The organism is Nannocystis pusilla (assembly GCF_020073745.1).
Classification (GTDB): Bacteria; Myxococcota_A; Polyangia; order Nannocystales; family Nannocystaceae; genus Nannocystis; species Nannocystis radixulma.
Genome location: NZ_JAIRAU010000059.1, coordinates 115,343 through 172,016 on the forward strand (window position 1 = coordinate 115,343; position 56,674 = coordinate 172,016).

A 56,674-nucleotide genomic window follows, 5' to 3' on the forward strand; every position below is an offset into this window, starting at 1 on the left:
GCTCGCAGCAATCGCTGCTCCAGCAGCGCCTCGTAGACGCCGCCGAGCTGTTCGATGTCGATCGCATGATAGGCCCGCGGCCTGCCGTCGGCGAGCAGCAGGGCCCGCAGGGCCCGCCACACCGCGCCGTCGCCGGCGGTCACGAGCGGCGGCGCCGGCTCCTCGCTGCTCAGCTCGTGCGCGAGGGCCACCAGCTGCGGCCAGGCGGTCCGCCGCCGCTCCATCGCCGCGAGGTCGCGTCCGGCGTCGGCGCTCAGGCGCGCGAACAGATCGGCCAGCGAATCCGCGGGCAGCAGCCCGCGCTCCTCTGCGTGGCGGCGAAACACCAGCCGCGCCACCAGCATCATCAGGTCGCGATGGACCCGCCGCAGGTCGCCGGCCGCGCTCGCGTCGTCGCCCGTCACGCCGCCCAGCAGCTCGCGGAGGGCCTGCAGCGCCGCCCCGGCCAGCTCCGGCGTCGCCCGCGTGGCGCCCCTCGCCGCCCGGACGGCGAGCTCGGGGCGATGGGCGGGCCGCGGCACGGAGGGCGGGCAGGGTACCACGCGCGAGCGCCGCTCGACAGGGCATCCGCCTGGCCGACGCGGCCGACTCGTACGCGCCCGGCGACGGTCAACGCGCGTCGGCGGCCCGGTCGGCGTTGGCGGCGAAGGCCTGCGCCGCGTAGGCCGCGAGGCCGGGGCTCGACCTGTCGATGTTGGCGGTGAAGCGCGGGTCGTCGACGTAGAGCCGGCCGAGGCCGCGGTGGAGGGTGTGGGGGCAGGGGTAGAACCACCGGTCGATGTGCAGGCGATGGGTCTCGGCTGCGGCCATCGCCTCGCGCGATCCGGGCGGGGCGCCGGCGCTCATGAGTTCGGCGAGGCGGGCGAAGATCGCGGCGCCCTCGGCCTTGATCGTCTGCCAGTCGTGCTTTGTGTAACGGGCGGTGCGGCGCTTCGACTCCTGGAACGCCTCCGTGTCGCCCCAGCGCTGCTCGGCCTCGGCCTCGTGGTCGGCGGGATCGAAGCCGTCGAACATCTGCTTCATCTCTTCTCGTGTCATGGGTCGCTCGCTTTCGAGGCGCGCGAGGGCGGCGTCGACGGCACCGAGCAGGGCCTGCAGCTTGACGGCCTTCTCGCTCAGCAGCTGCCGTTGCATGCGCAACGACGCGCCGAGGTCGAACTCCGGGTCGCGCAAGATCCGGCAGATCTCCTGCAGCGGGAACTCGAGCGCGCGGAAGAACAACACCTGCTGCAGGCGCGCCAGGTCGGCCTCGCTGTAGAGCCGGTAGCCGGCGGCGCTGCGGCCCGAAGGGCTGAGCAGGCCGATCTCGTCGTAGTGATGCAGCGTGCGCACGCTGACCCCGGCGATGCCGGCGACCTGACTGACGGTGAGTGCCATGGATCGTCGCCTCGCGTCCTCGCGGTCAGGGATAGGGCCTCACGTGGCGTGAGGGTCAAGCGCGGCGGGCAGGCGAGCGAGCTCGTCGAGCAGGGCGACCTGCGCGGGGTTGATTTTGGGGCGCGCGTCGGCGAGCGAGAAGTAGGCGGCGCGGTCGACCTCGGGGAAGCTCTGGCGCCGGCCCGAGCGCGGCGGCCACTCCACCTCGAAGGTGTTGCTGCGCAGCGCGGCCGGGTCGACGTCGCCGCGGCAGGCCCAGGCGTGGACGAGCTTGCCGGCGCGCTGGCGGATCGGGGTCAGCGGGTGGAACGGGCCGGCGAGGCTGTGCCCGGTCTCCTCGGCGAACTCGCGGCGCGCCGCCGCCAGCGGGTCCTCGCCGTCGGCGAACTCGCCCTTGGGGATCGTCCAGGCGCCGGCGTCCTTGCGGGCCCACAGCGGGCCGCCCGGGTGCACGAGCAGGACCTCGAGATCGGGGCCGCGTCCGCGGAACAGGAGGATGCCTGCGCTCTGCCTGGGCATGGCGCGAGTGTAGCGCCGTCGGCGACGGCTGGGTATGCCCTCACGGACATGTCGTCATGGACATGACCGGGATGGCATGTCCTTGAGGGCCTGTCCTGAAGGTCATGGCACCGCGCAGCGGCCGACCTTCTCGAGGTTCGGCGGGGCCTCGCCGGGGGCGAAGTGGGCGACGCAGGTCTGCCCGGCGACGGGGCAGCTCGCGGCGTCGAGGTCGCAGTAGGCGGCGCAGCAGCCCTCGGGCCCGGCGCAGCCGGGGACGTCGTCCGGCGGGGCGCAGTGGGCGGCGGCGGTGCAGTCGCGGTGCTGGACGCACGGCTCGCCGAGCGCGCGGCCGTCGAGGTTGCCGCGCAGGACGCAGCCGAAGCCGAGGGCGGCGGGCTGGCAGACCATCGCCACGGCGCCGATGTCCGCGTCGGGGCAGTCGTAGGCGAGCGGGTCGCAGGGCGGCACGCACACGCTGATCGGCCACAGGCGGTCGGTGCGGGCGCACACGAGGGCCGGGTCGGCGCAGGTGGGGGCGTCGACGGGGCCGCCGCAGAACGGGACGCGAGGCGCCCTCGCCGGTGCCGAACTGGATTGCGTGGCGGCGTCGGAGCCCGCGCCCGGCCGGGCGCAGCCGAGCACGAGGAGCACGAGGAGTGGCCTGCCGGAGGCGCGAAGCACGGCGGCAGTGTAGTGGAGGACGCGGGCCCGGTCGCAGGCGATTTCGCTCGAATCACACGACCCCGCGCAGCGGGGGGTCGGCATAGACTGAGGCGCCGATGGACGTCCCCGGCCTGTTCTTCTTCCTGGTCCGCGACGGGCTCGTGCCGTCCGAGCTGCTGGCGGAGCTGTGCGAGCGGCTGCCGGCCGAGAATTACGTGCGGTCGTCGGCGCGCGACGGCGAGGGCTTCGACTCGACGCGCTGGCCGCTGGCCCGCGACGCGGCGCTGGCGACCACGCTGGCGCAGCGCTTCGACGAGCCGGAGGTCGCGCGCGCGCTCGCGGAGGTCGAGGCGGCGGCCGGCGATCCGCCGCAGCTGCGGGCGCTGGCGCGACGGGCGAACGCGCGGGTGCTCGCGGCCTGCGGCGGCGAGGCGTCGATGTTCGCGCAATGGTGGCACGACGCGACGGCCGACGACCTGGCGGTGTTCGCCGAGCCGGCCCGGGACGCTCGCGTGGCGGACATCGTGGCCGCGCTGCAGGTGGCGCACCACGAGGCGGCCGACGGGCTCTACGCGTTCCACGTGCACCGCGGTCTGCCAGGTCCGTGCGCCGAGGCGGCGGCGCGGCTGGCTCGCCGGGCGCTGGCGGAGAAGCGGGTCACGGCGAACGAATTGGTCGAGGCGGCCTCGCAGCTGGTGATCCGCAGCGAGCCGTACTTCGCGGTGGAGCCGTCGCCGGCGGCGCGCGCCATGCTCGCCGCGCTCGTGGCCGCGTGCGCCGAGATCCGCCGCGTCACGGGGGCGACGGGCTGCACGTTGATGAGCGAGACGTTCGCGCTCCCCTCGCGGATCGCCGGCTCCGACTTCATGATCCTGGCCGGCCCCCGCGCGCTGCTGCTGCTGAAGTTCACCGCCTTGCCGGCGTGGACCGGCCGGATCTCCGCGTTCCGCTCGCGGCCGCTGCGTACTCGCGTCGGCGCGGCGCGACGCTTCGAGCTGGTGCTCGGCGAGCAAGAGCGCGAGGAGGACCGGGCCCCCGCGGCGGTCGCGGCGCTGTGCTTCTTCGTCGAGGTCTCGCTCGACGCGCACGTCGCAGCTCACCCCGCGGACGAGGCGGTGTTCCCGCGGATCGACGAGGCGATGTTGGACCGCATGTTCGCGTGACGCGGGCGCGGGCCGTCCGCGGCGCTCGCGAGGTGGCGGGTCGAACGGCGCGACGCGTGTGGCGCTGTGGACGGCCCCGCGCCCGGCTCACGGCGGCGGCGCCCGCAGAGACGCCGGATCCCGGGTCGTTCGACGATAATGCGCGTACATGGCCGTTCAGACATTAACAATAGGCGCCTGACTCGCCGATTGTCGCCGCGTCGCCGTCGCCGAGGGCGCCGCGACGGCGGCCGCGTGGCCGATTGGCGAATACGCGCGTCGATCGTCGAATTATCCGCCCAGGACGCACATAATAATGGTACGCCCGCTCGAATGTGAGCAGCGGGCGGCGCGGCCGACAATACGCATTTTTTATCGTTGCGCCGCGATCCGGACGATCCATGAACCTCGGTCGAGTCCGGAGCCCAAGTACCCGGATAGGAGGAGAAACATGCACCTCGAACATGCATTCACGAAGTGCCCGGGGACCAAGAAGGGCGATCCGGGCGAGCACCTGGTCGACGGCGTCGTCGAGGGCCAGTACGACCACTGCGTGGCGGAGCTGCTGTCCGTCGCCTCGGCCTGGTCCTACACCCACGTCGAGACGTACACCGATCGCCTGTGCCAGATGGGCCTCGACGGCGAGACGGTGGCCATCCGGGTCCGCAACGACGCGATCCTGGTCGACGCGACGGCCTACCTGTTCCAGAGCGCCGACAAGAAGCTCGGCATCCTCACCGTCCGAGGCACCTCGCAGGACGACATCATCCGCTGGCTGACGGACGTGCGCGCCACGATGATGCCGTTCCCGTCGGTGGGGATGGTCCACGGGGGCCTCTATCGCAGCGGCATGGCCATCTGGCCGACCCTGCGCGAATTCCTGGCGGCGTTGTACACCGGCAAGGCGCTCGGTAAGCGACTCGTCGAGCTGTCCCCGAAGAAGCCGGGGAAGCGGCCCGAGAGCGAGGTCGATGCGGTCGGCAAGAAGAAGCCGATCCTCGAGGCGCTCTATATCACCGGGCACGGCACGGGCGGCGCGCTCGCCGGTATGGCGACGGCCGGTATCTATATGGACCCGAAGCTCGAGCCGATGCGCAAGCTGGTGCGCGGGGTGTACGCCTACGGCCCGGCGATGTTCGCCGATCCGACGCTCGCCAGGACCCTTCACAAGCAGTTCGGCGACAAGACGTATCGCTTCATGTACGAGAACGACTACGTCACCAAGATGCCTCCGCGCACGGTCGGCCGATACATGCACTTCGGTCACCAGCTGGTGTCGTCCAGCCGCGACGGGGTGTGGGTCGAGGAGCTGCGCCTCGACCGCCAGCTGCGGACGCACCTGACCGCCAACGTGGTCGGCGCGGTCGCCCGCGCCAAGGACGCGCTGTACCTGTCGATGTCGCTGCCGATGGCGTACAACTGGGGCGACCACTCGCCGACCAACTACATGCGGATCTCGCGGAACGCCTACGTCGGTCTCGGCAATCCGTGAGCGAGACGGGCGGGCCTCGAGTTCGCTCGAGGCCCGCCCGGGCGTCCATGCGTCGCAGTCGCGACTATGATGATCGGTCGGAGGGCTCGCGCTCCGCGTCGAGCGGCGCGGGCCGGGTGACGCTGCGCAGCACGGCGACGCCGGCGGCCGCGAGCGCGAGGTCGAGGGCCGGGTTGCCGACATCCGCGTCACAGCTGCAGCCGGCCGGATCGCCCCCGGCACCGCCGCTGTCCGTGTCGCCGCCGGAGCTGTCGGTCGCACCGTCGCCCGTGCTCGTCCCGTCGCTGGTCGGCGCGCCGCCGGTGTCGCCCTCGGTGCCGCCGGCGGTGCCCGCAGAAGTCGTGGGCGCATCACCGGTGCTGCCGTCCGAGGTGGTGTCGTCGCCGCCTGTCGTGTCGTCGCCGCCGGTGGTGTCCTCGCCGGTGGTGCTCGGCTGCTCGACCTCGGGGAACGGGCCGCGGACCGCCAGGGTGAGGCCGTCGCTCTGGATGTTGACGAACATGGTCTTTCCGTCAGGCGAGAAGCAGACGCCGGCGAACTCGCTGTCGCTCTGGGCGTTGCGGGCGAAGTCGTAGATCTCGCCGGTCGGCGCGAGGACGCGGACGTAGTTGTCGCCGTCGCCGTCCTCGGCCATGAACACCTCGCCCCACGGGGCGACGCAGATGTTGTCCGGCATGTCGAGCAGGTCCTTGTCGTCGGAGCGGCCGATCAGCTCGAGCGTGGCGCCGTTCGGCCCGTCGATGAGGCGGAAGATCTGTCCGCCGTCGGCCGGGCCGCCGCTGGTCGAGCAGACGTAGACCGCGCCCTCGAACCACCAGATGCCCTCGCCGCGCACGAAGATCGCGGCGCCCTTGCCCTGGGCCTCGATGCGCAGGGTGTCGTTCGCCGGGTCGGGCTCGTCGATGTCGACCCATTCGCAGTCGACGATCTCGCTGACGTCCATGGTGGTGGTCGCGAAGTCGTCCTGGCCGACGACCTTGAGCGCCTGCAGCTTGCCGGTGAACGGGTCGGCCCTGTCGTCCGGGACGAAGCGGTACAGACAGCTGTCGCCGCGGTCCTCGGTGAGGTAGGCGTAGAAGGTGTCGGGGTCGACGCAGGCGGCCTCGTGGTTGCAGCGCCCGTAGCCGACGATCCGCTGCGGCATCTGCACGGTCTCGGCGTCGGTCTTGCACAGGAACACGTAGCCGTGGCCGTCGTCGACGTTCTCCTCGCACGACAGCCAGCCCCACGGGCTGACGCCGCCTGCGCAGTTGCGGATCGTGCCGACGAGGACGAGGTTGTTGCTGACGAGCTCGAGCGTGTCGTTGTCGAGCACGATGCGCGTCACGCCGCCGACGGCGTCCTCGTCGTAGGCCTCGGGCGGCGGGTCCTGGCCGTCGCCGTACGGCGAGTCCGACGAGTCGGGGCTGAGCTCGTGGTTGCACATCAGAATGACGGTGTTGTTCGGGCCCGGGAACGCGCCCATCGCGTCGGGCGCGCCCGGCACGCGATAGCCGTCGGTCATCATGTCCCCGGTCTGGCTGATGATCGTGTAGGTGAACCCCGCGGGCAGATCGAGGATGCCCTCCGGGTCAGGGACGAGGGCGCCGTAATCGGCGCGCGCGGTACGATGATAGGAGAACACCAGCGGGAGGGACGCGGCGGCGGCTGCCGCGGCCCCACCGCGCAAGAAGCTGCGGCGCTTGAGCGTGAGGTGGTAGGGACGCATGGCGCGAATCGTGGTGGACGCGCGCGGTGCTGACAAACGACGTCTCGGCCAACACGCCGGCGCGAATGTCACGACTCGCGAGGAAATGTCACGACCACGTGGAAGCGCGCCCTCGCGCGTGACGGGGTCGTCACCCGCGCCGGTGAGCCGTCGGCTGCGCGGGGCTCGACCGGGGGCGTGAACGCCCCGTTCGAACGTGCGCTGCGGGCTCAGGGCCCCGGACGGGTAGGGGTTCTGTGTTACCCTCGCCCTGCAAGTGCAGGACTCGCTCCCAGTCGGCACGCTCATCGACGACCGCTACCGCCTCGTCCGGCTGCTGCGGAAGGGCGGAATGGGCGAGATCTACGCCGCGGAGCACGTCCATACCCACAGGCGGGTGGCGATCAAGGTGCTGCGCTCGCCGTGGAGCCGCGATCCGGTGACCCGCGAGCGGTTCAAGCGCGAGGCGCAGGCGACGTCGCAGATCGTCCACGACCACATCGTCGAGATGCTCGACTTCGGGGTCACGGCCGACGGGGCCTGCTACCTGGTGATGGAGCTGCTGTACGGCGAGGACCTGCAGGCCACGCTGCTGCGCGAGGGCCGGCTGCCGCTGCGCCGCGCCGCGGCGATCATCCTGCAGATCTGCAGCGCGCTGGCCGAGGCCCACCGGCACGGCATCATCCACCGCGACCTCAAGCCCGGGAACTGCTTTCGCACCGGCTTCCGCGGCGTGCAGGACTTCATCAAGCTGGTCGACTTCGGCATCGCCAAGCGCCTGCCGCGAACCGCGGAGGCGCACCACGACAGCCACGAGGGCGCGGCGCTGACGACCGAGGGCACCATCCTCGGCACGAGCTTCTACATGGCGCCGGAGCAGTCGACCGGCGGGCCCATCGACCACCGCATCGACGTCTACGCGGCCGGCGTGGTGCTGTTCCAGCTGGTCACCGGCAAGCTGCCGTTCCGCGGCAGCACCCCCAGCGACACCTACCGCCTGATCCTCACCGCCGAGGTGCCCTCGGCCCGCAAGCTGGCGCCCGAGGCGGAGCTGCCGGCGGCCATCGACGAGCTGTTCCGCAAGGCGCTGCACAAGAACCCCGACAGGCGGTTCGCGTCGATGGACGAGCTGGCGGACGCGGTCGCGACCGTGGCGGCGCAGGTCCCGAAGGACAGGTTGAAGGGCGAGAGCGCGGTGCTGGCCGTCCAGACCGCCGCGGCCGAGAGCCGGCGGGGCCTGCGGCTGGTCGGGACGGTGGCCCTGGCGGCCGCGCTGGTGACGGCGCTGGCGATCGCGCTGTACTTCGGGATGTAGATCGGGCCATGTCCGTGAGGACATGTGCGAGCGGTCAGTCGACCTCGAGCACGCGCTGGAGCGCGGGGCGGCGGTATTCGGCGCCGCCGGTGAGCACGCGCAGGTTGGCCGCGATCTCCGCCTCGCCGGCGCCGTGGGTGTGGCCGCAGAGGACGGTGATCCGGCGCGCGGGCTGGGCCGCGGCGGCCTCGCGCAGGACGTCGCCGACGGCGGCGCAGGTGAAGTAGGGCTGCCAGTCGCCGTCGGAGTGGCGGCCCTCGTGCCAGCAGGCGGCCGCGAACGGCGGGACGTGGGTGACGACGACGACCTGCTCGAACTCGCGGAGGGCGTCGCGGAGCAGGCTGCGCAGGACCTGGGCCTCGGCGTCGCCGCGGGCCCGCAGCGCGGCGTGCAGGCGGGTGCGATCGGTGCCGCGGAAGAGCAGCCTGGGGTTGGCGCGCGCGGCCTGATCGATGGTGGCGGCCAGCTCCTCGATGTGGAAGAAGTCGTTGAGCACCACCGGGGTGGTCTCGGGGTTGCCGAGGCGCGCGTCGCCCCAGCCGTCGCAGCCGATCAAGGCTGTCCGATCGGTCAGGCGGACGACGCCGGCGGCGGGCAACCACGACAGCCGCGGGCGCCGGGCGCCGAGGTCGAGCACGGCCGTGCGCACGGCCTCGATCGAGCTGCCGTAGTAGTCGTGGTTGCCGAGCACGAAGTAGATCGGCCCGGGCACGCCCTGCGCGAGCAGGCGCAGGTGATGCTCGAGCGACTCGGCGTGCGAGAGGTCGCCGCTCAAGATCAAGGCGTCGGCCTTCGGTGCGGCGAGCTCGACGGCGAAGCGCCGCACGCCGTCGTCGTCGAGGAAGTCGAGGTGGATGTCGGTCGCCCAGGCGAGGCGCACCGACGGAGGATAGCGCGACGGCAGGGCGGTTTGGCGGCGCGCTGCGCCCGGACGCCGTGTCGTACACGCGGGCGACGCGGGCTTTCTCGGGGGACGCCGATCGCGGTACAGTGGCGATCATGGCCTGGATCCGCATCGTCGACCCCGAACACGCCGAGGGCCTCCTCGCGCGGATCTACCGCGCCGCGATCGCGCGTGCCGGCAAGATCTTCAACGTGCTGCGGATCCAGAGCGTGCAGCCGCGCGTCCTGCAGGCATCGCTCGACCTGTATCGTGAACTGATGTTCGGGCCCGGTCCGCTGTCCCGCGCCCAGCGCGAGATGGTCGCGGTCGCGGTGTCGCGCACGAACAATTGCGTGTATTGAACGCGCGCGCACAGCGACGACCTCCGGGCCGAGGTCGAGGCACAACCGAATGTCCACACTATCGCCGACGCGCTCGAGCGCGACCCGGACGGCGCCGCCCTGAGCCCCGCCGACCGGGCGATGATCGACGTCGCGGTGGCGCTGACCCGCGACAGCAAGGCGATCGGTCGGCGGGAGATCGACGGCCTGCGCGCCCACGGTTTTGACGATGCTGCGATCCACCAGATCGTGCAGATCACCGCGCTGTTCAATTACTACAACCGGCTGGTCGACGGGCTCGGCGGGGAGTTCGAGCCCGAATGGGGCGACGACCCGCTGGCTTCCGAGCGCAAGCGGTAGCGCTGCATAGGAAGACTGATAGTCAAGGATAGAGCTGGATATCTGGGGATAAGGAACTCCTGCTCGGAGCTGGGCCGGCGCTGTCGGTGGTTCTGCTCAAGAATTTGAAATCAATGAGAATTCTGGTCGCTGTTGGCGGCTGACGCCCGGCGTGGCACACGGCCTGCTCTGTCGATCGGCGTTCGGGATGGCTCAGCGGCAGAGCGCGCCGTGAGAACGATCCCCGCGGCGATTTCTCCCCTCGTGGGAAGTGAGGCGCGGGGTTACTTCAGAGGGACGGCGAGGACGCAGGTTCGACTCCTGCTCCCGAACCTGAGTCCGATCGAGGCAGTGAGATCGCGGTTACTTCTTCCGAAAAGAAAAACCACACCGCGGTCGGCGTTCTCCTCGATCGGGCTCGCTTTCTTGATTGTCGCTCTCTTCTTCCTCGATCCCCGCTCGCGCGGGGGAAAGGACAGTGCGTCATGGCTCTCTTCCGGCGTGGCAATCGTGGCAAGGGCTCGAGCAACGGCGAGTCCCACCTCAACTGGATGGGCGGGACCTCCTGGTTCATCCGCGATCCGCTCCTGCGCCTGCGCCTGGCCGCGGCGTCCTGCTTCTTCGGCGAGCCGATGTATTACCAGCGCGATGCCGTCGACGAGCGGCCGCGCCGCCGCGCGCCGGCGTTCGCGCTCACCGACGCCGACGTCGCGCGGCTGCGCGAGACGCTCGGCGCGGTGGATCCGCAGGAGTGGCGCAGCCGCACGCCGGCGGAATTGCTCGAGCATTGCATCGACGAGGCGCTGAGCCACGACGCGGAGGGCACGCTCCGCGAGGCGGCGCGGCTGCGCGACGAGGCGCTGGTGCGCACGACCCCGCAGGTGATCCTGGTGCGGGCGGCCCACCACGCGGCTGTGCGCGGCACCGGCCTCGTGCGCACATGGGCCAGGGCGATCATCGCTCGCGCCGACGAGCCGGCGGTGGGCCTGGCCTACCAGCTGAACCGCTTCGGCAAGCCGATCCCCAACGCGCTCAAGAAGGCGTGGCGCGACGCGTTCGAGCGCTTCGACGATGATGCGCTGGCGAAGTACCGGCTCGAGTCGCGGGCGGCGAAATCGGTGGACGTGGTCAACCTCGTGCACCCGCGCGGCGCCGCGGTGGACCGGCTCGCCAGGGGCACGCTCACCACGACCGATCGCACCTGGGAGGCGATCGTGTCGGCGCGCGGCAGCACGCCGGAGGCGTGGACCGAGGCGCTGCCGGTGATGGGCCACATGGCGCTGCTCCGCAACCTGCGGAACCTCGTGAAGGCCGAGATCCCGGCCGAGAGCTTCACCGCCAGGCTCGTCGGCGGGGCGCGCACGGGCAAGCAGCTGCCGTTCCGCTACTACAGCGCCTACCAGGCGCTGGGGGACGACGCACCGGCGAAGGTGCGCGAGGCGGTCGAGGAAAGTCTGATGATCTCGCTCGAGAACCTGCCGTGGCTCGGCGGCCGGACGATGGCGCTGTGCGACAACAGCGGGTCGGCGCAGGGCAGCACCACCTCGGCGATGGGGACCATGAAGATCTCCACCATCGCCAACCTCACCGGCGTGCTGGCGGGGATGCGCTCCGACGACGGCCACCTCGGCATCTTCGGCGACCACCTCGAGACCATGGCGATCCGCAAGCGCAGCTCCGTGTTCGCGCAGCTCGACGAGGCCGAGCGCGTGGCGAAGGGCATCGGACTCGGCACCGAGAACGGGATCTGGCTGTTCTGGGACAGGGCGATCCGCGAGCGCCAGCGCTGGGATCACGTGTTCGTGTTCTCGGACATGCAGGCGGGCCACGGCGGCCTCTACGGCACCAACCCCCGGCAGTACCGCGAGTTCGCCTGGGAAGGCCGCGACCGGTACATCGACGTGGCCAAGCTGATCGCCCGCTACCGGGCCACGGTGAACCGGGACGTGCGCGTGTTCCTCGTGCAGGTCGCCGGCTATCAGGACACGCTGGTGCCGGAGCACTACCGGTACACGTACGTCCTCGGCGGCTGGGGCCCCGGCATCCTCGGCTACGCGGCGGAGATGGCGGAGGTTGAGCAGATGCGGGCGAGCCAGGGGTGAAGACGCGACGCCGCGAGTCGGCACGCGCAGCGCGGACGCGCTCGTCCGCGCTGCACGTGCACCACGGCCGCGCGAGCACCAGGCCGGGGACGTGCGCTCACGGCTCGACGGCGAGGTCGATGTCGATCGTCACCGGGATGGCGAGCCCTGTGTACGTGCAAGAGCACTGGCCGGCGATGTCGCCGGCGACGCATTCCGGGTGGTTGGAGGCGACTCTCTGCCAGACCCGGTCGACGTCGAGCTGCAAGCTCGCCTTCAGCCGGCCGTCGGCGAACGCGAACGAGTCGAAGATCTCGAGGCCGGACAGATCCTCGGTCTGCTCGTAGAAGTGGCTGTGATCGGTCGGATCCGGCGGGAACTCCACCTGTGCCCACAGATACTTGAAGTTGGCCTTGAACGAAGCGTCCGAGCGCTCGAGCTGAGGGTCGAACGACAGGTAGATCACCAGGTCCTCGCTCTCGAACATGAAGGCCTGATAATCGTCGTTGCTCGAGTTACAAAACCCGCTCCAATGGTTGCACTTCAGGCCCGGCGCCCCGTCGTCGTCGTGGGCGACGATGTGCTTCGAGGCCGGCGGACAGAAGTCGAGCTCGCACTCGGGGACGGCGGGGCTGCCCGGAGTCGCAGCCACGCAGAGCCCGGGCTCACCCTCCGTGCCCGACGACTCCACGGTCGCGCCGGTGGTCGGGGGGTCGGTGCTGGTGGCCCCCGTGGAGCCGGAGCTCGATTCGCTCGTGTCGTCGCCGCCGTCCTTCCCCGGCCCGCAGGCGATCGCACACAGCATGAACAGCAGTAAGTTAATCGACTTCATCGTGGCAGGGTACCACGGCCGCCTCGGCCCGGCCAGGTTCGTCGAGGCGCGCCTTTTGCCCACGGCCTGCCCGCGTCCTCCTCGGCCTCGGCGCGGTGCTGGTCGCCCTGGGGACGCTCGTCACGCCCCCGTGAGTGATGCGCCCGTTCCGTCCGCAGGGGCCCACGGAGCTGGCAGTCGCGCTGTGGGTGCTGCGATTCGGGCCGTGGCTGCTCGCCCTGGCCGGGCTGATGGCGACGGTCGCGGTGGTGCGCGCGTGGCCCGGCGGGTGGTGGCGACGCGTCGGGGCGCTGTCGCTGTTGTTGCTGACGATCGGGGCAGGCGCCCTGTCGCGGGTCAACGTGTTCGAGGAGATGTTCGCGCCGCTGCCCGCGCCGCGCTTCGCGGCGGCGAGCGAGTCCGGGCTGCCGGCCGAGGCGATCGTGATGGCCGTGCGAGTCGGCGAGCAGGCGCGGGCGTATCCGGTCGAAGTGATGGCGTATCACCACGTGCTCAACGACGCGGTGGGGGATACGCCGCTGGTCGTCACATATTGAACGCTCTGCCACACCGGTCTGGTGTGATTCGGCGGCGTGCAAGTCGTCGAGAACACTGGGCTTTCAGGCGCTGGCTGCGAGGCTGTGCCCAAATTTTTGCCAAAAACACTCCGGGCGATCAAGGCCGCGCGGGGCAACTTCACGCTGAGCGCAAACGCTTTAAAGTGTATACTCGTGGTCCATGTCAACGCGACGTCCCTTCGTACTCCTCGGCCTCGGTGCGCTGCTCATCGCGCTGGCGACCCTGATCACGCCGCTGTGGGTGATGCGCCCGTTCCGACCGCAGGGGCCGACCGAGCTGGCGGTCGCGCTGGGGGTGCTGCGCTTCGGACCGTGGCTGCTCCTTGGGGCAGGTCTCATGGCTGTCGCTGCGGTGGTGCGCGCATGGCCCGGCGGGTGGTGGCGGCGGAGCGGCGCGGTGGTGATGCTGCTGCTGACGCTCGGCGCCGGCGGGCTGTCGCGGGTCAACGTCTTTGAAAAGATGTTCGAGCCGATGCCGGCGCCGCGCTTCGCGGGCGCGAGTGAGTCGGGCTTGCCCGACGATGCGATCGTGATGGCGGTGCGCGTGGGCGAGGCGGCGCGAGCGTACCCGGTCGAGGTGATGGCCTACCATCACGTGCTCAATGACGTCGTCGGAGATCAGCCGATCGTCGTGACATATTGAACGCTTTGCCACACTGGTCTAGTGTGGGCGCGGGCAATCCAGGGCAAGACGCTGACGTTCCACCTCGCGGGGATCCACAACCAGAACTTCCTTATGCGCGACGAGGAGACGGGGAGCTTCTGGCAGCAGGTCAGCGGGGAGTGCATCGCCGGGCCCATGAAGGGGGCGCAGCTCGAGCGGGTCCACAACGACGAACTGACGGTCGCGCGCTTTCAGCGCGAGTCACCGGCGGGGCAGGTGCTCCTTCGTGAACGAGGTCGTGTGGGCAGCTACGAGCGCGACTGGGAGCCAGGTATCGACAAGCTACCGACGGTCGTCGACACCAGCGACTCGCCGCTACCTCCGCGAGCCCTTGTCGCTGGGATCGCGGTGGGCGGACAGGCGCGGGCGTACGAGGCGAGCCAACTCGCGGCTGAGCGCGTGATCCTCGACGAGCTAGGAGACGTTCCGGTCGTGCTCTGGTCGGGCGGAGGTCGGATGGTGCGGGCATTCGATCGACGAATTGACGGTAAGGCACTACTGCTGGCGCCAGCCGACCCCGAACACCTACGTGACGCAAAGACTGGGAGCTTATGGGATTTCCGCGGCTGCCCCGTTGAGGGTCCGCATGTGAGATCCAAAGATTGCATGGAGACAGTGCCTGTCCTTTGGGACTACTGGTTCGACTGGAGGCTATACAATCCATCGACCAGCATCTATAGCCGGTAGACCTGAGCCCAACATTTCCCGACTCGCGCACTGGCCAACGAACGCGGAATTGGTCTGCAAGGCCGGGTTCGGGTGCTCTCACCCAGTGAGCGACGTCCCCCGCGAGCACGATTGGTCCCGGGCGCGGTTCTCGGTACGCTCATCCTGCATTACCGCGATGTACCGGCATCCCAGAATCTGTTTTGCCCTGGAGAGCCCTGAGAGCATCCGGAGGAGAGCCTGTCTGCCGATGGAGAGATCACCCTCAGTAAGTCCCAGGTTCTGTGGGTGTTACTGGCCCTTGTATGGGCAGCGACAGTCGGATACTCTTCCGGAGTGAACCGATCGATTCACTACCCCGCAGATCTAGCAAGGGTGACAAAGGAGCGATGGCGCAAGCATAGCGATGACTTTCGACTGCCCAAACTCGACACGCTTGCTCGATTACTTGCAGTCGCATTCTTCTCCTCACTCGAAGCGGAGGAGGGCCGAGATCTGATCTTCGGATTATGCTGCATTCCAGAGGGCGCGCGTCTACTACATTGCGGCCGTTCGTGCCAGAAAGAGTACACCGGTTGCGAGATCCTCCGTTTTGAGCATCCACTTCCCTTGGAGGTCGAAACACTTCGCAAGCTTGCCCCTGCCGTGTCATCACACCTTGGCTACGTCTTGGTTGAATGGAAAAGTCAAGGGCGAAGTCAGGATGCACTCCAAATTACCGGCATTGCCCACTTCGGCACTTCGTGGACTCTCGCCAAGAAGGGCTTCGGGGAGAAAGAGGTTGACCCGCCGCACTCGCTCCTCATTGATATCCAGGGCCGGGGCGATCTGACAGTTTCGGTAGGTCGCTGGCAGGTCGCCGCGTTTTCACGGGGCAGTGTCTTGCCTAGTCAATCTAGCCATCTGCAACTGAGTTTCCCACCGGCTGGCGCCGACCCGCGGGGATGAAACGGCCCTGGGCCCCCGTGGGGAGGTCTTGGCGGGTATTGCGCGATTTCGCGCGAGGGAGTATTTTCGCCGCGAATGCCGGCGCAGAGGTCGTTCACGCACTGGTGCAGGGTGAGCCCGTTTCTGAGTTGGACCGGAGGGCCCGTGAGCACCCTTGGTTGCGAGCAGGAGGTCCTTGGACCTCCTGGAGCGCGTTTGAGAGACTTCGAGTTAGGGGCCCTCATGCCGGCGTTCTTCACGGAGGATCGCCATGGAAGTGATGCACGGGACTTGTGCGGGCATGGATGTCCACAAGGACAGCATCGTTGTCTGCGTGCGACGAATGAAGGGCAACAAGGTCGACAGGGAGGTCCGGACCTTCGGCACGATGACCTCGGAGCTGATTCGGCTGGGGGACTGGCTCGAGGACAGCGGCTGTACGGTCGCAGTCATCGAAGCGACCGGCGTGTACTGGAAGCCTGTCTGGCAACTCCTCGCGGGTCGTGTCGAACTGGTGCTGGCGAACGCGCACGAGGTTCGCAACGTGCCTGGTCGCAAGACCGACATGAACGACGCGATGTGGCTCGCGGACTTGATCGCGCACGGGCTTGTGCGTGCGAGCTTCGTGCCACCCGAGCCGATCGCGGATCTGCGGGATCTGACCCGGACGCGCAAGCAGCTCTCGCGCGAGGTCGTCGAGCATACACAGCGGATCCAGAAGGTGTTGGAGACCTGCAACATCAAGCTTGCCTCGGTCGCCTCCAACATTCTGGGCAAGAGCGGGCGGGCGATGCTCGAGGCGATGGTCGCGGGCGAGTCCGATCCCGTGAAGCTCGCCGGCCTCGCCCGCGGGACGCTGAAGGGCAAGCGCGGCAAGCTCATGGAGGCGCTCCGGGGTCGTGTGCGCGATCATCACCGCATGCTGATCTCGACGCACCTCCGGCTCATCGACTCGCTGCAGGCATCGATCGCCGAACTCGAGAAGCGGATCGAGGAAGAGCTCCGCCCTTTTGCTAAGGCCGTCGAGCTACTCCAGACGATCCCTGGAGTCGGACCGACGGCCGCGCAGACCATCATCGCCGAGGTCGGCGTCGATATGAGCCGCTTCCGCTCCGCAGGCCATCTGCGCTCGTGGGCAGGCCTGTGCCCCCGCATGGACGAGAGCGCCGGCAAGCGCCGCTCCAACCGTATGCGCAAGGGTAACGCGTGGCTCAAGACGATGCTCATCCAGAGCGCATGGTCCGGCATCCGCAAGGAAGGTTACCTCTGCGCGCTCTTTCATCGCGTCCGAGCGCGGCAGGGCAAAAAGAAGGCGATCGCCGCCGTCGCCGCCGCGATCCTCACTGCGGTCCACGGGATGCTCCGTGACGGTGAACCTTACCGCGACCTCGGCGCCGAACATTTCAACCGCCACGACCGCGAGCGCGCTGCGTCCCGCCTCGTTCGCCGCATCCGCGACCTCGGCTACGAGGTCGAGATGCGCCCGGCGGCCTGACGACCCCGCTCCGCAAAGCCTGGGCCGCGCGAGGAACAGACGTCCCGTGAACCCAGGCCCAGGCCGCGCGGAGAGGGCCGTTTCTTGAGAGCGAACTGTTGCTGGACATTAGATGGGCGACAGAAGCGATCTGCGGGACAGCGAGCGTGGACTTGTCCGTTCTCTACATGAACACGCTGTATGCCATGCTAAACAGCGTTGAGTCGAAACATCACGGAGGAACCATTATTCTTGCCGACAAGCGCTGGGTGGCGAAATCGTCGGATCGATTCTTGAAGAGAAAGTACAGATTGGCGGACTGCACTATTTTGCGCGAATCGTTTCGCAGGTTTTGGGCGGCACGCGAAAAGGCGCTGGAAGGGGTATCAGCAGAGACCCGCCGAAAATCGTCTGATGACGACTACTTGGAGATGTTTGCGCGTTCCCCCGCTGTTGGGGCCGCCCGACGAGCACTTAATGCGGCGGTGAATGCTGTTGCAGGATTTTCGGGAGTTGACGGCGCCGTCCTTCTCGGTACAGATTTGATCTGCCATGGATTTGGCTGTGAGATCTTGACAGACCGGACTAAACCGGTTGATGGCTATCCTGTCGATCACAAGGGCAGGATTGGCAAGACCCCTTTCAACAGCGAGCAACGTGGAATGCGTCATCGATCTGCTCTTAGATTGTGCGGCGCAGTCCATCAGCGCCAAGTAACCGCGTTCGTTTGTTCGCAGGATGGTGGAATTAGTATGTTTCGCAGAGAATCGGCCGGCGACGACAGGGTGCTTGTTCGGAGAATTGTGCCTGTGAGCTTCGCCTCGTATTTTCCTTTGCCTTGATCACAATTGGATGCCAGGGCACCCACTGCCCACTGCGGCAGCGCACGCGGCCCCCGACCGGCTGTATGGGCACCTACACGGAGCGTCGTGGGAGGGCGTAACCGTTCGACGAACCTCGTCGTGACTTGCGGCTGGTCCTCGGCTACACGCTCGGGAAGTGAGCGACGAGCGCCGATACCCGAGCGTGACGGCTTCGAGGGCCTCAGCCTTGCATTGCGGAAAGCCGCGCCGGTCGACCAGGGCATGGAGACTGCGTGATCACGGACCGCGTCACACCGTCCTAAGTCGCGCACGCGGAGGGTCTCCGAGCTCGATAGCGAGAATCCGCAGTTCGTGGCCGGTGTATTGCACGCGATCGAGTTCGTCGAGGGACGGACGCGGGAGCCCGGTGACGTTGAGCTGCGGCACCCACGAGCCCGTGTTGAACACGCGGCGCGGGTCTTTTTGGCCATACGGGGCCTGCGCGTCGACGAGCAGGTGGGTGTGGCCGAACGCGACGATGGTGGCGTCGCCGCGGCCGAGCAGGTCCCTGGCCCGACGGTCCATGCCGTGGGGGTAGATGCGGTTGAGGGTGCGGTGGGCGGCCTCGGCGTCGTTGTACACGAGGTCCATGAAGAGGGTGCCCCAAGGACGCTCGAGGCGCGGGCCGTCGGGCGCGTCGAGGATCGGCCGGTCCCAGTGGTCGAAGCAGTTATCGTATGAGTACTGGTTGCCGTGTTCGATATGGATCCCGCGTTCGTGGATCTCGCCGCCAGCGACGAACATGAAATGCGGGGAGCATGGATTTCCGATCGCGGTCCGCAGAGCCGCCTCGACGGCGGGCCAGTGGTAGTTCGGATCGTGATTGCCGGGCAGCAGGCAGACCTGATTGCCGGCGCGGATGAAGTCGGCCAGCGCCTGGAACACGCGCGGATGCCCGTCACGCGCGCGCTTCGGGCGCTGTTCGTGGGCCGTCCACCGCAAGGCTTCGCGCGATCGCCGCTGTGCCCGCAACTAGAGCGTCTCGATCCTCTGCCGTGATTTTCGACAGAATGTTGAAAATTACCCATTGGGTGTTCGTCGCGGGCGCTCCCGCAGCTCCGCGTCCTCGCGCCTCGGGATGCCAGGATGTAGTCGAAGCGGCCCTCTCACGTCGCGCTCTCCCGCGCGATCGAGCGGCCGCGGCGATCGCCCTTGTAATTTCTGACATCATGTCGAAAAATAGGTTCGCGCCGCGATAGCCAGCGACGCGACGACACGAGAAGGAGATAGACGATGAAGCTACAGCTTGTCCCCGACAATGACGCAGAGGCGGCCCTGCTGGCGCGCGGCGAGGTCCCCGAGCCCTTCTACGCGACGTGGATGGGGCTGGCGTGTAGCCACGCCCTGATCGCAGCGGTCGAGCTCGGCCTGTTCGACCGGCTCTCCGATGGGTCGCGGACGGCGAGCGAGCTGGCGGAGACGGTCAGCCGCGACGTCCACGGGCTGACCGTGTTGCTCGAGGCCCTCGCGGGGTTCGAAATGCTCGCGCGCGAGGGCGAGCGCTTCGCGCTGACGCCGACGGCGACGCGATGGCTGGTCCAGGGCTCGCCGGCGTGCTTGACCTGGTCGATTGCGCTGGGCGTCGACATCGACCGCCAGCTGGCGCGCCTGGTGCCCGCGCTGCGCTCGCGGATGGAGGGTTTTCACCAGTCCGGCGATGTCGACTGCTGGGCGCGCTATCTGGCGCTGCTGAACGGCAGCGCGGCGTACGGCGCCCGCGCCCTGGTGGAAGCGCTCGAGTTCGCGGCGCCGCCGCGGCGCATGCTCGACGTCGCGGGCGGACCGGGGCGCTACAGTGCGGCGCTGTGCGGCAGGTACCCCGAGTTGACGAGCGACATCTACGAGCTGCCGGAGCCGGCGCGCGAGGGTGCGGCGCGGCTGCAGCAGGAGGGGCTGGCAGGCCGGGTCCGCTACCACGTCGGCGACGTCTTCGAGCGGCGCTGGCCGGAGGGTGAGTACGACTTCGTACTGGTGTCGCATTTCCTGCACTGCCTGCGCGAGGAGCAGGCGCGCGAGGTGGTGCGGCGCGCCGCGAAGGCGCTGCGGCCCGGCGGGCTGCTGGTGATCAACGACGTGTACTGCCCCGACCCGAAGGAGCCGCTGCGCGCCGACACGGCGACGTTCTCGCTGGTGTACTACGCGACGACCGGCGGGCGCACCTGGCCGCCGTCGACCTACGCGAGCTGGGCGGCCGCTGCCGGGCTCGCGGAGTTCCGCTGGCGGCGCGTGTCCCTGAGCGGCGTGTTGTGCGAGTCGACGCGTCCGCCAGACGGAGGGCCAGGCGTCGTCGACTGACGCGACGTGTGAAGCGCGCCCGCCGCCCGCTGCTCGCTCGCTTCGAGCGCCGAAGGCCAAGACTGTGGGCGGCACGCCCGGATCGGCGGCTCATGGCGCGCCCTTGCCCTGCGACCGCGGCGATGGTCGAAGGGGGGGCCGCTACGACCGCTCTTGAACCTTCTGACATCTTGTCGAAAAATCGAGCCATGGCGAAGTCATCGCGGGCCACCCCCGTGGCGGTCCGGCCCCGGGGGCGGCCGCCGAAGATCTCGCGCGCCGCGATCGCGCGGGCAGCCCTGCAGCTCGGATTCGCCGACGTGACGCTCGTGAGCGTGGCCGAGGCACTCGGCGTGTCGCACACGACGCTCTACTCGCACGTCGCCAATCGGGCCGACCTGGCCATGGCGGCGCTCGATCTGCTCTACGCCGAGGCGCCATGGCCCGAGCCGCGCGGTCCGTGGCGTCCGTTCCTGCACGCCGAGGCGTGCGTGTTGTGGACGGTTCTCGAGCGCGACCCGGCGCTCGTGCTGGCGTCGGCGGCCGGCGGGATGTCGCCCGGCGCGCTCGCCCACTTCAACGTGGCCGCGGGGGTGCTCATCGACGATGGTTTCCGGCCCGAGGCGGCGCTGCTGGCGGTCGACACCGCGTTCGACCTCGTACACGACGTGTTCGCGCGCGGGCAGCAGTTGGTGGAGAGCGTGCATGCGCGCGAGCACGGAGAGACCTGGCTCGACGCGCTGGATCGCCGGCTGCGCGCACCGGCGCGGCGGGCCGTGGCAAACCCACGACGATGGTTCGAACGCAAGCTGCAGCTCGTGCTCGACGGCATCGCCGCCGGACTCTCGCCTCCCGCCCGCGGAGAAGCATCATGACGACCGACAGCAGCTGCGCGACCTGCTCACGCCGGCCCGCCCCTCTGCTCGACGCTCATGTGCAACTACGGCGCACAGATGGGGTTGTCACGCTTCAGGGGCTCGGGCTCCACCGGCTGGGAGGGAGAGCAGGTGCGTCCCGATCATCAGCGACGCCGCGATTGAGGTGCTGACGAGCTCGAGTGAGCTCCCCTCGGCCAACCCGTGGGCATGAGTCAAGGCGAGCGTCAGTACACCCAGCGTGTATGGCACGGCAGGGAGCAGGCGCCGCCTGGCTAGGCTGAGACCGACCGAGATCGTAGCGAGGGCAATGAGAGCCCACGCCAGTAGCCCCTCGAAGCGTTCACTCACGACCAGCGGAAACAGAACCACCAGCAGCGGCGTAGCGAGGCAATGGATCAGGCACAGGGACGAGGCTACGACGCCGAGTCGATCGAGACCGCGCCGAAATTTCAGTTCAGGATATTCCACATCGATCTGCTTGTTGCGTCGAGCGCGGCTTCGACGGTCCGCGGGTCTCAGGCGCACCGCATGCACTGACCCTTGAGTAGGATCTCGGAGACGCGGTTCACGACCGACTTGAGCGAACCGGGCGCAGGAGTGAGTTTGACCCGCACCTGGTCGAGGCAGGTGATTTCGCCGCACTCGACGCAGACGAAGTGCGGGTGCTCGCTCTGCGTCTCTGTGTCCTGGTCACGCAGCTCGAACCGCCACACGTTGTCACCGACGTTCACCCGGTTCACGAGGCCCGCGCCCTCGAGGTCGATCAAGTTGCGGTAGAGCGTGGCCGCGTCGAACTCGCGATCGGCGAGCGCCTCGACCAACTCGCCGTGGCTGAGCGGCCCGCGGCGGGTCTGGAAGTGCTGCAGCACGGCCACACGCGGCCCCGTGCAGCGCAAGCCGGCCCCGCGCAGGAGGTCGCGCAGAGCGTCCAGGGAGGTAGACTTCGAAGGGGCCATCTTCACGGCAGGGTATCGCGGCGACGACGGGTCGCAGCCGGCATGTGGTTCATGCGCCGACGCGCTTGACAGCGCGCGTCGGCCTCGACTAGTGTCGCCCACATGCAAACGTATTGCAAGAAGATTCTCGGCGCGGCGGCGCCCGCCGCGGCCCTCGTGGCGGCCCTTGCTGCCGTCGCCTGTGAGGATCACGGCGACGATCACGATCACGACCACGACCACGAGAACGAGGTGATCTCCCAGGTCGAGCTGACCTTCACGCCGGCCGGCGGCGGCGCACCGCTCGTCTTCAAGTTCGACGATCCCGACGGCGACGGCGGGGCTTCCGGGACGGCCGAGCGCATCGAGCTCGCGTCGGGCGTGGAGTACACGCTGACCGTCCGTTTCCAGAATTCGCTCGTGGATCCGCCCGAGAATCTCACCGGGGAGATCGAGGCCGAGGCCGAGGACCACTTCGTGTTCGTGGTCGGCGACGTGGCGGGCCCTGCGTCGTCGGCCTCGACCGCGCTCGTCACCCACGCCTACGCGGATGTCGAGTCGGACTACGGCACGAACGCGGTCGGCGAGGATCTGCCGGTCGGGCTCGTCAACACGATCACTGGCAATACCGCCGGCACCGGCAAGTTCCGCGTGATCCTGCGCCACCTCCCCGAGGTGAACGAACAGCCGCAGAAGACCGGCGAGCTGCCCGCGGATCTCGCCGCGGGACGCGACCTCCCGGGCAGCGTCGACGTGGACGTCTCGTTCGACCTCATCGTATCGTAAGGCGAGCGATTGGCCGCGGAACTCGTCGCACTCGTCCTCCACCTGAGCCTCTCCGAGCCGGCCGCCTCGCCGACTGCACCCGAGCAGCCGGCGTCGGCGAGCGGCTGCTCGGCGGTGTGGGTCGCGTCCGTCGTCGAGGCGGGCACGACCGAGGGCCTGGCGGGCGCGCGGCTCGAGCTGCGGGCGCCCGGCCGGAGCTCGCCGATCTACGCGCGCACCGACGAACACGGGCGAGTCCGTGTCGACGGCCTGTGCGCGGGCGAGATGCAGGTCGTGGCGGAGATGCCGGAGCACACGCCCGCGCGCCTCGAGGTCGCGGTGTCGGGGTCGACCACCACCTCGCGCATCGAGCTCGAGGCCATGCACCCGCGCCACAGCGATCACGTGATCGCCGTCAACGTCCACACCGAGCGCCCCACTGGCGTGTCGGCCAGCCAGTCGCTCGCGGGCGCCGAACTGGCGCGTACGCGCGGCCAGGGCCTGGCGGACGCGCTGTCGGGCATGTCCGGGGTGGCGACGCTGCGGGGGACCGCCGGCGGCATGAGCAAGCCGATGATCCGCGGCCACGTCGGGCGGCGCAACCTCATCGTCGTCGACGGCATCCGCCACGAGGGCCAGGACTGGGGCATCGACCACGCGCCCGAGGTCGACCCGAACGTCGCCGACCGGATCACCGTGGTCAAGGGCGCCGGGACCACGCGCTTCGGCGCCAAGGCGATCGGCGGCGTCGTCTTGCTCGACTCGCGGCCGCTGCCGCAGCGGCCGAGCGTCCGCAGCGAGATCGGCACGGTCGGCTACTCGAACCCGCTCGGCGGCGGCGGCTCGGCACGCATCGACTGGGCCCCCGCGCGCGCCCGCGGCTTCGCCATCCGGGTCGAGGGCAACGCGACGCGCCACCGCGCCGTCGTCACGCCGACCTACCCGCTCGACAACACCGGCGCGGCGACCTGGAACGCCGGGACGCAGCTCGGCTACGCGAGCGACGCGGTCGACTTCGGGGTCGGCTACCGCGTCATGCGGACGGCCGGCGGGATCTGCACGTGCTTGCGGATCTCGAGCCCCGAGGACTTCAGCAAGAGCCTGGCGCGCTCGCGTCCGATCGGCGCCGAGCTCTACCGCAAGGACTTCGAGATCGAGCGGGCGAAGCAGGAGATCTGGCACCACCTGGCGTTCGCGCGCGCGCGCGTCGGGCTCGGCCGCGCCGGCGAGTTGCACGCGCTGTACTCGTTCCAGTTCAACGACCGCAAGGAGTTCGACGTCGTCCGCAAGAGCGTCGAGGGTCCGCAGCTGACGTTCGGTCTGGCCACGCACGCCGCCGAGGTCCGCTACGAGCACGCGCGGCTGCAGCTCGGGCCGTGGTCCCTGGTCGGCACGCTGGGCGGGACGTTCAGCCACCAGACCAACCGCTTCACGTCGTCGTCGACGCTGATCCCCGACTACCGCCAGGCTAGCTGGGCCGTCTACGACATCGAGCGCTTCGTCCACGAGCGCGTCGAGCTCGAGCTGGGTGCGCGCTACGAGGGGCTGCACCGGAACGCGGCGCTGGGAGAGCGCGACTTCCTCAGCCAACAGGCGAGCGGGCGCCTCGACCCCGGCGCCTGTCCTGCGAGCGGCGACGGCGGCACCTGCGAACGCGGCTTCCACACCGCCTCCGCCACGCTCGGTGCGCTGGTCCGCCCGGTGCGGCGCGCTCCCGAGTTCACCTGGCGGACCCAGCTCAACTCGTCCGCGCGGATCCCCTCGATCGACGAGCAGTTCATGAACGGCGCCGCCCCGTCGTTCCCGATCCTCGGCGTCGGCAGCTCGAAGATCGGCGTCGAGCGCTCGTGGGGCGGCGAGTCGACGCTGCAGTACGACGGCGACTGGCTGCTCGTCGAGGCGGCCGGACACGCGGCCTACATCGACGACTACATCTATTTCGTGCCGCAGCGGCAGGAGGGCCAGTGCGCCCCGCTGAGCTGCACGTCGCGCGGGCCGCTGCCGGTGTTCGCCTTCACGCCCGTCGACGCCTTCTTCGGCGGCGGCGAGCTGCGCTTCGATCTGCGAGCGCCGCGCTTGCCGTTCGGACTGGCCGGCAGCGCCTCATGGGTCCGCGCGCTCGACCTGCAGACGAACGCGCCGCTCGCGTTCATCCCCGCCGATCGCTACTGGCTCGCGGGTCGCTATTACTTCCCCGACACCCGCGTGTCGGGGCGCGGCTACATCGAGCTGAACACCACGATCGTCGCGCGCCAGCGCCGGTTCCCGGCGGACGTCGACTTCAGCCCGCCGCCGCCGGCCTACGCGCTGCTCGGCGCAGGAGCCGGCGTGGAGTTCATGTCGGAGCGGCGGCTGTTTCGCCTGAGCCTGATCGGCACCAACCTGCTCAACACGCGCTACCGCGATTACACCAGCCTGCTGCGCTACTTCGCCGACGAGGCCGGCTGGGGCTTGCAGCTCCGCTTCGCGGTCGACTTCGACGTGCCCCTCGACGAACCTACTCGCCGGTGACGAACGCCTCGCCCCGCGCCTCGCCCGAGGAGTCGGAGCCGTCGTCCGCTCCCTCGCTCGAGCTCGAAGAGGTCGGGCCATCGAGCCCGGGCAGCTCTCCGATCGCGCACGGGCCGACGTTGTCGGGATCGAGGTCCCGTCCGTAGCGACAATTCTCCCCGCACCAGGGACACCCGATGCCGCCTCCGGTGTGGCACATGCCCGGATCCACTGCCGCGTCGCACTGCGTCGCAGCGCCGAGCAGCGCGAGCAGGAACAACCGAAGCGGGAACCGCATGTTCGATCCGTACCAGCCATCACGCCTATGCGCCAGATGCACGTGCTCGCCCGCCCGCAGGGCCAGCTAGGGCAACCGCCAGAGCGCGACCCCGCCGACCGCGTCGGTCGCCAGGAACTCGCGGCCGCCGCCCGTCCATGAAATTACCGAGATGGCGCCCTCGTGCGCGCCGACGCCGACGAGCGGTGCGATGGCGTTCGCGAGGTCCCACGCGCGCACGCTGCCGTTCGCCGCGCCCGAGGCGAGCAGGAGACCGCGTGGCGCGAAGGCGACTGAATTGACGAGGGCGTCGTCGCCGGGAAGCTGGATCGGCTCACTCCCCTCCGGTCCGCGACCGCGAAAGTCCCAGACGATCACGTCGGGCTCGCCGCTGGTGGCGAGCATCGACGAGCGCGAGTCCCAGGCGAGCGACTTCACTTTCGACGCATAGCCGCCCATGCGTGAGTCCTCACCGCTGGCGAGCCGCCAGAAATGCACGGATGCGTCCTGTTCGCCGCAGGCAACGACGTGGCCGTCGGGGCTCCACGCGAGCGAGATCATGGAGCCCTTCCACGCGAGTTTGCGGACCACCTTGCCGGTGCGGGCGGTCCAGATCGTGACGCCGCCGTAGTGGGATGTAGCGACCCGCTCGCCGGCGCGGTTCCACGCGAGTCCGGTGACGGTGCTCGGGTGCGGTTCGAGGCGGGCGACGGTCGCTCCGCTTGGCCGGACGATTTGCACGACTCGACCCGATGCGAGCGCCAGGTACTCGCCGTCCGGGCTCCAGCTCAGGTGCTCGACCCACGCGGCGTCGTCTGCCAGATCGAGGTGCAGCGTGCCGTCGTCGCTCCATACGCGCGCATGGCCGTCCTGCCCGGCGGTCGCCAGCAGAGGGAGCTGGGGGTGCCATTCAAGCGCCAGAACCCCGCCAGCGTGAGCATCCCTGGCCCATCGGACAGCTCCATCGTCTGCGGCGAACACCGTGATCCGGCCTGACGCAGACGCGACAGCAGCGCCGGCCTGGGATAGATCCGCGGCCGTCGCGAAGTCGTCGACCCGCGTACGCCAGCGAGCCGCGAGCCGCGGGAGCGATAGCGGACGCGACGCGGTCACCGAACGCATCCCCACAGGCCGGCCTGCAGTTCGGCGCGGTCGAGGTTGCGGCCGATGAAGACGACCTGGTTGATCCGCGGATCGTCGCCCCACGGCCGCCCGGGCTGGCCGTCGAACAGCATGTGGACCCCGTGGAACACGTAGCGGCAGTCGTCGCCGCCGAGGTCGACGATCCCCTTCATGCGGAAGATGTCGGCGCCCTGCTCGCGCAGCAGCTTGCTGAGCCATGCATTGATTCGGTCGGGGTCGAGGGAGCCCTCGACGAGGAGGCCGACCGAGGTGATCGCGGCGTCGTGCTCGTGGCCGGGATCGTAGAGCCGGCCTGTGAGCGGCGCGACGTTCCGGCCCTGGCTGTCGCGCAGCGAGAGGTCGAACTCCGCCGGCTGGTGCTCGGTGAACAGCGCGTGGAGGCCCGGCTCCGCGGCTCGCAGGCCGAAACGATTTGGACCGGCGGGCGGCAGCATCAGCTTGTAGAGCCGCCCGCTCGCCTGCAGCTCGTAGCCCGGGAGCACCGACGCCGCGGGTTCGGCGAAGCGCCGGACCGCCCGCTCCTGGGCCGCGGCGAGCGCGTCGGCGTCGGCGCGGGCGACCGGCAGGGCCACGAGCTTCATCGACGCGTCGGGGCCGTCGTGCAGCTCGAGCGTGTGCGCGTCCGCCGAGAGCTCGACGATCGCGCCCCACTCGAACGGGTACTCCGGCTCGAGGAACGTCGGCTTGACCTCGAGCGCGCGGGCGAGGTCGAAGCCGCCGACGTTCAGCACCGCGTCGATGTCGACCGCGGCCTGCCGGGCCCGGACGATCCGCGCCATCGCGTTCATCCCACGGATCCGCTGCTCGAGCCGGTCCAGGTGCTCGGGCTCGACCAGGTCGGTCTTGTTGACGACCACGACGTCGGCGAAGGCGATCTGCTGCCGGCACTCGTCGCTGTCGTCGAGGTGCAGGTGGACGTGGTGGGCGTCGACGAGGGTGACGATGCCGTCGAGGCGGACCTGCTCGCGCAGCTCGTCGTCGACGAAGAAGGTCTGGGCGACCGGGCCCGGGTCGGCGAGCCCGGTCGTCTCGACCAGGATGTGGTCGAAGCGGTCGCGCCGCCGCATCAGCCCGTTGATGATCCGGATCAGGTCGCCGCGCACGGTGCAGCAGATGCAGCCGTTGTTCATCTCGAAGATCTCCTCGTCGACCCCGACGACGAGCGCGTGGTCGATGCCGATCTCGCCGAACTCGTTCTCGATCACGGCGATCCGCCGGCCGTGGCGCTCGGTGAGGATCCGGTTGAGGAGGGTGGTCTTGCCGGCCCCGAGGAAGCCGGTGAGGACGGTGACCGGGACGCGAGTATCGCTGGGCATGCGCGGCTTACGCTGTACCATTCATGCAACCAGGTTGCAATAACTCTCAGATGTCTCTTGCAATCGTGTTGCAAGAGTGGAAGCATGGTCGCGCATGTCCGACCTTGTCGAGGTCGTCGCGGTCGCCGGTCCCCGTGGGCCGATCCGGGAGCCGTTGCGCGCCCGCTTTCTCGCCGGCGGGGCCGCGGGCCAGGCCGTGGCGCTGTGCACCGACGACCCGGCATGGGGCATGGGCTGCGAGTGCTGTGAGCTCCGCGGGGCGCTGCTCGCCGCCGTCACCCGGATCGTCGCGGACCCGGCGGTGCGGCGGCTCCTCGTCGACGTCGGCGATGGGACCGTGCTCGGAGAGGTGGTCTCGGTGCTCCGGTCGCCGATGCTGTCGCGCGTCCTCGAGTTCGTCGGCACGGTGGGGCTCGTGCGTGAAGAGGAGCTGTCGCTCCGCCCCGAGGTCGCTGGCGCTGCGCGACCGCTCGTCCGGCTGAGGCGCGCGGGGTTGATCCTCGTCCAGGGCGGTGCGCCGTTCGTCGCCCGCGTCCGCGAGGAGTGCCGGGACGCGCGTGTCTTGCCGCTCGACGGCGGCCTCGAGGTCGCCGCGCGGGTCCTGTCCGGCGGCAGCAGAGGCGGCGGGCACGAGGTCGTGCGCAGCCGGCCCGTCCGGCTCGCGGGGCTGGAGGCGTGGCTCGACGCCTTGCCGGACGAGGTCGTCCGTGTGGACGGCGACGCGCTCGTCCTCGAATGGCCGTCGAGACGCGCAGTGGTGCGCAAGCTCGGCGGCCGCTCCGAGATCCGCTCGCTCCCGCGCGACGGGCTGGCGGAGACGCGGCTCTGGGCCGTCTCCACGCGGGACGGCGTCGCGCCCAAGGAACTATGACGCAATCGACGCTCGATCCTCGACTCCCCGTCACCGTGCTGTCCGGCTTCCTCGGCGCGGGCAAGACGACGCTGTTACGCCACCTCCTGACCAATCGCGAGGGCCTCCGTATCGCGCTCATCGTCAACGACATGAGCGAGATCAACATCGACGCCGAGCTGGTGCGGCAGGGCGACGCGCAGCTGCGGCGCGTCGACGCCCGCCTGGTCGAGCTCTCGAACGGCTGCATCTGCTGCACGCTGCGCGAGGACCTGCTCGTCGAGGTCGCGCGGATCGCCCGTGAGGGGCGCTTCGACCACCTCGTCGTCGAATCGACCGGGATCTCGGAGCCGATGCCGGTCGCGGAGACCTTCACCTTCGAGGACGCGCAGGGCCAGCGGCTCGACGCCGTCGCGCGCATCGACACCATGGTCACCGTCGTCGACGCGGCTGGCTTTCTCGCCCACTACCGCAGCCCGGACTCTCTGCAGGCGCGCGGGCTCGCCGTCGGTGAGGGAGACGAGCGGTTGCTGGTCGACCTGCTGGTCGAACAGGTCGAGTTTGCCGACGTGCTCGTCATCAACAAGACCGACCTCGTCGACGCCGAGACCCTCGGCCGGCTGCGCGCGCTGCTGCGCCGCCTCAACCCCGCGGCCGGCGTGCTCACGGCGGAGCACGGCCGGATCGCGGTGCGCGAGGTCCTCGGCGCGCGCCGCTTCGATCCGGAGCGCGCCGCGCAGGCCCGCGGGTGGCTGGCCCAGCCGCGCGAGCTGGTCAAGTCCGAGGCGCAGGAGTACGGGATCGGCTCGTTCGTGTACAGCGCCCGCCGGCCGTTCCACCCCCAGCGCCTGTATGAATTCATCACCAATCGCCTGCGCGGCGTGCTGCGCTCCAAGGGCTTCGTGTGGCTGGCGACCCGCGAGGGCTGCGGGCAGTGGTCGCACGCGGGCGTCGCCTGCACGCTCGGCGCGGCGGGCCCGTGGTGGACAGACCTGCCTGAAGAGGCATGGCCGAAAGACCAGGAGGCGAGAGGCGAGATCGCGGCGGTCTGGGACCCAGACGTCGGCGATCGCCGGCAGGAGCTGGTGTTCATCGGCCAGCGGCTCGACGAGGTCCGCCTGCGCGCGGCCCTCGACGGCGCCTGCTCACCCCGACCGAGTTCACCGCGGGGCCGATGACGTGGCGACGCTTCCCCGATCCGTTCGGCGCCTGGGACGCGCCGGGGGAGTGACGCATGCTCGACTGGTTGATCGTCGGCGGCGGCGTCCACGGCACCGCGATCTGCGTCCAGCTCTTGAAGCGAGGACGGGTGGCGCGCGACCGGATCCGCGTGCTCGATCCCCACGACGAGCCGCTGGCCCGCTGGCACGCCTTCACCCGCAACACCGGGATGCCGTTCCTGCGCTCGCCGGTAGTGCATCACCTCGACGTCCAGCCGGCGGCGCTGCACCACTTCGCGGAGACGGAGGCGCCGGAGGCCCGGTTCACGCGGCCGTATCGGCGGCCCTCGGTCGAGCTGTTCCGCCGTCACTGCGAGGCGGTGATCGACCGCAACGACCTGCGCGCGCTGCGGTCGCGCGCCACGGCGCTGCAGTTACGCGCGCGCGAGGGCGGGCTCGCGGTCGAGACCGACGCCGGCGTACTCACGGCGCGACGCGTGCTGCTCGCGCCGGGGGCCGGCGACCAGCCGTATTGGCCGAGCTGGGCGCGTGCGATTCGCGGCGAGTTCGGAGGCGTCATCGATCACGTGTTCGATCCCGGGTGGGAGCTCGAGACCTTCGCGCCGTCGGGCCGCACGGTCGTGGTGGGGGGCGGGATCACGGCGGCGCAGGTGGCCGTCAGCCTCGCCCGTCGGCACAGCGGAGGCGTCGCGCTGCTGATGCGCCACGCACCGCGAGTACATCAGTTCGACAGCGACGTCTGCTGGCTGGGCGAGCAATGCATGCGGCACTTCCGACGCACCGACGACATGCTCCACCGCCGGGACATCCTCCGCAGGGTGCGTCACCGGGGGTCGATGCCGCCCGACGTGTACCGGCAGCTCCGCAAGGCGTTGACGCGAGGGTCGGTGTGCATGATCGAGGCCGAGGTCGAGCGGGCGACCGCCGATCCGCTGGGACGGGGGATCTTGCTGCACTGCGCCGGACAGCCGCCGATCGCTGCCGACCATGTGCTTCTTGCGACCGGGTTCGATCCGCGGCGCCCCGGCGGTGCACTCGTCGACCGCGCCGTTGTCGAGCTCGGCCTGCCCGTCGCGCCGTGCGGCTATCCGGTCGTCGACGGCCGGCTCGAGTGGGGCCGAGGCCTTCACGTCACGGGCCCGCTCGCAGAGCTGGAGCTCGGCCCGGTCGCGCGCAACATCATCGGCGCCCGGTATGCAGCGCTGCGACTGGTGGAGGCGCCGTGAGGCCCGGCGGGCTCAGGTTATGCGTTCGGGGCTCGACATGGATGCATCCGCGGTCACGACTTCGGCCGCCGTGTTTTCCGACATCGGCCTCGGTGCGCCGCTCGTCGTCCACCGCTCGTGACCCGTTCTCCGGGGGTGGCGCGCGTAGTCGCAATTAAGCTTGCTCTTGCAATCTTGTTGCAATAATTATCGACAGACCACGAGAGGCATTCATGCGCCGCATCACGAACGATCTCCGAAGCATCACCGCGTTCATCTTCATCAGCACCCTGGGGCTCGGCGCCGCCTGTGCCAACGACGACGCCGAGCAGGCATGCGGGGGCAACGGGGAGCTCCACGGGGATCACTGCCACTGCGACCCCGGCTACATGCTCTCGAAGGACGAGCAGAGCTGCTTGCCGGCCGGGACCGGGGGCGACGACAGCTCCGACGCGGACACCGCCGAACCGACCGGGACGGACGGCGGGGCGACGGACACGACGGGGACGGACACGACGGGGACGGACACGACGGGAACGGACACGACGGGAACGGACAGCGACGCCGAGGAGGGCCTGATGTTCACGCCGGAGGAGGTCCGCGCCTTCACGGAGATCGTGGATACGAAGCGGGTATGGGTGCTCGAGGCGATCGAGGACACCCGCGTGCTCAACCTCGAGATCTACGAGGCATTCGGCGGGCCGACGACACCGACGACCGTCCCGCTGACCGCGGAGGAGACGAATTATGCGACGTGCGGGACCTGCCTGCTGTTCCGCGACGGGTGCGAGATGCACGACGATCATTTCCACTGCGGGCGCACGTGGATGCCCGAGGTCGGCGGAACGGTCACGCTGACCGCGCTGGGGACGAGCGCTGGCTCTCTATTCGCGGGCGTGATCGAAGGCGTGACTCTGAGGGAGGTCACGATCGCCGAGGATTTCACCACGACGCCGGTCCCCGAAGGCGAGACGATCGTGCTGGAGACGTGGAGCTTCGAGGCCACGCTCACCGAGAACAGCGGCGAGGCCGAGTGCGGAGGGCACGGGCACGAGCACGACGGCCACTGCCACTGCGACGCCGGCTATATGACGGATCCGCAAGATCCTCTCAACTGCGTCCCCGTGTGATTGCGTCGAGCAGCGCAGCCTGGGCGCGATGGCTCAGGACGCGCCGCTCAGGGGACCGCGCGGCTCGAGCCGGGCTTGACCGCGCCGAGGCGGAGCTCGGCGCGGTCCCCTGTGCATTGCAGGTGCGCGGTGCCGAGGACGAGGTCGCAGCTCGCAGCGCGGGTGAGTCGGAACGTGACTGCGAGCAACCGGGTCGGGCCGCTGCCAGGCTCGAGCGAGATCTCGAGCCCAGCGCCTGTCAACACTTCGCCGCGGGCCTCGTAGCCGAATGTGAGCAAGCCGTCGACGACGGTCTGGCGCGCAGCGGAATCGACGCTTAAGCGCACGCCGACGATGTCCGCGAGCAAGCGATCGCCGCGGAACCGGGGCCGCAAGAAGTCGCCGCGGGCGATGGCTCGCGGGTCGGTCCCCTGCGGATCGAGCCAATGGGCGAAGCCCGGCTCGTACTCCGAGGCCCACACGGCGAGCCCGTCGACCAGCAGCGCGCGCGGGCCCGTGGTCTGCTTCCACGGGATCGGCACCGGCCCGGCGAAGTCGACGTGGTCGCTGGAGAAGAAGGGTCGCAGGCCGGCAGCGCGCAGCGAGGCGAACACCCGCGGCAGCGACCCCGGCACCTCGACCCCGAAGCCGAGCCCGATCTGCCCGACGGGCTCGCCGAAGTGGTTCTGCGGCCCCATCAGCTCGAGGTACGTCTCGGCGCCGCGGACGTAGAGCACGTCGGCGTCGGGACCGACCGGGCGGAAGTGCGGCAGTCCCGCGTCGACGGCCGCGAATTCCTCGAGCAGGAAGCGGGAGGTGCGGAGCGCGGCGTGCGTCTCGGCGTCGAGCACGACGTAGAGATGGTTGAGCGGCACGGGCGGCAGCCGATGCCGGCGGAAGAAGCGGTCGATCGCGTCGACCGCCTCGCTGTGATGCGACCACAGCATGTGACCGTCCTGGAACTCGAGCAGCTCGCCGTGGATCGCGGCGAAACGTCGGGCCTGGGCGATGTCGACGCGGCGATCGTCGGTGCCGTGGATCAGCAGCGTCGGAGTCGCAAGGGCGTTCGCCCAGGAGATCGGGCTACGGGCGCGGAGCGCCGCGTCCCGGTCGACGTCGAAGTCGGGGATGCTGGCGCGGAGCGTCGGCTCGACCTCGGGGCGTGCGGCGAGCAACGCCTCCATGTCGAGCAGCCCGCTCGTGACGGCGACGGCGGCGACGTCACGTCGGTCACGCGCGAGCTGGAGGGCGTTCACGGCCCCGCGCGAGTGGCCCCACAGGAGCAAGCCGTCGCTGTCCGCGTCGGGCTGCAGCGTCATGCGGTCGATCCACGCCATGATCCGCTCGTTCTCCGCGCCGCCGATCTCGTCGCTGCCCGCGGCCGATCCGTACTCGGGGGCGAGGACGATGTATCCACGCTCGGCGAGGGCGGCGAGTTCGACGAGGCTCCCGAAGCGCAGCCGGTCTCCCTTGTCGAGGCCGCCGCGCAGAAAGACCACCACCGGCCAGCGCGTGCCCGGGACCGGGCGCGGGCGCAGCACAGCACCCTCGAGAAACGTCAGACACCGGCCATCCTGGAGGGCGACGAAGCCCGACTCGGGGAAGGCGGCCGCGAGCTGCGCCCGCGTCGGCGCCGCGTCCAGCGGGTCCGGCTTGCCGGCGAGGGCGGTGATGAACGCGTCGTGCGAGGCGAACCGCACCGCGCAGGCGACCGGCGTCGGTGGGTCGACGGCTGGCGAAGGTTCAGGGACGAGCTCGCGAGTGTCCGGCTCGATCGCCGGCGCGTCCGCGGCTGGCGAAGGTTCAGGCACGAGCTCGCGGGTGTCCGGCTCGATCGCCGGCGTGTTCGCTGCTCCGCAGGCGACGAGGTGCGCGAGCGCGGCTGCGAGGCCTCGCCGGGCCCACTTGCTTCGCCTCGGCTCGCCGGTGCTCATCGATCGACCTCCATCAGGGCGTGTCGCGGCGAGCATCGACCGGAGCCGTCGTCGAACCAGGTGCGGACGAGGGGGAGCACACCGGGCTTGTCGTCGCCGATGAAGGTGGATCGCAGCTCGGAGTAACGCGCGAGCACGGGGGCCGCCCGCGCGCGGAGGGCCACGTCGTCGTCGTTCTCCTGGTGACCGACGGGCACCGCGTAGACGAAGCGCCCCTCGGCGGACTCGAAGGTCGGGATGTGGATGAATTCACGCTCGACGAATTCACCGGTCATGGCCTCGTGCTCCGCGGCCTCGGCGAAGAAATCGACGGCGTATTCGGGGTAGCCGAACAAATGGCCGTAGCCGCGGAAGCGCCGGGTCGTGGGATCGGCGTCGACGGCGTCGACGATGGCGAGGGGCGGCTCGTCCGCGGTGACGCCGATCGCGGCGAACAAGTCGGCGAAGGCCTCGACCGTCTCGCGCATCCGCACATCGTGGAAGACCACGCCGTCGGCGTAGGCGAAGCCGTCGAAGGTCGCGTGGAACACCTGGACGCTCGCGGTCAGCTCGGAGGTGCAGGTGAACTCGGTTAGGATCGTGCGCAGCGCGTCCAGCTCGGGCGGCGTCGGCCCGGCCGCCGGATAGCTCAGCTCGGCGAAGCCCGAGCTCATCGGCTTGATGTCGGCCGCGATGGTGTAGAGGGCTTCGCGGTCGAGCGCGAGCAGCAGCAGTTCCTCGGCCTGGGCGCGCAGGTCGTCCGGCAAGCGCTCGAGCGGGAAACACTCGGAGCACGGGACGGCCGGCGGCCCGGGGAGGTCGCCGCTGGTGTCGGTCGCGCTCGTGTCGTCGCCGGTGACGGTCGGCGCGGCGTCCGTCGCCGTGTCGCCGGTCGTCGTCGCGGCCTCGGTGGTGCCGTTCGTCTCGGACGCCGCGAGCTGAGGGTCGGCGCCGCAGCTCGCGGCCAGTCCTGCGACGATCCATAATAACCACCATGGTGGTACGAACATTTCACGCATGACGTCGCTCCTTCAGGCGCCACGCACGCCGAGCCCGAGGAGTGCGGTTTGTTGATAGCGGATCTCACCGCCACCCAGGCGGTCGCGCAGATCCCCGACGACGCGGGCGGCGAGGCGCTCGCGGTCGTCGGCCGCCATGCCGTTCAAGAGCGGCGCGAGCAGCACGTTGGCACGCGTGTGGACGGCCCAGAACGCGTCGACGTCCGCAGCGACGAATTCGTGCGTGACCCGCGAGACCTCGACCTGTTCGAAACCAGCGTCCGCGAGCGCGTCGTGCATCGCCTCCGGCGTGGCGAGCGGCAGCTCGAGCGGCGGGCCCCCCGGCCCGGCCATCGCCGCGCGCAAGCACTCGGAGAGGACGACCGGCGGCGTCCCTGGATCGAGCGGGGCCCAGGACCCGACGACCGCGCGCCCACCCGGCCGGAGGACCCGCCGGAGCTCGCGCAGGCCGAGCGCGCGATCGGGGAAGAAGATCAGCCCGAACATCGAGACCGCGGCGTTGAACTCCGCGTCCGCGTACGGCAGCGCCTGCCCGTCGCCGACCACGGCCTCGACGTTGCCGAGCCCTCTCTCCTTCGCCTCGGCCCGGAGCCGCTCGATCATCACCGGCGAGAAGTCGAGGGCCGAGACGTAACGAACCTCGGGAGCGACGAGCAACGCGAGGGTACCGGGGCCCGCGGCGACGTCGAGCACGCGCGCGTCTCGGTCCGGGCGCGCGAGCTCGACGGCCGCCCGGGCATAGCGAGCGAGCACGGGGGCGAAGAGATCGGTGTAGCCGGCCTCGACGCTGTCCCAGGCGATCGGTTGTTGAAAGGTGGCAGGAGAGGTCATCGCGTGACGGTCCTTTGGAGAAAGTGTCGAGCGCACGCGCTTCAGGCCGACACGGAGGCCGGCTCGGCGCGCATCTCGGGGAAAGGGTCTTCGAGGGCGATCCAGGCTCGCGGCCCGCCACGCATCTCGTCGGGGGTCAGCAGGCACGCGTCGAACTCGGCGGTCAGCGCGTCGCGGTCCATGCCGCTGCCGATCAGCACGATCTCCTGACGACGGTCGCCCCACTTCGGGCGGAAGTGGCGCTCGATCTCCGCGCGCGCGGCAGGGTCGTCGGGCCATTTTCGGCGCGGCTGCGTCGCCCACCACAGACCCGCCTGACCGACGCGCAGGGTTCGACCGGCGTGCGACCAGCTCATCGCTTCGTTCATTCGCGTGGCGAGCCAGAAGATCCCCTTCGAGCGCAGCACGCCTGGCCATTTGCGCTGGATCTGCGCCCAGAAGCGCCGCGGATGGAACGGGACGCTCGCGCGGTACACGAAGCTCGAGATCCCGTACTCGAGCGTCTCGGGCGTGTGTTCGCCGCGGATCTCCTTCAGCCATCCCGCGGCCTGGGAGGCGCGGGCGAAGTCGAAGCGCCCGGTGTCGAGCACCTCCGACAGCGGCAGCTCGCCGTGGGCCGCGCGGACGATCCGGGCTTCGCGGTTGAGGCTGCGGAGGATCGCTTCGAGGCGGTCGAGCTCCGCGGGCGTGGCGAGGTCGGCCTTGCTGACGACGAGCACGTCGGCGAACTCGACCTGGTCGACGAGGAGGTCGGTGATCGTGCGCCGGTCCTCGTCGTTGAGCGCCGCGCCGCGCTGACGGAGGCTCGCCGACGCCTCGTAGTCGCGGAGGAAGTTGACCCCGTCGACCACCGAGACCATCGTGTCGAGCCGCGCCACGTCGGCGAGGCGCGCGCCCTGTTCGTCAGGGAACGTGAAGGTCTCGGCGACCGGGAGCGGCTCGGAGATGCCGGTCGACTCGATCAGGAGGTAGTCGAACCGGCCCTCGCGGGCGAGGCGGGAGATCTCGACCAGCAGGTCCTCGCGCAGCGTGCAGCAGATGCAGCCGTTGCTCATCTCGACCAGGCGCTCGTCGACCCGGCTGAGCGCGGCGCCGCCCTCGCGGACGAGCTGCGCGTCGACGTTGATCTCGCTCATGTCGTTGACGATGACGGCGACCCTGAGACCGGCGCGGTTGCGCAGCACGGCGTTCAGCAGCGTCGTCTTGCCCGCGCCGAGGAAGCCGGACAGCACGGTGACGGGGAGGCGCGGATCGGGCGGAGTCTCCACGCGCTCGACGGTCGCACAGATGCAATGACATTGCAAGAGCAATCTCATATCGAAAAAGTCGTCGGGATCCTTGCCTGGGCAGAAACCACCTGCGATCCCTACCGTGTCGAAGCGAGACGGAGTCGGACCATGCTGCGTGCCGAGGGGCTGACGAAGCGATACGGAGAAGTGGAGGCGCTCGCGGGCCTCGAGCTGGAGGTGCGGCCCGGGGAGGTGTACTGCCTGCTCGGCCCGAACGGGGCGGGCAAGAGCACGACGATGAATTTGTTCCTCGGCTTCGCCGCGCCGACCGCCGGCCGCGCGTGGGTGTGCGGCCTCGACGTGCAGCATCACCTGATCGAGAGCAAGCGGCACCTCGCGTACATCCCCGAGCAGGTCCACCTCTATCCGCACCTGAGCGGCGCGGAGAACCTCGAGTACTTCGCGGGGCTCGGCGGCAGCGCCGTGTCGGGGCCCGAGGTCGCGGCCCTGCTCGAGCGGGTGGGGCTGCCTGCGGCAGCGCATCACCGCCGCAGCGGCGAATACTCCAAGGGGATGCGACAGAAGGTCGGGCTGGCGCTCGCGGTCGCCAAGCGGGCGCGCGCCCTGCTCCTCGACGAGCCGACCTCCGGCCTCGACCCGCGCGCGTCGTTCGAGTTCTCGCGGCTCGTGCGCTCGATGTGCGACGAGGGCGTCGCCGTCTTGATGGCCACGCACGACCTCTTCCGCGCCCGCGACCTGGCGAACCGGATCGGCATCATGTCCGCCGGGCGGCTCGTGTGGGAGGGCGGCAGCGGCGACCTCGCGGGCGAGGACCTCGAGCGCGTCTACCTCGAGCACGTACGCCGCGCCGCGGAGGAGGCGGCGGCATGATCGGCCGGATCGTGCGGCACGAGCTGCGCTCCGCCTGGCGCGACGGCCGGATCCGCAACGTGGTCGTGCTCACCCTCGCCTTGCTGGCGGTCGCGGTGATCGTCGGCGCGACGAATGTGCGCGCCCTGCAGGCGCAGCGCGAGGAGGCGGCGGCGCTGGAGCGGGCCAACTGGCTCGAGCAGGGTCCGAAGAACCCCCACGCGGCGGCGCACTTCGGGCAATACGCGTTCAAGCCGATCTCGGGGCTCGCGCTGTTCGACCGCGGGGTCGACCGCTACCTCGGGAGCGCCGTGTGGCTCGAGGCGCACCGCCAGAACGCGCTCGTGCATCGTCCGGCCGACGACGCGCCGGCGGTCCAGCGCTTCGGAGAGCTGACCGCCGCGAACATCCTGCAAGCGATCGGCCCGCTGCTCGCGCTGCTCCTGACCTTCGCGGCGATCGCCGGCGAACGCGAGCGCGGCACGCTCCGCCTGCTCGTGGGCCAGGGCGTCAGGCCGCAGGCGCTCGTGCTCGGCAAGCTCGTCGCGGCGATGCTGGTGCTCGCGCCGCTGCTGTTCGTGGCGCTGCTGTCGGCGGCGGCGCTCGGCGGTTGGGCGGGGCTGCCGCGCGTCGGCTTGCTCGCGCTCGGCTACGGCCTCTACCTCGGCTGCTTCGCCGCGCTCAACCTGGCGATCTCGGCGCGCGCGCGCAGCTCGAGCGCTGCGCTGGTCGGCTCGCTCGCGCTGTGGGTCGCGGCGGTGGTCGCGGTCCCGCGGATCGCCTCCGACATCGCCGCCTGGGCCTATCCGACCCCGTCCGAGCACGACTTCTTCGCCCAGGTCGCGCGCGACATCAAGCAGGGAATCAACGGACATGACCCGAAAGACAGCCGAACCGAGGCCCTCAAGGCCGGGCTGCTCGCCCGGTACGGCGTGAAGACGGTCGAGGAGCTGCCGGTCAACTTCGCCGGGGTCGCGCTGCAGGCCGGTGAGGAGTACGGCGACCGCGTCTACGACCGTCGCTACGGCGAGCTGCACGCGATCCACCGGCGTCAGGCGGACCTCCGGCTGGCGCTGGCGCTACTATCGCCGCGGCTCGCCTTGCAGCCGCTGTCCGCCGCGCTGTGCGGCACCAATCTCGCCGCTCACCGCGAGTTCGCGGCGGCGGCCGAGGAGCACCGACGAGCGCTCGTCCGCCGCCTCAACGAGGACGTCGCGCAGCACCCCGGCGCGAGCCCGTTCGAGTACCTCGCGGGGCCCGAGCTGTGGCGCGAGCTGGGTAAACTCGGCCAGGACGACGCCGACCCGTCGCCCGCAGATTTGCGCGGCCTTGCGATCCTCGCTGCGCTGTTTCTCCTGGCGACGTCGCTGGCGCTCGCGTCGGCGCGGCGCCTCCACGTCGACCCCTGAATCCGGAGAGCCTCGTGCGGCCCTCGCTCCTTCGATCCCAACTCCGCCTCCTGCTCCGCGAGCCGACGTTGCGACTCGGCGCGCTCGTGCTGCTCCTCTGCTTCGGGTACGCCCTCGCCCGCGGTCGCGCGTGGGCGCTCGCGGACGCCGAGCAGCTCGCTCGCGTGCAGCACGATGTCGATGCAGCAGTCGCGCAGAAGCGGGAAGAGGTCGCGGACGTCGAGGCCGGCCGCGTGCGCGCCGAGGAGAGGCCCTTCGCCGGCAGCCCGCTCGATTACAAGGTGGCCGCAGCGTTGCCGCCAGGGCCCCTCGCCGCGCTCGCCACCGGGCAGCGCGACCTCGCCGCCAGCGTCGCCGAGGTATCGCTGTGGGGCCGCAGCGATACCGTCCTCACCCGCCAATCGCTCGCCGATCCAGAGCAGCTCCAGGCCGGCACCTTCGACGCGGCGTTCGTCGTCGTGTACCTGCTGCCGCTGCTCGTCATCGGCCTGACCTTCGATCTGCTGGCGGGGGAGCGCGAGCGCGGCACCTTGCGGCTCGTCCTCTCGCAGCCGATCTCCCCGGCGGGCTTCTTGCTGGCCAAGTTCGCGGCGCGGCTCGTCGTGCTCGTCGTGCTGCTCGGGCTGTTCGGCGTCGCTGCGGCCGTGGCTCTCGGGACGGCCGTCACCGTCGCGTTGCTCGCCTGGCTCGCGGTCGCGGCCGTCTACGCGCTGTTCTGGTCCGCGCTGGCCTTCGCCGTGAACACCCGCGGTCGCAGCTCGACCGCCAACGCGATGACGCTCGCCGGCGCGTGGGTGTCGCTGGTGCTGCTGTTGCCGGCCGCGATCAACACGGTCGTCGAGCAGGCGCTCCCGCTGCCCTCGCGGATGGTGCTGGTCGGCGAACTCCGCGCCGCCGAGAATCGGGCTGCGGCGTGGATCCACGACCACCCGGAGCTCACCGGCGACGACGCGTTCGCGTGGGCGCGCGGCTACTACCGGGTCCAGCGCACCATCGAGGAGGAGACGGCCCCGCGCTTCGCAGCCTTCGCCGCGCAGCTCGAGGCGCGCACGGAGCTCGTGCGCGCCTCGTCGTGGGTATCCCCGCCGGTCCTCGTCCACGAGGCCCTGAGCGAGCTCGCTGGAACGGGCCCGGCCCGCCACACGGCCTTCGGCGCGCAGGTGCTGGCGTTCGTCGACTCGCTGCGCGGTGAGATGGCGCCGCGGCTGTACGCCGGGCGGCGTCTGACAGCCGGCGAATACGACGCGCTTCCTCGGTTCACGTTCGTCGAGGAGGGGCCCGCGCAGGTCGCCGTACGCCTGGTGCCGCCGCTCGGGCTGCTCGTCGTCACTTCCGCCGGCCTGCTGCTCTGGGGGGTCCTTCGCCTGCGGCGTGGAGAGCCGCCGGTGAGCGGACCGCAGGTTGGATGAACTCCGAGCGACGGAGTCATCCTCGCAGGCAGAGGTCGCGCCTATCAGGTCAGCGTCACCCGTCCGTGATGGTCGCAGTGGCCGCCATGCGGGTGGTGGAGATGGTCACCGACCAGGTAGTCCACGTGATCTCCGTGCGGCACGGCCGGGTGACCGCAGTCGGCGCCGTGGGTATGACCGTCGGTGTGACCGCGGCAGCGGTGCTCCGGCGTGCATCCGTCGGGGTTGGCGTCGGAGACCTCAAGTCGATGCTCGTCGTAGTGGTCCGCGTGCGGTGCACCGCGAAGGCGAGGAGGCGATCGTCCCGCTCCGGGCGCCAGAGACACAGCAAGCCGTCGCTCGCGCCGGACGCGAGGAACGTGCGAGCGAACGACAGCGCGCGGACAGGAGCTCGATGGGCGCGCAAGAGCACCGGCGTTCGCCCGGCGGGTCCATCGCCGCGGAGGTCCCACACCGCGACCTCCACACCTCCGCCGGTGGGAGGGGACCTGAACCCGATGACCCTGTTCCTTGGCGCAGTTGTTCACGGTGGCGGCGGCAACGCCCTGGCGTTCTCGCTTGAACCGAGCGATGGCCCGGTCGTCCACGGCGTCGAGCCGAGTCGCGCCGAGGATGGGGAGGATGTGCTTCTTGAGGGCGAAGTGCTTGTTCTCAAGGGTTGCGGGCCGCTGGCGTTCGGCGGTGCAGAGCTCCAGCCACTCCTTGGCGAACTCGGCGACGGTGGGCATGTCCGTCTCAGGCTTCCGCTTCGCCTTGGGGCCCTGGCGGAGGACCTCCTGCAGCCTGTGTATGCCGACCTGACGAGCGGCGGCCTCGGTGGTCGCGCCACGGGCCTTGCGACGCTCGCGGTACGGGGTTCCGTCCGGGAGCTCGATCCGGAAGTCGTACTGCCAGTAGGTGCGACCAGCGCTGGTCGCGCGCGCGCTCACGTTAATGTTCCACATCGAAACTCCTCCATCGTACGTGAAGGCCTCGTGCGACGGCGCCCAGCGCGGAATTTGTGTGCCCAAATTTGCCAAAACTGGCCGAGATCCGAGGGGGTCGGCGGGTACTGCGGGGGGCGGCCCTCGGGCCTCGATGATGAGCAATTTCGCAAATTTAGGCCCACGCGAGGCGCTGCCTGGGGCGGCGTTTTGGGTGGGCTCCACACCGGTCTGGTGTGGAAGCGGACAATCCAGGGCAAGAGGCTGACGTTCCACCTCGCGGGGATCCACAACCAGAACTTCCTCATGCGCGACGAGGAGACGGGGAGCTTCTGGCAGCAAGTCAGCGGCGAGTGCATCGCCGGGCCGATGCGCGGGGCGAGGCTCGAGCAGCTTCATAACGACGAGTTGACGGTCGCGCGCTTCATGGAGGAGTCGCCGGGCGGCAAGGTGCTACTCGGCGAACCTGGTCATGCGGACAGCTACGAGCGCGACTGGGAGCCCGGCATCGACAAGCTGCCGACGGTCGTCGACACCAGCGACTCGCCGTTGCCGCCGCGGGCGCTCGTCGCAGGGATCGCGGTTGGCGGGCAGGCAAGGGCGTACGAAGCGAGCCGGCTGGCGGCGGAGCCGGTGATCCTCGACGAGCTCGGCGAGGTGCCCGTGGTGGTGTGGTCGGGCGGCGGGCGGATGCTGCGAGCGTTCGACCGACGCATCGACGGCAGGGCGCTGCTGCTCGCGCCGGCCGACGCAGCGCATCTGCGCGACGCGGAGAGCGGGAGCCTGTGGGACTTCCGCGGCTGCGCGGTCGAAGGGCCTCAGGCGACCGCGAAGTCGTGCATGATGCCGGTAACTGTCCTTTGGGACTATTGGTTCGATTGGAGAGCGTACAAGCCAGCGACCGATATCTACGGGCGATGAGTACCGCCGGGCACGATCGAGGGCGACACGCCCGGGGCGTCCGCGGTTCAGGCGGAGCAGGCTGTGCTCCATCAGCTTCGCCATCTACGTCGGCTGCGGCCGCAGATGGGGTGCCGGTGTAGGCGAACGCGACATCGATCTACGCCGCGAGCAGCAGATGCGCTCGGCCGGCGTATGGGAGGACCGATGGTTGGAACGAGCGAGTTCGCCTCGATCGCATATTACGGCGCGGACAGCGTGAGCGCGATGGAGCCCTCGTGGCCGCCGCAGCCGGCCTCGGCCTCGGCCGTCGCGCTCGCCTGCGGCTCGTCGTCGTCGTTCTGGAAGTCGCTGTCCTCGAGCACGTTGGGGCCGATCGGGCCGCAGGTGCGGCCGGTGACCGGCTCGATCCACGCGGTGACCTGCGTCTCCATGACGGTGCCGTCGCCGACGTCGCGGGTGGTGTAGTCGCCGGCCTCGCCGCACAGTACGGCGACTTCGCGGAGCGTCGGCGGGGCGACGGGATCCACGGTATAACGCACGAGCAGCAGGCCCTGGTTCGCGACGCTGTAGTTCGCCGCGATGTCCGAGGGGACGGTGATCGTGGTGTCGAGGTCGTAGCCGGAGTCGCACGCGAAGGCGAGCGCGAACACGGTGATGAGGTGGCAAAGCGAGGGCGCCATGGCCGGAGTGTCGCACGCGCCTCTCCCGGGCTCGCGCGCGCGTGTCGTGACGTGACGCCAGGTCGCGGCGCCACGCGGCCCCCTCCAGCCCGCGCGGCCGGCGTCGGTCGCGTCCTCGAAGGAGTCGACGCTGTCGCCCGAGGCGAGGAGCGTGCCGGTGATCGAGGCGAGTCCCTCGCGCTCTACGAGCCACGAGCGGTAACACGAACCTCCTGTCTCCCTGACGGTGAGGCTGCTCAGGCCCGCGCATCATCCCGACGGCGGCGAATTCGAGGGAGACCAGGTCGAGCTCGCCGGCGGGCCCGCGCGGACCTCGGTCGCGGGGCTCGTCGTCCGCTTCGTCGATCATGGCCCGTCCCAGGCGCGCGGCGATGGGTTATCCTGGCCACGCTCGCTCGAAGGACCGGACCATGAATCGTCGGAGCCGCTGGCTTTATCTCATGAGTGTGTGGACATTCTCGGCAGGTTGCGGCGACGACGCGGGTCCGCTGCTGCCCACCAGCGCGACCGGCTCGCCCGACACGGGCGGGGGGCCGACGACCGCGACGACCGCGAGTTCGACCGCGAGTTCGACCGCGAGTTCGACCGAGACGACCGGCGAATTGACCGTGACGGGCCCCTTGGCCCCGCCGCGCGACCTCGGGGTCCGAACCCTCCGCGAGGAGCACGCCGATGTGAATGGCGCTCGCCTTGTGCGTGCCTTCCGGAGACAGGAACTCGACGCTGCGGCCGACCTCGAGCCGGATCGAGACGTCGACGTCCCGTGCCAGCGCCTCGAGGGCGCGTCGGGCCGCCGCGTCGCCGCGGTGCCCCGAGAACGCGGCCAGGGAGAGCGGCCACGCCACGGCGCGACGGACGTCGACCACCGGGTCTCGCGCGAGCTCGCAGAGCACGCCGGACGGAGCCTCGAGATTCCGCGCGACCGCGGCGCGCACGGCGGGGGACGGATCGCCCAGCAGCTGCGCCCACGTCGACTCGACATCGAGCACGTCGCCCCAGTCGTCGATCAGGGCGACTCGAGCCCGCGGGTCGGGATGAGCGAGCACCGCCGCGAGCGCCACCTCGTCGCTCGTGTCGATGTCCGCGAGCTCGTCGGTCAGCGCCGGATCGGGCGGGAGCACGAAGGCATCTGCGCGACGCGGAGAGCGGGAGCCTGTGGGACTTCCGCGGGTGCGCGGTCGAGGGGCCGCACGCGAGCTTGAAGGTCTGTATGCCGGCCGTTCCTGTCCTTTGGGACTACTGGTTCGACTGGCGGGCGTATAACCCGGGTACGGATAATGAGGGGCGATGAGCTTTTGCCGCGGCTCTCGTGCGCGGCAGCGGCGGACATTCAAGGTATGTCCGTCAGGACATGTCCTCACGGTCACACCGCGTGCAGGGCGTCCTCGAGGGTCTGGAAGCAGGGCGCGTCGCCGAGGTCGAGGCCGGCGGAGAGGATCGCGTGCACGAGTCGGGGGTGGATCCCGCTGAGGACCGGGGCCACGCCCTGGAGGCGGAGCACGCGGAGGAGCCGGAGCAGGCCGTCGGCCGCGCTGTCGTCGATGTCGGCGGCGCCGGTGAGGTCGAGCACGACGCGAGACACGCGCTCGGCGACGGTGCGCTCGAGCAGCGCGGCGAGGGCGACCTGGATCCGCTCGCGGTCGAGCTTGCCGATCAGCGGGAGCGCGAGCACGCCGTCTCCGACGCGGATCACCGGCGCGGCGAGGTTGCGCAGCTCCTCGGCCTGGGCGGTCAAGAGCTCGCGGCTGCGCTCGAGCTCCTCGACGTGGGCGCGGCGGTCGGCGATGTCGCGCTGGGTGACGAGCACGCCAGGTTGGCCGGTGACGGGATCGAGGACGGCGCGGGCCTCGGTGTCGTACCAACAATCGCCGGCGGTGGTTCGGACGAGCGCGTCGGCGCGGTAGACCGAGTCGGCGGCGACGCAGGCGCGGATCTCGGCGACCTGCGCCGGGTCGACGAAGCCGGCGAGCAGCTGATCGCGCGCCTCACCGGCGGCGACGGGGTCACCCAGCGCCCGGATCGCCGCCGGGTTGCGCAGCAGCGCCTCGCCGGTCGCGGCGTAGTAGGACACGAGCTCGCCGATGTGGCGCAGCGCCTCGTAGCCGCGGCGCTCGGCCGGGTGGACCTCGTCGGCGCCGAGCGGGCGGGCCTCGACGAGCATCGCCAGCCGACCGGGCTCGCCGCGGTGTTCGGCGATGAGGATCCCCGACGCGCGGCACTCGGCGACGACCGGGGCGGTCCCGTCGGGGTAGAAGGTCCAGCGCTCGGTCGAGACCTCGCCGCGCGCGAACAAGCGGCGCAGGTTCTCCATGCGCGTGATCGTGGCCGCCGAGGGCGGGTTCTTCGCGTTGCGCCCGATCCACTCCGCGAGCGACGACGCGTTCCACAGCGCCAGCCCGGCCCGGTTGCACCACCACCTCGCGGCCTGCGGGAGGTCGACGATCCACGCCGGCGTGCGCAGCCGGTCGAGGACGAACAAGTCGTCGGGAGTGCAGGGCGTCGTGTCGAGGTCCATGCGCGGGGCGCAAGCTGGCATATCCTCACCGAATTGCCGAGGTCTTAAGATGCGTAGTCGGCGGGTGCCGCGCTACGGGTTTACATGAGCGCGAGTGCGGTCAGGGCCGCATGGGGTGACTGAGGCCCCAGCGCGCCATGGGTCTCCGCGCAGCACCGTGCGCAGCAGCAGCCGCGCCTGGCGGCCGCGGAGCGCCCGCCCCACGCGGAGTCCGGGAGCGGACGCGCGGCCGACGGAGCGCAGAGCCGCGCGAAGGTCCGTGTGCCGGCGGCACCTGTCCTTCGGGGCAACTGGCGCGATTGGTTGGCGTACGACCATGGTGTCGTCATTGACGAGCACGCGTGAGACCGGCCCAGGCGGATATCGACCTGCGATGCTCAGGCGCGCTCGAGCAGCGCGAGGTGCTCGTAGGGCAGCAGCGGCTCGTCGCGCAGGCCGAGGGGCGCGAGCAGGCGGTCGCGCAGGGCCGCGGCGTCGGGCCGATCGAGCACGCGATAGCCGGCGCCGGCGGCGAAGGCGGGCAGCTTCGCGGGCGCGACGCCCCAGCGCAGCGGTTCGCCGACCAGCCGCAGGGCCAGCCGGATCGGCCAGTCGAGCGCGCCGATGTGCGGGTTGTCGTCGGCGTCGCCGTCCATCAGCGAGCAGGCCAGGCGGCTGCCGGGGCCGGTCGTGGCGTGCACGGCGGCGAAGAAGCGGGCGACGCCGGCGGCGTCGAGGTACATCAGCAGGCCCTCGGCGACGACGACGCTGCGCGCGTCGGGACGCCACGGGGCCTCGCGCAGGATGTCGGCCAGCTCGCGGCTGGCGAGGTCGGCGGCGCGGACGTGCAGGTTGTCGCGCGCGAGGCCGGCGGCCTGCAGACCGGCGCGCTTGGGTTCGGCGGTGGCGGGGGCGTCGATCTCGACGCAGGTGACGTGCGGGTGGCGGCGGGCGACGAGGGCGGCGAGCGGGTCGAAGCCGGCGCCGACGACCAGCAGCTGGGTCGCGCCGGCGGCGATCGCCGACTCGACGGAATCGGCCATCCAGCGCTTGCGCACGCCGAACCACAACAGCTGGCCGCGGCCGAGCATGCCCTCGATGAATCGATACATTCTAAAGGTGGCGGGCCTCCGCATCATGTCGATGTGGCGCGGGCGCACGGCCCCCGAGGCCCGCAGGAGGCCCTCGACGGCGGCCGCGGCGTCGACCGGCAGTAGTCCTGCGAATCGCGGCACCGCGTCGATGAGGAGCATGAATCGCGCGATCTTCAAGGCGGTGCGACTGGGACGTGGGCTGGCCATGGGTGCGGCAGCCTAGCAGGCGCGGCGGGGGCTGCCACCTCGCGGGTGCCGTGGGCCGCCGCGGGCGGGAGCCAGGGGCCTACCAAGCGGGCTGGTGGGTGATCGGCGGGCGGAATGGGCGGCTCGGGGACGAATCATGGCAGAGGGATCTGCGACGGGCGGAGCGCGGCGCAATCATCACAGGGCGTTCAGGCGCGGAGGGCCGCTCGTAACGAATCATCACACGAGGATCGCCGGCGCATCGAGGAACGGCTGAGCTCGCTCGGGGACGAATCATCGTGCTGGGGTCGTGAGGCCTCAGTCTGGGCGAGCGGACAGATCGGCGGTGAATCATCGCACCGTGAACACGAGGCCGACTGCACATGCCGACGAGCGCAGTTCGGCAAGGTCGAGGCCCGCGTCGGCGCGGGCGCGAATTCGTCGGTACGGCGCGGCAGGCGCCGGAAATGGACTGCTGCCTGCGATTCGGACGAGGCGACGGGCACCGCCGAGGACGACGATTCGTGGGGCTCTCTGGACGCGGTGGTACGAGGTCGACGCGACTCGTGCGAGACGTGCGTACACCGAAGTTTCCTGCGCCGGGGGCGTTGCCCGGCGGCCGCGGCAGTGTGGTTCTGTAGTAACGTCGGCGCCATGCGCGTGGCGACTGCTCACAGCACCGAACGAGATACCTCGCAAGCGGCCCGAGATGCATACGCGAGCGTGGTGGCGGCGCTGGGCGGGGCGCCGGATTGGTTGTTCGTGCAATCGACGGTGGCGCACCCGGGCGAGGCGCTGCAGCGGGCGCTGTCGGAGCTCGGGCCGCGGGCGGTGCACGGCAGCAGCTCGTGCGCGGTGGTGATGACCGACGCGGGGCTGCACGGGGGGCTGGCGCTGTTCGGGGTCCGCGATCCGGGGGGCGCCTACGGCGTGGGGTCGGCGGCGCTGGGGGAGGACCCGCGGGAGGCGGCCGGCCGCGCGGTGCTGGCGGCGATGGAGGCGGCGGGGCGGCCCGGCGAGGTGCCGATGCTGGTGTGGATGACGGCGGCGCCGGGGCACGAGGAGGCGTGCATCGCCGGGATCGAGGCGATCCTCGGGCCGGACGTGCCGGTGGTCGGCGGCAGCGCGGCGGACGACACGATCGCGGGGCAATGGTATCAGCTGACCCGCACCGAGGCGCACGCGGCCGCGGTGGTGGTGAGCGCGCTGTATCCGTCGGGGCGCGTGGCGTCGTCGTTCCAGAGCGGATACACGCCGACGGCGATCGGCGGGCGGGTGACGCGGGCGCACGAACGGACGATCCTCGAGATCGACGGGGCGCCGGCGGCGACGGTGTACGATCGATGGACCGGCGGCGCGATCGCAGGGGCGCTCGGCGGCGGCAATGTGCTGGCCGATTCGACGCTGTTCCCGCTGGGCCGGCGCGTCGGCGGGATCGGCGAGGTGGCGTATTATCGCCTCGCCCACCCGGCGGTGGTCGCCAAGGACGGGGCGCTCGAGCTGTTCGCCCGCTTCGAGGCCGGCGACGAATTGGTGCTGATGCAGGGGACCTTCGAGGCCCTGGTGACGCGCGCGGGGCGGGTCGCGGCCGACGCCCTCGAGCTGGCCGGCGTGGGCCCGCAGGAGGTCGCCGGCGCGCTGGTGGTGCTGTGCGCGGGGTGCATGCTGGCGGTGCGAGAACGCCTCGAGGAGGTCGCGGCCGGGGTGCAGGCGGTGCTCGGCGCGACGCCGTTCGTCGGCTGCCTGACGTTCGGCGAACAGGGGTGCTTCGCCGGCGGCGAGAACCGCCACGCGAATCTCATGATCTCCGTCACGCTGCTGGTCCGTTCACGGGAGTGATGTTGTCGAACGCCGACGAACTGCTGCGCGAGACGGTCGCGCACCTCGAGCAGACGCTGCACCGCGAACGTGAGTCGCGCCGCGAGGCCGAGGGAATGCTGGCAGGCGTGGGCGCGGCCGCGACGGCGCGGTCGCTGGCGGACGCCGAATCGGCGCTGCTCGCCGCGCTGGCGCCGGTGTTCGGCTACGAGGCCGGCGCTGTGCTGTCGCCGGACACGGCCGGGTACCGCGCGACGACGACGACGACGGCGGCGCTGGCCGAGGTCGAGCTGGCGGTCGGGAAGCTGCTGCAACGGGTCGAGCAGGGCGAGGTGGTCGCGGTCTTCGACGTGGCGCGGGTGCCCGACCTGGAGGGCCTGGCGCGGGCGCCGGAGGTCTGTGCGGCGCTGATGCTGCCGCTGCGGACGAGCCGCGGGGCGACGATCCTGCTCGGGGTCCACGCGCGCGCGGCGGCCTTCTCGCCGCGGCTGGTGGCGCTGGCGCGCCATTTCCAGCGAATGGTGGTACCGGTGCTCGAGAGCCTGGTGACGCGGGAGCGCGAGCACCTCGGCAACGTGGCGGCCGCGCGAGCCGCCGCGCTCGAGCAGAGCAACACGGTGCTGCAACAACGCGTCGAGGAGATCGAGCGCCAGCGGGTGCAGATCCTCCGGCTGTCGGCGCCGGTGCTGCAGGTGTGGCGCGACGTGCTGACGGTGCCGATCACCGGGGCGCTCGAGGAGCAGCAGATCGCGCACGTGTGCGAGAAGCTGCTCGAGGCGATCTGCGAGACGCGCGCGCGCGTGGCGATCCTCGACATGACGGGGCTCGAGTCGATCGAGGTGACGGCCGCGGAGCGGCTGCACGGGGTGTTCCACGCGGTGCGCCTGCTCGGGGTGCATTGCTTCGTCAGCGGGGTGCAGCCGGGGGTGGCCGACGCGCTCGTGTCGCACGGAGCGGCGCCTCGCGTGGCGACCTTCGCCACGGTGGCCGACGCGCTGGCGGCTGCGATCCGCACCTGCGGGCAGCGCCGGGCGTAGCGACCGCGCGGACCCGGGGGTGGCGCGCCACGGCGGACGAGCGCGGCGGGCCGTTCGCGTCGCGGCGGTGGCGACGCTACACTTCGGGCGTGGACGAACGAGCGCTCCTCGAGGCATGGCGCGACGGCGACGTCGCGGCGGGGCGCCAGCTCATCACCCGCTACTACGCGGCGATCTACCGCTTCTTCTACAGCAAGGTCGTTCCGCTGGCCTGCGAAGACCTGGCCCAGGAGACATTCGAGGTGGTGGTCCGCCGGCGCGACGCGTTCCGCGGCGACAGCCCGTTCCGCGCCTATGTCTACGGGATCGCCCGGTTCGTCCTGGTGGCGTACATCCGCAAGCGGCAGCGCCACGGCAAGCGCTTCGAGCCGGCCGAGGACAGCGCGATCGATCCGGCGACCGAGGGCTCGGTGTCGGCGCTGTTCGCCGACCGCGAGCTCGAGTACATCGTGGTCCAGGCGCTGCGATCGCTGCCCCTCGACGAGCAGATCCTCGTCGAGCTCAAGGACTGGGAGGGGCTGACGCAGGCGGAGCTGGCGGCGCTGTTCGAGGTGCCGCAGCCGACGGTGGCGCGCCGCCTGCAACGCGCGCGCGCCCGCCTGCGGGAGGAAGTGGCGCGCCTCGTGGCCGATCCGGCGCTGCGCGACGCGAGCGTGCAGGGGCTCGACAGCTGCATGCAGAGCATCTCCGGCAAGCTGCAGGCGCACCTCGGCCGGGTGCGCGAGCCCGAGCGGTGACGCCGATCGGGCGAGACGCGGGCGACGGGGATCAGAAATACTGGCTGCGGACACGTCACCGGCGAGGACTTCGCCATGCCCGCACCCCACCTGGCCCCGCCCACCGACATCGTCCGCCGTGCCCGCGACCGCCTGCTCGCCCGCGTGCCCGCGCTCGCCGGCGAGACCGCCACGATCGACGAGGAGGACGGCGAGGACGGCGGGCCGGCGGAGGTCGCGGCCAGGCCCCGCGTGCCCGACGAGCGGCGCTACGTGTTCCGCGAGCCGATGGCGTCCGGGGGGATCGGGGTCATCCGCCGCGCGGAGGACCGGCGCCTCGGGCGGGTGATCGCGGTCAAGGAGCTGCTGCGCGACAGCCCGGACGCGCAGCGGCGGTTCGCGCTCGAGGCGGCGATCACGGCCCGCCTGCAGCACCCGGGCATCGTGCCGCTCTACGACCTCGGCTGGCGCGACACGGGCGAGCCGTTCTACTGCATGAAGCTGGTCGACGGCGAGAGCCTCGACGCGAAGATCCAGCGGGCGCAGACGCTGCCGCAGCGGTTGCGCCTGGTCGAGCACGTGATCGCGGTCGCCGACGCGATCGCGTACGCGCACGCCCAGAAGGTGCTGCACCGCGACCTCAAGCCGGCCAACGTGCTGGTCGGCCGCTTCGGCGAGACGGTGGTGATCGACTGGGGCCTGGCCAAGGACCTGGCCCGGGGCGACGCGGATGAGATGTCCGATGAGACATGCTCCAAGGAGCATGGCGTATCGGACATGACGCAGGCGGGCACGGTGCTGGGGACGCTGCGCTACATGCCGCCCGAGCAGGCGGTGGGCGAGGCGGTCGACGTGCGCTCCGACGTCTACGCGCTCGGGGCGATCCTCTACCACGTGCTCGCCGGGCAGCCGCCATTCGCGGCGGCGACGGGGACGAACCTGGCGGCGCAGGTGCTGGCGGGCGGGTTCACCGAGCTGCGGCGGATCGACCCGGCGATCCCGGCCGAGCTGGCGACGATCAGCCAGCGAGCGATGGCCCGCGCGCCGAAGGACCGCTACGCGGACGCGGGCGCGTTCGCGGAAGACCTGCGGCGCTTCCAGGCCGGGCGGATGGTCGCGGCGCACGCGTACTCGCTGGCGGAGCGGGCGCGCCTGTGGGCCCGGACGCATCGCGCGGCGGTGGTCGCGTCGGGGCTGGCGATCACGGCCGCGGCGGTGTTCACCTGGCAGGCGATCGAGCAGGCGCGGGTGCGGGCGGCCGAGCGCGCGCGCACGGAGGAGGCCGAGCGCGAGGCGAGCGTGCAGGCGGAGAAGGCGGCGCGGAGCGCCTTCGAGCGGCAGGCGATCGTCGACGCGCAGCGGCTCGACGCGTCGATCGTGCGCGCGCAGGTGTTGACGGAGGAGGGCGATCGGATCGCGGAGGCGCAGGCGATCGCGCGGGCCGCCACCACCGAGGCGCTGCGCACCGGCGGGCCGGTCGCGGCGGCGACCCGCGCGCTGGCGGCGACGCTGACGGCGCCGCGGATCGTGGCGACCGTCGGCGAGACCGACGGCGACTACGTGGACGCGGCCCACTGGCTGGCCGACGGCGCCGTCATCGCGACCCACGACAGGCGCGAGCGGCTGCGGCTGTGGGACGCGGCGAGCGGGCAGCGGATCGCCGAGGTCGAGCGGGCGTTCGGGCTCGCGGTCGATCCTGCCGGGGGCACGTTGCTCACGGTGGGTCCCGAGGGGCTCGTGCGCCGCGACGTCCGCACCGGGGCGGTGACGGCGGCGCTGGGCGACGAGGGGCGGTGGATCGCGCTGTCGCCCGACGGGCAAAGGGTCGCCGTGGGCGTCGACGGCGGGGTCCACGTGCGCGACGCGAACACCGGCGCGCTGGTGGCGAGGTTGCCCGGCGAGGCGCAGGTGGCCGCGTTCTCGCGCGACCACTCGCGCGTGATCACCGGCGGCAACGGCTACGCGTGGTTGTGGTCGCTGCCGGGCGGCGAGCTGCTCGGCGATCTTCGCACGGCGATGTTCGGCTACACGGCGGTGGCGATCAGCGACGACGGCACCCGCGTGGCGGTCGGCGGCAACGACCAGGACGTGTACATGTGGGATCTGCGGGGCAAACGGCCGCGGCTGACCAAGCGCGCGGCCGGACCGGGGCACGCGGCGGAGCGGCTGATGTTCTCGCCCGACGGCACGCGGCTGGTCTCGGCGATCATGAACGGCTCGTGGTTCGTGTGGGACACCGCGGATGGGCGGCTGATCCGCCGCGTCGACGGCGAGGCCGGGGCGTTCACCGCCGCCGATCTGTCGCGCGACGGGCGTTGGCTGGCGGTCGGCGCGACGGATGGGACGGTGCGCGTGTGGGAGGTCGCGAGCGGGGCGTTGCGGGCGACGCTGCGGGCCGAGCACGGCGAGGTGATGTGGGTGCTGTTCTCGCCGGACGGGCGCCGGATCCTCAGCGGCACCGCCGCGGGGCCGACGTCGGTGTGGGAATTGCCGATCGGCGTCCCTCCGCGCTGGCGCGCGGCCGGCTCGCCGTCGGCGATGGATATCGATGTCGCGAGCGATCGACTGGTGGTCGCCGAGGCGGGCGGCGTGACGGTGCATCGAATCGTCGACGGCGCGGCGATCGCCGGGCTGCGGCCGGACGGGTCGACGTATGCGCAGGTCGAGCTGTCGGGGCAGGGGACCCTGTTCACGGCCACCGACGAGGGGTTCGCCCAGCTGTGGGAGGCCGACAGCGGGGCGCTCCGCTGCAACCTGCCGAGCCGCGTCGCGCTCGACCAGCGGCCGGTGTTCGTCGTCGACAGCCCGGCGCTCGTGACCGTGGACGGCGACGGCGCGGTGCAGCTGTGGTCGACCCGCGATTGCCGCGGGGTACACACATTGCACGGTCCGCGGATGCCCTACGGCGATGTCCGCGGGACGCCCGACGGGCACGTCGTGGTGCCCGCCGGGCTCGAGCGGCTGGCGCGGATCGACCCGTGGTCGCCCGGGTACGCGGTGCTGTTCAGCGGCATGAAGAGCCCGATCTTGCGGTTCGCGTTCGCCGGCGACGGCTCGCAGGTGTTCGCCCACGGGTGGCGCGGCGACGCGACGTCGTGGGACGCGCGGACCGGCGAGACGCTGGCCGAGCTGACCGGCAATTCGGCGATGATCCTGTCGGCCACGTTCTCGCCCGACGACGATACGATCTTGACCCTCGACAACGGCCATTCGGCGCGGCTGTGGTCCGCCGCCGATCTGTCGCCGGTGCTGCGACTGGAGGGGCGACGCAACTGGGCCGCCGCGCCCGTGCCGGTGTTCTCGCCCGACGGCGCGCGCGTGCTGGCGGCCGACCTCGACGGCGAGGTCGGGCTGTGGGACGCCCGCGACGGCGCCTTCGTCGGCGCGCTGGCGCGGCTCCACGGCGGCGCACCGGCGGCGCTGGCGTTCAGCGCCGATGGGGCCGACGCGATCGTGGTCGGGGCGCCGCTCGGGGCGGCGCGGCTGCCCGCGACGCCGGGGGGCATCCTCGCGGCGAGCGAGCGATGAACGCGGTCGCGGCGACTGTTGTCATTGCCTCGCCGGACACTCGCGGCAATGCGCGGTCGCGCCTCGTGGAGCCCCTGTCGGGCGCCGGCTCATGTCGCCGCGACGCCGGCCCTCGGCAAGCGGGGATGAGGACGCGCCGCACCCCTACGCGCTGCATTCGGGCGCTCGGTCGATTGTGAAGACGCGCCAGGTGCTTTCCTCGCCGGCGTGGTTGCGGTAGGGTGAGCCTCCGTTCGGGAGGTCGAGGATGCGGCGGAGATGGTCATTTCGCGCTGTGGTCGCGCTGGCGTGGTTCGCCGCGTGCGCGGGCTCCGGCCCCGGCTCGTCCACCGACGGCGCCGCGACGGCCGGCGCCAGCGAGGGGCCGACGGGGCAGGAGCCGACGGGGCAGGAGCCGACGGGGCCGGGGCCGACGACCGACGACGATCCCCCCGGACCGACGAGCAGCGTCGATCCGACGGGTGGTGCCGACCCCACCGGCGAGAACCCGACCACCGGGTCGGACACCGCCAATGACCCGACCGGCGGTGGTGGGCTGGGTCCGGCAGAGTTCGATCCCGACGAGCTCGACGCGCCCTCGCACGGCGGCACGATCACGTTTCAGGAGATCGGCGCACCCGGCTGGTACCCCAGTCGGCGCGATCCTGCGGTCGGCCCGTGCGACGCGTACGAGGCCGACGGCTGCTGTCTGGCCCAGCACGAGGTGACGGGCGACCAGTTGACGCCGTGGGACGAGGACCTGATCTTGACGCTGCGCGGGCCGCTGCAGCTCAAGCAATTCGCGGCGTATCAACCGGCGAGCGGCGACCCGGGGCAATGGTCGCTGGTGTCGGGCTGGGACGAGCGCTGGCCGGCGGAGGGGCAGGGGCTGGCGTTCAAGGGCAACGACACCGAGTCGGAGGGGTTCCTCGGGATTGTCGGCACCGAATGTCTGGTCAATGTCTCGACCGCGACGCCGTTCGCGTGCGGCGACGGCAGCTCGCCGTTCTGCCCGGCGGGGGACGACGCAGAGTATCACGGGTGGGCCGGGTCGAAGCTGTTCGTATTGCTGGCGCGGATGCCCGACGCCGAGGAGGTCGGCGAGCCGTGCTCCGACGACGCCGACGGCAACTGGTACAACGCGCCTTGGATCGGCCTCAGCCTCGGCGAGCTGGTGCGCGCGGGGGCGTTCTCGAATTGCCAGTGCTACGCGAAGAACCCGGACGAGTGGTACCTCGGCGACGGCTGCGGGCAGTTCAACGTGTTCGAGGTCGTCAACGACAACAATCAGTACCAGAACTTCGGCGTGTTCAGCACCAACTTCTTCGGCTACGCCGGCTACGTCGGCGAGGGGCCGTGCGGCGATCAATGCGACGTCTCGCAGCTCCAGCCGGAGGTCGACCTCATCGACAAGGGCGAGAACGTCGAGGCCGCGCAGGGGGCGATCGCCACGCCGGACGGCGGGCCGGGGGCGGCGTTCCGCCGGCCGTTCGCGGGCTATCGCTACTTCATCATCCTGCTGGACACGAGCGCCCGCACGGTGCAACTCGCCGTCGTGCACCCCGACCAGGTCCCGGCCGCGCTCGCGCCGCTGCTGCCGGGCTTGCCGGGGTCGATCGCGCAAGCCACCGTCGAGGGCGCGCTGGGGCTGCGTCTGCCAAAGTGAACACCATGCGATTGTCGTATCTTCATTGTTTTTGGTCGATCGCGGCGGTGGTCGGCTGCTCGCCGGAGCCCGGCAGCGGCGAGACCGAGACGGGCGCCGCCACGGCGACGGACAGCGGTGACGCGGACGGCTCCGCGACGACGCCGACGACGTCGGGCGGCGTGGACGCGACGGACACGGCGCCCGGCACGGACAGCGAGGCGGGGACGGCCACCGATTCGGGGGACCCGCCGGCGTCGTCGTGCAAGCGCGGCGTCGCGTACGGCTATCATTCCGCGGCGGACCTGAGCGCGCTCGCGCCGGCGGTGTCGTGGTGGTACAACTGGACGGTCCCGCCCGACGAGGGGGTGCGCGACTCGTATCAGGAGATCGGGGTCGAGTTCGTGCCGATGTTGTGGGGCGCGGCCTCGCTCGAGCAGATGCAGGAGATCCCGGCCGGCGCGCGCTATCTGCTGGCCTTCAACGAGCCGAATTTCGGCAGCCAGGCCAACCTGACGCCGCAAGAGGCGGCCGCGTTGTGGCCGCAGGTCGAGGCGGTGGCCGATGCGCACGGGCTCGAGATCGTGTCGCCGGCGCTGAACTACTGCGGCGGGTCGTGCAACAAGACGAACCCGTTCGAGTGGTTCGACGAGTTCTTCGCGGCCTGCCAGGGCTGCCGGGTCGACCACCTGGCGGTCCACTGGTACGCGTGCCACCGCGACGCGCTGTCGGGCTACATCGAGCAGATGAAGCAATACGAGCGG

General features: G+C 70.8%; 48 protein-coding genes, 1 tRNA gene and 4 pseudogenes (2 of these 53 cut by a window edge). 31 read left to right on the top strand and 22 right to left on the bottom strand.

Features of this window, described 5'->3' with window-relative positions:
* From K7C98_RS41970 to K7C98_RS41985, 4 genes are all read right to left on the bottom strand, one after another.
* On the bottom strand, window positions 1-521 hold the 5' portion of the coding sequence (locus tag K7C98_RS41970) for an Eco57I restriction-modification methylase domain-containing protein (protein ID WP_224197581.1). The gene continues 2,413 nt to the left of window position 1, outside the view; 521 of the gene's 2,934 nt are visible here — the first part of the coding sequence; the start codon lies at window positions 519-521; the stop codon falls past the left edge of the window.
* Window positions 522-609: 88 nt separating this feature from the next.
* Entirely contained in the window at window positions 610-1,377 is a 768-nt protein-coding gene (locus tag K7C98_RS41975; RefSeq protein ID WP_224197582.1) for a MerR family transcriptional regulator, read from the bottom strand.
* Window positions 1,378-1,416: 39 nt separating this feature from the next.
* Window positions 1,417-1,896: an NUDIX domain-containing protein gene (locus K7C98_RS41980; RefSeq protein WP_224197583.1), complete on the bottom strand. Its 480-nt coding sequence runs from the start codon at window positions 1,894-1,896 to the stop codon at window positions 1,417-1,419.
* A gap of 102 nt (window positions 1,897-1,998) precedes the next feature.
* Complete coding sequence (locus K7C98_RS41985; RefSeq protein WP_224197584.1) at window positions 1,999-2,559, bottom strand: hypothetical protein; 561 nt, start codon at window positions 2,557-2,559, stop codon at window positions 1,999-2,001.
* Between the two features lie 98 nt (window positions 2,560-2,657).
* Between K7C98_RS41985 and K7C98_RS41990 the strand changes: the two genes are divergently transcribed.
* A complete protein-coding gene (locus K7C98_RS41990) occupies window positions 2,658-3,704 on the top strand; it encodes a hypothetical protein (RefSeq protein ID WP_224197585.1) in 1,047 nt (348 codons plus the stop codon).
* Between the two features lie 430 nt (window positions 3,705-4,134).
* Window positions 4,135-5,175, top strand: a complete 1,041-nt coding sequence (locus K7C98_RS41995) for a lipase family protein (RefSeq protein WP_224197586.1) — start codon at window positions 4,135-4,137, stop codon at window positions 5,173-5,175.
* 64 nt (window positions 5,176-5,239) lie between these two features.
* On the opposite strand, the gene K7C98_RS42000 is transcribed toward K7C98_RS41995, so the two are convergent.
* Window positions 5,240-6,883 carry an alkaline phosphatase PhoX gene (locus K7C98_RS42000; protein ID WP_224197587.1) on the bottom strand — a complete coding sequence of 548 codons (1,644 nt, stop codon included), beginning with the start codon at window positions 6,881-6,883 and terminating at the stop codon, window positions 5,240-5,242.
* A 256-nt stretch (window positions 6,884-7,139) separates the two neighbouring features.
* Here K7C98_RS42000 and K7C98_RS42005 point away from each other — a divergent pair, with 256 nt between their 5' ends.
* Window positions 7,140-8,177 carry a serine/threonine-protein kinase gene (locus K7C98_RS42005; RefSeq protein WP_224197588.1) on the top strand — a complete coding sequence of 346 codons (1,038 nt, stop codon included), beginning with the start codon at window positions 7,140-7,142 and terminating at the stop codon, window positions 8,175-8,177.
* A 34-nt stretch (window positions 8,178-8,211) separates the two neighbouring features.
* On the opposite strand, the gene K7C98_RS42010 is transcribed toward K7C98_RS42005, so the two are convergent.
* A complete protein-coding gene (locus K7C98_RS42010; RefSeq protein WP_224197589.1) occupies window positions 8,212-9,057 on the bottom strand; it encodes a metallophosphoesterase family protein in 846 nt (281 codons plus the stop codon).
* 119 nt (window positions 9,058-9,176) lie between these two features.
* Here K7C98_RS42010 and K7C98_RS42015 point away from each other — a divergent pair, with 119 nt between their 5' ends.
* The 4 genes from K7C98_RS42015 to K7C98_RS42030 all read left to right on the top strand — a co-directional run bounded on the left by K7C98_RS42015 (window position 9,177) and on the right by K7C98_RS42030 (window position 11,842).
* On the top strand, window positions 9,177-9,422 hold the full coding sequence (locus tag K7C98_RS42015; RefSeq protein ID WP_224197590.1) for a carboxymuconolactone decarboxylase family protein: 246 nt from the start codon (window positions 9,177-9,179) through the stop codon (window positions 9,420-9,422).
* A 120-nt stretch (window positions 9,423-9,542) separates the two neighbouring features.
* Complete coding sequence (locus K7C98_RS42020) at window positions 9,543-9,761, top strand: hypothetical protein (RefSeq protein ID WP_224197591.1); 219 nt, start codon at window positions 9,543-9,545, stop codon at window positions 9,759-9,761.
* 181 nt (window positions 9,762-9,942) lie between these two features.
* Window positions 9,943-10,073, top strand: a tRNA-OTHER gene (locus tag K7C98_RS42025).
* Between the two features lie 152 nt (window positions 10,074-10,225).
* Complete coding sequence (locus K7C98_RS42030; protein WP_224197592.1) at window positions 10,226-11,842, top strand: TROVE domain-containing protein; 1,617 nt, start codon at window positions 10,226-10,228, stop codon at window positions 11,840-11,842.
* 97 nt (window positions 11,843-11,939) lie between these two features.
* Here the strand turns inward: K7C98_RS42030 and K7C98_RS42035 are convergent, their stop codons facing one another.
* Entirely contained in the window at window positions 11,940-12,653 is a 714-nt protein-coding gene (locus K7C98_RS42035; protein ID WP_224197593.1) for a hypothetical protein, read from the bottom strand.
* A 137-nt stretch (window positions 12,654-12,790) separates the two neighbouring features.
* On the opposite strand from K7C98_RS42035, the gene K7C98_RS42040 reads away from it, so the two are divergent.
* The 6 genes and pseudogenes from K7C98_RS42040 (at window position 12,791) to K7C98_RS42060 (ending at window position 17,783) form a co-directional block, all read left to right on the top strand.
* A complete protein-coding gene (locus K7C98_RS42040; protein WP_224197594.1) occupies window positions 12,791-13,189 on the top strand; it encodes a DUF3179 domain-containing (seleno)protein in 399 nt (132 codons plus the stop codon).
* Window positions 13,190-13,370: 181 nt separating this feature from the next.
* A complete protein-coding gene (locus K7C98_RS44340) occupies window positions 13,371-13,853 on the top strand; it encodes a DUF3179 domain-containing protein (protein ID WP_263430316.1) in 483 nt (160 codons plus the stop codon).
* A 12-nt stretch (window positions 13,854-13,865) separates the two neighbouring features.
* Window positions 13,866-14,561 (top strand): annotated as a pseudogene (locus K7C98_RS42045) (DUF3179 domain-containing (seleno)protein); the annotation flags it as partial.
* A 315-nt stretch (window positions 14,562-14,876) separates the two neighbouring features.
* On the top strand, window positions 14,877-15,488 hold the full coding sequence (locus K7C98_RS42050) for a putative sensor domain DACNV-containing protein (protein WP_224197595.1): 612 nt from the start codon (window positions 14,877-14,879) through the stop codon (window positions 15,486-15,488).
* 250 nt (window positions 15,489-15,738) lie between these two features.
* Window positions 15,739-16,962 carry an IS110 family transposase gene (locus K7C98_RS42055; RefSeq protein ID WP_224197596.1) on the top strand — a complete coding sequence of 408 codons (1,224 nt, stop codon included), beginning with the start codon at window positions 15,739-15,741 and terminating at the stop codon, window positions 16,960-16,962.
* Window positions 16,963-17,129: 167 nt separating this feature from the next.
* On the top strand, window positions 17,130-17,783 hold the full coding sequence (locus K7C98_RS42060; protein ID WP_224197597.1) for a hypothetical protein: 654 nt from the start codon (window positions 17,130-17,132) through the stop codon (window positions 17,781-17,783).
* A 270-nt stretch (window positions 17,784-18,053) separates the two neighbouring features.
* On the opposite strand, the gene K7C98_RS42065 is transcribed toward K7C98_RS42060, so the two are convergent.
* Window positions 18,054-18,689 carry a metallophosphoesterase gene (locus tag K7C98_RS42065; protein ID WP_224197598.1) on the bottom strand — a complete coding sequence of 212 codons (636 nt, stop codon included), beginning with the start codon at window positions 18,687-18,689 and terminating at the stop codon, window positions 18,054-18,056.
* A gap of 348 nt (window positions 18,690-19,037) precedes the next feature.
* On the opposite strand from K7C98_RS42065, the gene K7C98_RS42070 reads away from it, so the two are divergent.
* Together K7C98_RS42070 and K7C98_RS42075 are read left to right on the top strand one after the other, a co-directional pair.
* Window positions 19,038-20,099, top strand: a complete 1,062-nt coding sequence (locus tag K7C98_RS42070; RefSeq protein ID WP_224197599.1) for a class I SAM-dependent methyltransferase — start codon at window positions 19,038-19,040, stop codon at window positions 20,097-20,099.
* 122 nt (window positions 20,100-20,221) lie between these two features.
* Window positions 20,222-20,953 carry a TetR/AcrR family transcriptional regulator gene (locus K7C98_RS42075; RefSeq protein ID WP_224197600.1) on the top strand — a complete coding sequence of 244 codons (732 nt, stop codon included), beginning with the start codon at window positions 20,222-20,224 and terminating at the stop codon, window positions 20,951-20,953.
* Between the two features lie 87 nt (window positions 20,954-21,040).
* Here the strand turns inward: K7C98_RS42075 and K7C98_RS45365 are convergent, their stop codons facing one another.
* On the bottom strand, window positions 21,041-21,490 hold the full coding sequence (locus K7C98_RS45365) for a MerC domain-containing protein (RefSeq protein WP_346660340.1): 450 nt from the start codon (window positions 21,488-21,490) through the stop codon (window positions 21,041-21,043).
* Window positions 21,472-21,912: a Fur family transcriptional regulator gene (locus K7C98_RS42085; protein ID WP_224197602.1), complete on the bottom strand. Its 441-nt coding sequence runs from the start codon at window positions 21,910-21,912 to the stop codon at window positions 21,472-21,474. Before K7C98_RS42085 ends, K7C98_RS45365 begins: the two co-directional genes overlap by 19 nt.
* A gap of 102 nt (window positions 21,913-22,014) precedes the next feature.
* Between K7C98_RS42085 and K7C98_RS42090 the strand changes: the two genes are divergently transcribed.
* Window positions 22,015-22,677: a hypothetical protein gene (locus K7C98_RS42090; protein WP_224197603.1), complete on the top strand. Its 663-nt coding sequence runs from the start codon at window positions 22,015-22,017 to the stop codon at window positions 22,675-22,677.
* A gap of 9 nt (window positions 22,678-22,686) precedes the next feature.
* Entirely contained in the window at window positions 22,687-25,167 is a 2,481-nt protein-coding gene (locus K7C98_RS42095) for a TonB-dependent receptor (protein ID WP_224197604.1), read from the top strand.
* Here K7C98_RS42095 and K7C98_RS42100 read toward each other — a convergent pair.
* The 3 genes from K7C98_RS42100 to K7C98_RS42110 form a co-directional block, all read right to left on the bottom strand.
* Entirely contained in the window at window positions 25,154-25,444 is a 291-nt protein-coding gene (locus tag K7C98_RS42100) for a hypothetical protein (protein ID WP_224197605.1), read from the bottom strand. The two genes, K7C98_RS42095 and K7C98_RS42100, sit on opposite strands and share 14 nt — an antisense overlap.
* 66 nt (window positions 25,445-25,510) lie before the next feature.
* On the bottom strand, window positions 25,511-26,404 hold the full coding sequence (locus tag K7C98_RS42105; protein WP_224197606.1) for a WD40 repeat domain-containing protein: 894 nt from the start codon (window positions 26,402-26,404) through the stop codon (window positions 25,511-25,513).
* 128 nt (window positions 26,405-26,532) lie between these two features.
* The gene (locus K7C98_RS42110) at window positions 26,533-27,882 is read right to left on the bottom strand and encodes a CobW family GTP-binding protein (RefSeq protein ID WP_224197607.1); all 1,350 of its coding nucleotides are present in this window, start codon (window positions 27,880-27,882) and stop codon (window positions 26,533-26,535) included.
* Between the two features lie 94 nt (window positions 27,883-27,976).
* Here K7C98_RS42110 and K7C98_RS42115 point away from each other — a divergent pair, with 94 nt between their 5' ends.
* The 4 genes and pseudogenes from K7C98_RS42115 (at window position 27,977) to K7C98_RS42130 (ending at window position 32,248) form a co-directional block, all read left to right on the top strand.
* Window positions 27,977-28,753 (top strand): hypothetical protein, encoded by a 777-nt coding sequence (locus K7C98_RS42115; protein WP_224197608.1) that lies wholly within the window; start codon window positions 27,977-27,979, stop codon window positions 28,751-28,753.
* Window positions 28,750-29,963 (top strand): annotated as a pseudogene (locus K7C98_RS42120) (GTP-binding protein). Before K7C98_RS42115 ends, K7C98_RS42120 begins: the two are co-directional and overlap by 4 nt.
* Before the next feature lie 3 nt (window positions 29,964-29,966).
* The gene (locus tag K7C98_RS42125; protein WP_224197610.1) at window positions 29,967-31,139 is read left to right on the top strand and encodes an FAD/NAD(P)-binding protein; all 1,173 of its coding nucleotides are present in this window, start codon (window positions 29,967-29,969) and stop codon (window positions 31,137-31,139) included.
* A gap of 212 nt (window positions 31,140-31,351) precedes the next feature.
* A complete protein-coding gene (locus K7C98_RS42130; protein ID WP_224197611.1) occupies window positions 31,352-32,248 on the top strand; it encodes a hypothetical protein in 897 nt (298 codons plus the stop codon).
* Between the two features lie 47 nt (window positions 32,249-32,295).
* Here K7C98_RS42130 and K7C98_RS42135 read toward each other — a convergent pair whose 3' ends face one another.
* From K7C98_RS42135 to zigA, 4 genes are read right to left on the bottom strand one after another with little or no spacing between them, the layout of a single operon-like run.
* Window positions 32,296-34,161 (bottom strand): DUF5829 family protein, encoded by a 1,866-nt coding sequence (locus K7C98_RS42135; protein ID WP_224197612.1) that lies wholly within the window; start codon window positions 34,159-34,161, stop codon window positions 32,296-32,298.
* Window positions 34,158-35,159, bottom strand: a complete 1,002-nt coding sequence (locus tag K7C98_RS42140) for a hypothetical protein (protein WP_224197613.1) — start codon at window positions 35,157-35,159, stop codon at window positions 34,158-34,160. Before K7C98_RS42140 ends, K7C98_RS42135 begins: the two co-directional genes overlap by 4 nt.
* A 12-nt stretch (window positions 35,160-35,171) precedes the next feature.
* Entirely contained in the window at window positions 35,172-35,990 is an 819-nt protein-coding gene (locus K7C98_RS42145) for a class I SAM-dependent methyltransferase (protein WP_224197614.1), read from the bottom strand.
* Window positions 35,991-36,031: 41 nt separating this feature from the next.
* Window positions 36,032-37,258 (bottom strand): zinc metallochaperone GTPase ZigA, encoded by a 1,227-nt coding sequence (gene zigA, locus K7C98_RS42150; RefSeq protein ID WP_224197615.1) that lies wholly within the window; start codon window positions 37,256-37,258, stop codon window positions 36,032-36,034.
* A 129-nt stretch (window positions 37,259-37,387) separates the two neighbouring features.
* On the opposite strand from zigA, the gene K7C98_RS42155 reads away from it, so the two are divergent.
* From K7C98_RS42155 to K7C98_RS42165, 3 genes are read left to right on the top strand one after another with little or no spacing between them, the layout of a single operon-like run.
* Window positions 37,388-38,110 (top strand): ABC transporter ATP-binding protein, encoded by a 723-nt coding sequence (locus K7C98_RS42155; protein WP_224197616.1) that lies wholly within the window; start codon window positions 37,388-37,390, stop codon window positions 38,108-38,110.
* A complete protein-coding gene (locus K7C98_RS42160; protein ID WP_224197617.1) occupies window positions 38,107-39,498 on the top strand; it encodes a DUF3526 domain-containing protein in 1,392 nt (463 codons plus the stop codon). Before K7C98_RS42155 ends, K7C98_RS42160 begins: the two co-directional genes overlap by 4 nt.
* Window positions 39,499-39,512: 14 nt before the next feature.
* Window positions 39,513-40,907 carry a DUF3526 domain-containing protein gene (locus K7C98_RS42165; protein WP_224197618.1) on the top strand — a complete coding sequence of 465 codons (1,395 nt, stop codon included), beginning with the start codon at window positions 39,513-39,515 and terminating at the stop codon, window positions 40,905-40,907.
* A 44-nt stretch (window positions 40,908-40,951) separates the two neighbouring features.
* Here K7C98_RS42165 and K7C98_RS45370 read toward each other — a convergent pair.
* Both K7C98_RS45370 and K7C98_RS45575 read right to left on the bottom strand, forming a co-directional pair.
* Window positions 40,952-41,182, bottom strand: a pseudogene (locus K7C98_RS45370) (hypothetical protein); the annotation flags it as partial.
* A gap of 348 nt (window positions 41,183-41,530) precedes the next feature.
* Window positions 41,531-41,851, bottom strand: a pseudogene (locus tag K7C98_RS45575) (hypothetical protein); the annotation flags it as partial.
* Between the two features lie 213 nt (window positions 41,852-42,064).
* Between K7C98_RS45575 and K7C98_RS45580 the strand changes: the two are divergent.
* Window positions 42,065-42,751, top strand: a complete 687-nt coding sequence (locus K7C98_RS45580; RefSeq protein ID WP_224197619.1) for a DUF3179 domain-containing (seleno)protein — start codon at window positions 42,065-42,067, stop codon at window positions 42,749-42,751.
* Window positions 42,752-42,972: 221 nt separating this feature from the next.
* Here K7C98_RS45580 and K7C98_RS42180 read toward each other — a convergent pair whose 3' ends face one another.
* The 3 genes from K7C98_RS42180 to K7C98_RS42190 form a co-directional block, all read right to left on the bottom strand.
* Entirely contained in the window at window positions 42,973-43,413 is a 441-nt protein-coding gene (locus K7C98_RS42180) for a hypothetical protein (RefSeq protein ID WP_224197620.1), read from the bottom strand.
* 1,363 nt (window positions 43,414-44,776) lie between these two features.
* Window positions 44,777-45,928 (bottom strand): STAS domain-containing protein, encoded by a 1,152-nt coding sequence (locus tag K7C98_RS42185; protein ID WP_224197621.1) that lies wholly within the window; start codon window positions 45,926-45,928, stop codon window positions 44,777-44,779.
* A gap of 377 nt (window positions 45,929-46,305) precedes the next feature.
* Window positions 46,306-47,208: a class I SAM-dependent methyltransferase gene (locus tag K7C98_RS42190; protein ID WP_224197622.1), complete on the bottom strand. Its 903-nt coding sequence runs from the start codon at window positions 47,206-47,208 to the stop codon at window positions 46,306-46,308.
* A gap of 702 nt (window positions 47,209-47,910) precedes the next feature.
* On the opposite strand from K7C98_RS42190, the gene K7C98_RS42195 reads away from it, so the two are divergent.
* The 6 genes from K7C98_RS42195 to K7C98_RS42220 all read left to right on the top strand — a co-directional run.
* On the top strand, window positions 47,911-49,026 hold the full coding sequence (locus K7C98_RS42195) for an FIST signal transduction protein (RefSeq protein ID WP_224197623.1): 1,116 nt from the start codon (window positions 47,911-47,913) through the stop codon (window positions 49,024-49,026).
* Window positions 49,026-50,042 carry an STAS domain-containing protein gene (locus K7C98_RS42200; protein ID WP_224197624.1) on the top strand — a complete coding sequence of 339 codons (1,017 nt, stop codon included), beginning with the start codon at window positions 49,026-49,028 and terminating at the stop codon, window positions 50,040-50,042. The genes K7C98_RS42195 and K7C98_RS42200 overlap by 1 nt, the downstream gene beginning before the upstream one ends.
* Window positions 50,043-50,131: 89 nt before the next feature.
* Window positions 50,132-50,779, top strand: a complete 648-nt coding sequence (locus K7C98_RS42205; RefSeq protein ID WP_224197625.1) for an RNA polymerase sigma factor — start codon at window positions 50,132-50,134, stop codon at window positions 50,777-50,779.
* Window positions 50,780-50,854: 75 nt separating this feature from the next.
* The gene (locus tag K7C98_RS42210; protein WP_224197626.1) at window positions 50,855-54,286 is read left to right on the top strand and encodes a WD40 repeat domain-containing serine/threonine protein kinase; all 3,432 of its coding nucleotides are present in this window, start codon (window positions 50,855-50,857) and stop codon (window positions 54,284-54,286) included.
* A 247-nt stretch (window positions 54,287-54,533) separates the two neighbouring features.
* The gene (locus tag K7C98_RS42215; RefSeq protein WP_224197627.1) at window positions 54,534-55,931 is read left to right on the top strand and encodes a DUF2403 domain-containing lipoprotein; all 1,398 of its coding nucleotides are present in this window, start codon (window positions 54,534-54,536) and stop codon (window positions 55,929-55,931) included.
* Window positions 55,932-55,936: 5 nt separating this feature from the next.
* A protein-coding gene (locus tag K7C98_RS42220) for a glycoside hydrolase family protein (RefSeq protein ID WP_224197628.1) crosses the window boundary here: on the top strand, window positions 55,937-56,674 show its 5' portion. It continues 234 nt past the right edge of the window; the window shows 738 of its 972 coding nt (coding positions 1-738); the start codon lies at window positions 55,937-55,939; the stop codon falls past the right edge of the window.

Bases quoted from the DNA above. Each gene is read 5' to 3' on its own strand.
- K7C98_RS41975 (WP_224197582.1), bottom strand. From the start codon at position 1,377: ATGGCACTCACCGTCAGTCAGGTCGCCGGCATCGCCGGGGTCAGCGTG.
- K7C98_RS41980 (WP_224197583.1), bottom strand. From the start codon at position 1,896: ATGCCCAGGCAGAGCGCAGGCATCCTCCTGTTCCGCGGACGCGGCCCC.
- K7C98_RS41990 (WP_224197585.1), top strand. From the start codon at position 2,658: ATGGACGTCCCCGGCCTGTTCTTCTTCCTGGTCCGCGACGGGCTCGTG.
- K7C98_RS41995 (WP_224197586.1), top strand. From the start codon at position 4,135: ATGCACCTCGAACATGCATTCACGAAGTGCCCGGGGACCAAGAAGGGC.
- K7C98_RS42000 (WP_224197587.1), bottom strand. From the start codon at position 6,883: ATGCGTCCCTACCACCTCACGCTCAAGCGCCGCAGCTTCTTGCGCGGT.
- K7C98_RS42015 (WP_224197590.1), top strand. From the start codon at position 9,177: ATGGCCTGGATCCGCATCGTCGACCCCGAACACGCCGAGGGCCTCCTC.
- K7C98_RS42020 (WP_224197591.1), top strand. From the start codon at position 9,543: ATGATCGACGTCGCGGTGGCGCTGACCCGCGACAGCAAGGCGATCGGT.
- K7C98_RS42030 (WP_224197592.1), top strand. From the start codon at position 10,226: ATGGCTCTCTTCCGGCGTGGCAATCGTGGCAAGGGCTCGAGCAACGGC.
- K7C98_RS42035 (WP_224197593.1), bottom strand. From the start codon at position 12,653: ATGAAGTCGATTAACTTACTGCTGTTCATGCTGTGTGCGATCGCCTGC.
- K7C98_RS42040 (WP_224197594.1), top strand. From the start codon at position 12,791: ATGCGCCCGTTCCGTCCGCAGGGGCCCACGGAGCTGGCAGTCGCGCTG.
- K7C98_RS44340 (WP_263430316.1), top strand. From the start codon at position 13,371: ATGTCAACGCGACGTCCCTTCGTACTCCTCGGCCTCGGTGCGCTGCTC.
- K7C98_RS42055 (WP_224197596.1), top strand. From the start codon at position 15,739: ATGGAAGTGATGCACGGGACTTGTGCGGGCATGGATGTCCACAAGGAC.
- K7C98_RS42060 (WP_224197597.1), top strand. From the start codon at position 17,130: ATGAACACGCTGTATGCCATGCTAAACAGCGTTGAGTCGAAACATCAC.
- K7C98_RS42070 (WP_224197599.1), top strand. From the start codon at position 19,038: ATGAAGCTACAGCTTGTCCCCGACAATGACGCAGAGGCGGCCCTGCTG.
- K7C98_RS42075 (WP_224197600.1), top strand. From the start codon at position 20,222: ATGGTCGAAGGGGGGGCCGCTACGACCGCTCTTGAACCTTCTGACATC.
- K7C98_RS42085 (WP_224197602.1), bottom strand. From the start codon at position 21,912: ATGGCCCCTTCGAAGTCTACCTCCCTGGACGCTCTGCGCGACCTCCTG.
- K7C98_RS42090 (WP_224197603.1), top strand. From the start codon at position 22,015: ATGCAAACGTATTGCAAGAAGATTCTCGGCGCGGCGGCGCCCGCCGCG.
- K7C98_RS42100 (WP_224197605.1), bottom strand. From the start codon at position 25,444: ATGCGGTTCCCGCTTCGGTTGTTCCTGCTCGCGCTGCTCGGCGCTGCG.
- K7C98_RS42110 (WP_224197607.1), bottom strand. From the start codon at position 27,882: ATGCCCAGCGATACTCGCGTCCCGGTCACCGTCCTCACCGGCTTCCTC.
- K7C98_RS42115 (WP_224197608.1), top strand. From the start codon at position 27,977: ATGTCCGACCTTGTCGAGGTCGTCGCGGTCGCCGGTCCCCGTGGGCCG.
- K7C98_RS42125 (WP_224197610.1), top strand. From the start codon at position 29,967: ATGCTCGACTGGTTGATCGTCGGCGGCGGCGTCCACGGCACCGCGATC.
- K7C98_RS42130 (WP_224197611.1), top strand. From the start codon at position 31,352: ATGCGCCGCATCACGAACGATCTCCGAAGCATCACCGCGTTCATCTTC.
- K7C98_RS42135 (WP_224197612.1), bottom strand. From the start codon at position 34,161: ATGAGCACCGGCGAGCCGAGGCGAAGCAAGTGGGCCCGGCGAGGCCTC.
- K7C98_RS42140 (WP_224197613.1), bottom strand. From the start codon at position 35,159: ATGCGTGAAATGTTCGTACCACCATGGTGGTTATTATGGATCGTCGCA.
- K7C98_RS42145 (WP_224197614.1), bottom strand. From the start codon at position 35,990: ATGACCTCTCCTGCCACCTTTCAACAACCGATCGCCTGGGACAGCGTC.
- K7C98_RS42155 (WP_224197616.1), top strand. From the start codon at position 37,388: ATGCTGCGTGCCGAGGGGCTGACGAAGCGATACGGAGAAGTGGAGGCG.
- K7C98_RS42160 (WP_224197617.1), top strand. From the start codon at position 38,107: ATGATCGGCCGGATCGTGCGGCACGAGCTGCGCTCCGCCTGGCGCGAC.
- K7C98_RS42180 (WP_224197620.1), bottom strand. From the start codon at position 43,413: ATGGCGCCCTCGCTTTGCCACCTCATCACCGTGTTCGCGCTCGCCTTC.
- K7C98_RS42185 (WP_224197621.1), bottom strand. From the start codon at position 45,928: ATGGACCTCGACACGACGCCCTGCACTCCCGACGACTTGTTCGTCCTC.
- K7C98_RS42190 (WP_224197622.1), bottom strand. From the start codon at position 47,208: ATGGCCAGCCCACGTCCCAGTCGCACCGCCTTGAAGATCGCGCGATTC.
- K7C98_RS42200 (WP_224197624.1), top strand. From the start codon at position 49,026: ATGTTGTCGAACGCCGACGAACTGCTGCGCGAGACGGTCGCGCACCTC.
- K7C98_RS42210 (WP_224197626.1), top strand. From the start codon at position 50,855: ATGCCCGCACCCCACCTGGCCCCGCCCACCGACATCGTCCGCCGTGCC.
- K7C98_RS42215 (WP_224197627.1), top strand. From the start codon at position 54,534: ATGCGGCGGAGATGGTCATTTCGCGCTGTGGTCGCGCTGGCGTGGTTC.